The sequence below is a fragment of the Streptomyces sp. NPDC005722 genome, assembly GCF_040630935.1.
In the GTDB taxonomy this organism is placed as follows: Bacteria; Actinomycetota; Actinomycetes; order Streptomycetales; family Streptomycetaceae; genus Actinacidiphila.
Window position 1 is genome coordinate 1 of record NZ_JBEXYN010000043.1, and the last position, 54696, is coordinate 54696.

The 54696-nt window shown below is 72.6% G+C and carries 55 protein-coding genes (1 of these 55 only partly in view); 22 read left to right on the forward strand and 33 right to left on the reverse strand.

Features of this window, described 5'->3' with window-relative positions; all coding sequences use genetic code 11:
- Positions 1-141: 141 nt before the first annotated feature.
- The 5 genes from ABZ479_RS33305 to ABZ479_RS33325 all read right to left on the reverse strand — a co-directional run bounded on the left by ABZ479_RS33305 (position 142) and on the right by ABZ479_RS33325 (position 3465).
- Positions 142-903 carry an SDR family oxidoreductase gene (locus ABZ479_RS33305; RefSeq protein ID WP_499600865.1) on the reverse strand — a complete coding sequence of 254 codons (762 nt, stop codon included), beginning with the start codon at positions 901-903 and terminating at the stop codon, positions 142-144.
- A 22-nt stretch (positions 904-925) separates the two neighbouring features.
- Complete coding sequence (fabG, locus tag ABZ479_RS33310) at positions 926-1687, reverse strand: 3-oxoacyl-ACP reductase FabG (RefSeq protein ID WP_500465036.1); 762 nt, start codon at positions 1685-1687, stop codon at positions 926-928.
- A 119-nt stretch (positions 1688-1806) separates the two neighbouring features.
- Positions 1807-2199: a DUF3037 domain-containing protein gene (locus tag ABZ479_RS33315; protein WP_499600866.1), complete on the reverse strand. Its 393-nt coding sequence runs from the start codon at positions 2197-2199 to the stop codon at positions 1807-1809.
- Complete coding sequence (locus tag ABZ479_RS33320; RefSeq protein ID WP_499600867.1) at positions 2196-3014, reverse strand: HipA family kinase; 819 nt, start codon at positions 3012-3014, stop codon at positions 2196-2198. The genes ABZ479_RS33315 and ABZ479_RS33320 overlap by 4 nt, the downstream gene beginning before the upstream one ends.
- Before the next feature lie 229 nt (positions 3015-3243).
- Positions 3244-3465: a hypothetical protein gene (locus ABZ479_RS33325; RefSeq protein WP_500465037.1), complete on the reverse strand. Its 222-nt coding sequence runs from the start codon at positions 3463-3465 to the stop codon at positions 3244-3246.
- 345 nt (positions 3466-3810) lie between these two features.
- On the opposite strand from ABZ479_RS33325, the gene ABZ479_RS33330 reads away from it, so the two are divergent.
- The gene (locus tag ABZ479_RS33330; RefSeq protein WP_499600869.1) at positions 3811-4296 is read left to right on the forward strand and encodes a Rieske (2Fe-2S) protein; all 486 of its coding nucleotides are present in this window, start codon (positions 3811-3813) and stop codon (positions 4294-4296) included.
- Here ABZ479_RS33330 and ABZ479_RS33335 read toward each other — a convergent pair.
- Positions 4279-4950 carry an isochorismatase family protein gene (locus tag ABZ479_RS33335; protein WP_500465038.1) on the reverse strand — a complete coding sequence of 224 codons (672 nt, stop codon included), beginning with the start codon at positions 4948-4950 and terminating at the stop codon, positions 4279-4281. The genes ABZ479_RS33330 and ABZ479_RS33335 overlap by 18 nt on opposite strands.
- An 85-nt stretch (positions 4951-5035) precedes the next feature.
- On the opposite strand from ABZ479_RS33335, the gene ABZ479_RS33340 reads away from it, so the two are divergent.
- Positions 5036-5506: a pyridoxamine 5'-phosphate oxidase family protein gene (locus ABZ479_RS33340; protein ID WP_500465039.1), complete on the forward strand. Its 471-nt coding sequence runs from the start codon at positions 5036-5038 to the stop codon at positions 5504-5506.
- A gap of 31 nt (positions 5507-5537) precedes the next feature.
- Here ABZ479_RS33340 and ABZ479_RS33345 read toward each other — a convergent pair whose 3' ends face one another.
- Positions 5538-6452: a LysR family transcriptional regulator gene (locus ABZ479_RS33345; protein ID WP_499600873.1), complete on the reverse strand. Its 915-nt coding sequence runs from the start codon at positions 6450-6452 to the stop codon at positions 5538-5540.
- 74 nt (positions 6453-6526) lie between these two features.
- On the opposite strand from ABZ479_RS33345, the gene ABZ479_RS33350 reads away from it, so the two are divergent.
- Complete coding sequence (locus ABZ479_RS33350; RefSeq protein WP_500465040.1) at positions 6527-7519, forward strand: DMT family transporter; 993 nt, start codon at positions 6527-6529, stop codon at positions 7517-7519.
- 13 nt (positions 7520-7532) lie between these two features.
- Here ABZ479_RS33350 and ABZ479_RS33355 read toward each other — a convergent pair whose 3' ends face one another.
- Positions 7533-8864: an aminotransferase class I/II-fold pyridoxal phosphate-dependent enzyme gene (locus ABZ479_RS33355; protein ID WP_500465041.1), complete on the reverse strand. Its 1332-nt coding sequence runs from the start codon at positions 8862-8864 to the stop codon at positions 7533-7535.
- A gap of 35 nt (positions 8865-8899) precedes the next feature.
- Here ABZ479_RS33355 and ABZ479_RS33360 point away from each other — a divergent pair, with 35 nt between their 5' ends.
- Together ABZ479_RS33360 and ABZ479_RS33365 are read left to right on the forward strand one after the other, a co-directional pair.
- Complete coding sequence (locus ABZ479_RS33360; RefSeq protein WP_500465042.1) at positions 8900-9571, forward strand: pyridoxamine 5'-phosphate oxidase family protein; 672 nt, start codon at positions 8900-8902, stop codon at positions 9569-9571.
- A 14-nt stretch (positions 9572-9585) separates the two neighbouring features.
- Positions 9586-10257 (forward strand): FMN-binding negative transcriptional regulator, encoded by a 672-nt coding sequence (locus ABZ479_RS33365; RefSeq protein ID WP_500465043.1) that lies wholly within the window; start codon positions 9586-9588, stop codon positions 10255-10257.
- Here the strand turns inward: ABZ479_RS33365 and ABZ479_RS33370 are convergent.
- The 4 genes from ABZ479_RS33370 to ABZ479_RS33385 form a co-directional block, all read right to left on the reverse strand.
- A complete protein-coding gene (locus ABZ479_RS33370) occupies positions 10221-11741 on the reverse strand; it encodes an FG-GAP repeat protein (protein WP_500465044.1) in 1521 nt (506 codons plus the stop codon). The genes ABZ479_RS33365 and ABZ479_RS33370 overlap by 37 nt on opposite strands.
- Before the next feature lie 823 nt (positions 11742-12564).
- Positions 12565-13545 (reverse strand): EamA family transporter, encoded by a 981-nt coding sequence (locus ABZ479_RS33375; protein WP_500465045.1) that lies wholly within the window; start codon positions 13543-13545, stop codon positions 12565-12567.
- A 12-nt stretch (positions 13546-13557) separates the two neighbouring features.
- Positions 13558-14097 (reverse strand): peptidase, encoded by a 540-nt coding sequence (locus ABZ479_RS33380; protein WP_500465046.1) that lies wholly within the window; start codon positions 14095-14097, stop codon positions 13558-13560.
- A gap of 153 nt (positions 14098-14250) precedes the next feature.
- Positions 14251-15333 carry an aldo/keto reductase gene (locus tag ABZ479_RS33385; protein ID WP_500465047.1) on the reverse strand — a complete coding sequence of 361 codons (1083 nt, stop codon included), beginning with the start codon at positions 15331-15333 and terminating at the stop codon, positions 14251-14253.
- Between the two features lie 155 nt (positions 15334-15488).
- Between ABZ479_RS33385 and ABZ479_RS33390 the strand changes: the two genes are divergently transcribed.
- A complete protein-coding gene (locus tag ABZ479_RS33390; protein ID WP_500465048.1) occupies positions 15489-16409 on the forward strand; it encodes an AraC family transcriptional regulator in 921 nt (306 codons plus the stop codon).
- Positions 16410-16413: 4 nt separating this feature from the next.
- Here ABZ479_RS33390 and ABZ479_RS33395 read toward each other — a convergent pair whose 3' ends face one another.
- The 3 genes from ABZ479_RS33395 to ABZ479_RS33405 all read right to left on the reverse strand — a co-directional run bounded on the left by ABZ479_RS33395 (position 16414) and on the right by ABZ479_RS33405 (position 21140).
- The gene (locus ABZ479_RS33395) at positions 16414-17109 is read right to left on the reverse strand and encodes a pyridoxine/pyridoxamine 5'-phosphate oxidase (protein WP_500465049.1); all 696 of its coding nucleotides are present in this window, start codon (positions 17107-17109) and stop codon (positions 16414-16416) included.
- 72 nt (positions 17110-17181) lie between these two features.
- A complete protein-coding gene (locus ABZ479_RS33400) occupies positions 17182-18609 on the reverse strand; it encodes an RICIN domain-containing protein (RefSeq protein WP_500465050.1) in 1428 nt (475 codons plus the stop codon).
- 299 nt (positions 18610-18908) lie between these two features.
- Entirely contained in the window at positions 18909-21140 is a 2232-nt protein-coding gene (locus ABZ479_RS33405) for a pectate lyase-like domain-containing protein (RefSeq protein WP_500465051.1), read from the reverse strand.
- 593 nt (positions 21141-21733) lie between these two features.
- On the opposite strand from ABZ479_RS33405, the gene ABZ479_RS33410 reads away from it, so the two are divergent.
- On the forward strand, positions 21734-23029 hold the full coding sequence (locus tag ABZ479_RS33410; RefSeq protein WP_500465052.1) for a ThuA domain-containing protein: 1296 nt from the start codon (positions 21734-21736) through the stop codon (positions 23027-23029).
- 62 nt (positions 23030-23091) lie between these two features.
- Here the strand turns inward: ABZ479_RS33410 and ABZ479_RS33415 are convergent, their stop codons facing one another.
- The gene (locus ABZ479_RS33415) at positions 23092-23940 is read right to left on the reverse strand and encodes an NAD(P)H-binding protein (protein WP_500465053.1); all 849 of its coding nucleotides are present in this window, start codon (positions 23938-23940) and stop codon (positions 23092-23094) included.
- 109 nt (positions 23941-24049) lie between these two features.
- On the opposite strand from ABZ479_RS33415, the gene ABZ479_RS33420 reads away from it, so the two are divergent.
- The 3 genes from ABZ479_RS33420 (at position 24050) to ABZ479_RS33430 (ending at position 25775) form a co-directional block, all read left to right on the forward strand.
- Positions 24050-24472, forward strand: a complete 423-nt coding sequence (locus ABZ479_RS33420) for a winged helix-turn-helix transcriptional regulator (RefSeq protein ID WP_500465054.1) — start codon at positions 24050-24052, stop codon at positions 24470-24472.
- Positions 24473-24556: 84 nt separating this feature from the next.
- Positions 24557-24985 (forward strand): type II toxin-antitoxin system Rv0910 family toxin, encoded by a 429-nt coding sequence (locus ABZ479_RS33425; RefSeq protein WP_500465056.1) that lies wholly within the window; start codon positions 24557-24559, stop codon positions 24983-24985.
- 163 nt (positions 24986-25148) lie between these two features.
- Positions 25149-25775 (forward strand): hypothetical protein, encoded by a 627-nt coding sequence (locus ABZ479_RS33430; protein WP_500465057.1) that lies wholly within the window; start codon positions 25149-25151, stop codon positions 25773-25775.
- A gap of 53 nt (positions 25776-25828) precedes the next feature.
- Here ABZ479_RS33430 and ABZ479_RS33435 read toward each other — a convergent pair whose 3' ends face one another.
- Together ABZ479_RS33435 and ABZ479_RS33440 are read right to left on the reverse strand one after the other, a co-directional pair.
- On the reverse strand, positions 25829-26809 hold the full coding sequence (locus tag ABZ479_RS33435) for an aldo/keto reductase (RefSeq protein WP_500465058.1): 981 nt from the start codon (positions 26807-26809) through the stop codon (positions 25829-25831).
- A gap of 214 nt (positions 26810-27023) precedes the next feature.
- Complete coding sequence (locus ABZ479_RS33440) at positions 27024-27908, reverse strand: MBL fold metallo-hydrolase (RefSeq protein WP_500465059.1); 885 nt, start codon at positions 27906-27908, stop codon at positions 27024-27026.
- A 131-nt stretch (positions 27909-28039) separates the two neighbouring features.
- Between ABZ479_RS33440 and ABZ479_RS33445 the strand changes: the two genes are divergently transcribed.
- Positions 28040-28465, forward strand: coding sequence for a MarR family winged helix-turn-helix transcriptional regulator (locus ABZ479_RS33445; RefSeq protein ID WP_500465060.1), 426 nt, complete (start codon positions 28040-28042; stop codon positions 28463-28465).
- Positions 28466-28634: 169 nt separating this feature from the next.
- Here ABZ479_RS33445 and ABZ479_RS33450 read toward each other — a convergent pair whose 3' ends face one another.
- Positions 28635-29246 (reverse strand): PadR family transcriptional regulator, encoded by a 612-nt coding sequence (locus ABZ479_RS33450; RefSeq protein ID WP_500465061.1) that lies wholly within the window; start codon positions 29244-29246, stop codon positions 28635-28637.
- A gap of 210 nt (positions 29247-29456) precedes the next feature.
- On the opposite strand from ABZ479_RS33450, the gene ABZ479_RS33455 reads away from it, so the two are divergent.
- Positions 29457-30077 (forward strand): L-threonylcarbamoyladenylate synthase, encoded by a 621-nt coding sequence (locus tag ABZ479_RS33455; protein WP_499600892.1) that lies wholly within the window; start codon positions 29457-29459, stop codon positions 30075-30077.
- A 416-nt stretch (positions 30078-30493) separates the two neighbouring features.
- Here the strand turns inward: ABZ479_RS33455 and ABZ479_RS33460 are convergent, their stop codons facing one another.
- Positions 30494-31216 (reverse strand): GNAT family N-acetyltransferase, encoded by a 723-nt coding sequence (locus ABZ479_RS33460; RefSeq protein ID WP_500465062.1) that lies wholly within the window; start codon positions 31214-31216, stop codon positions 30494-30496.
- A gap of 348 nt (positions 31217-31564) precedes the next feature.
- Between ABZ479_RS33460 and ABZ479_RS33465 the strand changes: the two genes are divergently transcribed.
- Both ABZ479_RS33465 and ABZ479_RS33470 read left to right on the forward strand, forming a co-directional pair.
- Complete coding sequence (locus tag ABZ479_RS33465) at positions 31565-32128, forward strand: DinB family protein (protein ID WP_500465063.1); 564 nt, start codon at positions 31565-31567, stop codon at positions 32126-32128.
- 243 nt (positions 32129-32371) lie between these two features.
- Entirely contained in the window at positions 32372-32821 is a 450-nt protein-coding gene (locus ABZ479_RS33470; RefSeq protein WP_500465095.1) for a DUF2199 domain-containing protein, read from the forward strand.
- A 71-nt stretch (positions 32822-32892) separates the two neighbouring features.
- On the opposite strand, the gene ABZ479_RS33475 is transcribed toward ABZ479_RS33470, so the two are convergent.
- On the reverse strand, positions 32893-33435 hold the full coding sequence (locus tag ABZ479_RS33475; protein WP_500465064.1) for a hypothetical protein: 543 nt from the start codon (positions 33433-33435) through the stop codon (positions 32893-32895).
- A 159-nt stretch (positions 33436-33594) separates the two neighbouring features.
- On the opposite strand from ABZ479_RS33475, the gene ABZ479_RS33480 reads away from it, so the two are divergent.
- From ABZ479_RS33480 to ABZ479_RS33495, 4 genes are all read left to right on the forward strand, one after another.
- The gene (locus ABZ479_RS33480; RefSeq protein ID WP_500465065.1) at positions 33595-34212 is read left to right on the forward strand and encodes a hypothetical protein; all 618 of its coding nucleotides are present in this window, start codon (positions 33595-33597) and stop codon (positions 34210-34212) included.
- A gap of 210 nt (positions 34213-34422) precedes the next feature.
- On the forward strand, positions 34423-35850 hold the full coding sequence (rox, locus tag ABZ479_RS33485) for a rifampin monooxygenase (protein ID WP_500465066.1): 1428 nt from the start codon (positions 34423-34425) through the stop codon (positions 35848-35850).
- Between the two features lie 228 nt (positions 35851-36078).
- On the forward strand, positions 36079-38673 hold the full coding sequence (locus ABZ479_RS33490) for a Pls/PosA family non-ribosomal peptide synthetase (protein WP_500465068.1): 2595 nt from the start codon (positions 36079-36081) through the stop codon (positions 38671-38673).
- 125 nt (positions 38674-38798) lie between these two features.
- Positions 38799-39254 (forward strand): tellurite resistance TerB family protein, encoded by a 456-nt coding sequence (locus tag ABZ479_RS33495; protein WP_499600898.1) that lies wholly within the window; start codon positions 38799-38801, stop codon positions 39252-39254.
- Positions 39255-39351: 97 nt separating this feature from the next.
- Here the strand turns inward: ABZ479_RS33495 and ABZ479_RS33500 are convergent, their stop codons facing one another.
- Positions 39352-40335 (reverse strand): M56 family metallopeptidase, encoded by a 984-nt coding sequence (locus ABZ479_RS33500; protein WP_500465069.1) that lies wholly within the window; start codon positions 40333-40335, stop codon positions 39352-39354.
- Positions 40336-40343: 8 nt separating this feature from the next.
- Complete coding sequence (locus tag ABZ479_RS33505) at positions 40344-40727, reverse strand: BlaI/MecI/CopY family transcriptional regulator (RefSeq protein WP_500465070.1); 384 nt, start codon at positions 40725-40727, stop codon at positions 40344-40346.
- Between the two features lie 163 nt (positions 40728-40890).
- Here ABZ479_RS33505 and ABZ479_RS33510 point away from each other — a divergent pair, with 163 nt between their 5' ends.
- Positions 40891-41130: a twin-arginine translocase TatA/TatE family subunit gene (locus ABZ479_RS33510; protein ID WP_500465071.1), complete on the forward strand. Its 240-nt coding sequence runs from the start codon at positions 40891-40893 to the stop codon at positions 41128-41130.
- Between the two features lie 97 nt (positions 41131-41227).
- Here ABZ479_RS33510 and ABZ479_RS33515 read toward each other — a convergent pair whose 3' ends face one another.
- Together ABZ479_RS33515 and ABZ479_RS33520 are read right to left on the reverse strand one after the other, a co-directional pair.
- The gene (locus ABZ479_RS33515; protein WP_500465073.1) at positions 41228-42259 is read right to left on the reverse strand and encodes a hemolysin family protein; all 1032 of its coding nucleotides are present in this window, start codon (positions 42257-42259) and stop codon (positions 41228-41230) included.
- Positions 42256-43557 carry a hemolysin family protein gene (locus ABZ479_RS33520; protein ID WP_500465074.1) on the reverse strand — a complete coding sequence of 434 codons (1302 nt, stop codon included), beginning with the start codon at positions 43555-43557 and terminating at the stop codon, positions 42256-42258. Before ABZ479_RS33520 ends, ABZ479_RS33515 begins: the two co-directional genes overlap by 4 nt.
- Positions 43558-44016: 459 nt before the next feature.
- Between ABZ479_RS33520 and ABZ479_RS33525 the strand changes: the two genes are divergently transcribed.
- Positions 44017-44859 (forward strand): undecaprenyl-diphosphate phosphatase, encoded by an 843-nt coding sequence (locus ABZ479_RS33525; RefSeq protein ID WP_499600906.1) that lies wholly within the window; start codon positions 44017-44019, stop codon positions 44857-44859.
- Positions 44860-44871: 12 nt separating this feature from the next.
- Here ABZ479_RS33525 and ABZ479_RS33530 read toward each other — a convergent pair whose 3' ends face one another.
- The 4 genes from ABZ479_RS33530 to ABZ479_RS33545 all read right to left on the reverse strand — a co-directional run bounded on the left by ABZ479_RS33530 (position 44872) and on the right by ABZ479_RS33545 (position 47921).
- A complete protein-coding gene (locus tag ABZ479_RS33530) occupies positions 44872-46092 on the reverse strand; it encodes a serine/threonine-protein kinase (RefSeq protein WP_500465075.1) in 1221 nt (406 codons plus the stop codon).
- 119 nt (positions 46093-46211) lie between these two features.
- Positions 46212-46937, reverse strand: coding sequence for a DUF2625 family protein (locus ABZ479_RS33535; protein ID WP_500465076.1), 726 nt, complete (start codon positions 46935-46937; stop codon positions 46212-46214).
- Between the two features lie 37 nt (positions 46938-46974).
- A complete protein-coding gene (locus ABZ479_RS33540) occupies positions 46975-47466 on the reverse strand; it encodes a cupin domain-containing protein (RefSeq protein WP_500465077.1) in 492 nt (163 codons plus the stop codon).
- Between the two features lie 86 nt (positions 47467-47552).
- Positions 47553-47921: a DUF4267 domain-containing protein gene (locus ABZ479_RS33545; RefSeq protein WP_500465078.1), complete on the reverse strand. Its 369-nt coding sequence runs from the start codon at positions 47919-47921 to the stop codon at positions 47553-47555.
- Positions 47922-48008: 87 nt separating this feature from the next.
- Here ABZ479_RS33545 and ABZ479_RS33550 point away from each other — a divergent pair, with 87 nt between their 5' ends.
- A complete protein-coding gene (locus ABZ479_RS33550; RefSeq protein ID WP_500465079.1) occupies positions 48009-48590 on the forward strand; it encodes a TetR/AcrR family transcriptional regulator in 582 nt (193 codons plus the stop codon).
- A gap of 27 nt (positions 48591-48617) precedes the next feature.
- On the opposite strand, the gene ABZ479_RS33555 is transcribed toward ABZ479_RS33550, so the two are convergent.
- The 4 genes from ABZ479_RS33555 to ABZ479_RS33570 form a co-directional block, all read right to left on the reverse strand.
- Positions 48618-49358: a GNAT family N-acetyltransferase gene (locus ABZ479_RS33555; protein ID WP_500465080.1), complete on the reverse strand. Its 741-nt coding sequence runs from the start codon at positions 49356-49358 to the stop codon at positions 48618-48620.
- Between the two features lie 125 nt (positions 49359-49483).
- A complete protein-coding gene (locus ABZ479_RS33560) occupies positions 49484-50929 on the reverse strand; it encodes a glyceraldehyde-3-phosphate dehydrogenase (protein ID WP_499600917.1) in 1446 nt (481 codons plus the stop codon).
- An 85-nt stretch (positions 50930-51014) separates the two neighbouring features.
- On the reverse strand, positions 51015-51491 hold the full coding sequence (locus tag ABZ479_RS33565; RefSeq protein WP_500465081.1) for a hypothetical protein: 477 nt from the start codon (positions 51489-51491) through the stop codon (positions 51015-51017).
- Between the two features lie 162 nt (positions 51492-51653).
- Positions 51654-53600 carry an N-acetylmuramoyl-L-alanine amidase gene (locus ABZ479_RS33570; protein WP_500465082.1) on the reverse strand — a complete coding sequence of 649 codons (1947 nt, stop codon included), beginning with the start codon at positions 53598-53600 and terminating at the stop codon, positions 51654-51656.
- 655 nt (positions 53601-54255) lie between these two features.
- Here ABZ479_RS33570 and ABZ479_RS33575 point away from each other — a divergent pair.
- Positions 54256-54696, forward strand: the 5' end (the start) of a protein-coding gene (locus ABZ479_RS33575) for a GMC family oxidoreductase (RefSeq protein WP_500465096.1). Its footprint extends 1071 nt past the window's final position; the window shows 441 of its 1512 coding nt (coding positions 1-441); its start codon is at positions 54256-54258; the stop codon falls past the right edge of the window.

Here is a 54696-nt window from a genome sequence, read left to right on the forward strand (position 1 = left end):
TCTCGGGCCCGGCGCCGCCGGCCTGGGGGGGGTCGCGGGGGGTGCCCACCCCGCGGTGGGGGGCATGCCCCTGGGGCCGCCCGCGGCCTCGGCGGCCGGCACCAGGGACCGTGCACGTTGGAGTGCGGACGAGCGCAAGCCTCAGGCGCCGACGCTCGCGTTGAGGAAGATGCCGCCGTCCACGACCAGCGTCTGGCCGGTGATCCAGGCCGCCGCGTCCGAGAGCAGGAAGGCGGCGGCGCCGCCGATGTCCTCGGGCACGCCGAGCCGTCCCAGCGGGTACGCGGACGCGGCCTGCTCCTCCCGGCCCTCGTACAGGGCCGAGGCGAACCTGGTCTTGACCACGGCCGGGGCGATGGCGTTGGCGCGGACGCCGGGCGCCATCTCGGAGGCGAGCTGCAGCGTGAGGTTGACCATGGCGGCCTTGCTCATGCCGTACGCGCCGATGAACGGGGAGGCGCTGATGCCCGCCACGGAGGCGATGTTGACGATCGCACCGCCGTTCTCCTTCATCCACGCCCGGTAGGTCTGCTGGGCGAAGCCGAGCGCGGAGATGACGTTGGTCTCGAAGACCTTGCGGGCGACACCGAGGTCGAGTTCGGCAAGGGGGCCGAAGACCGGGTTGGTGCCGGCGTTGTTGGCGAGGTAGTCGACGCGGCCGAAGGCCTCCATCGTGCGCTCGACGACCTCCGCCTGGTGCGCCTCGTCGTGGGCCTTGCCGGCCACGCCGAGGGCCCGGTCGGCGCCGAGCCGTTCGACGGCCTCCTTCAGCGCCTCCTCGTTGCGGCCGGTGATGACGACGCGGTCGCCGCGGGCGACCAGGGCCTCGGCGATGCCGTAGCCGATGCCGCGGCTGGCGCCGGTGACGATCGCGACGCGGCCGTCTTCGGGCTGGGTGCTCATGATGCGGGTCTCCTGTCGCGGGTCAGTCGAGCGGGCCGCCGGCCACGTACAGCACCTGGCCGGAGACGAAGCCCGCGGCGTCGCCGGTGAAGAAGGCGATGGCGTTGGCGACGTCGTCCGGGTTGCCGACGCGCTGCACCGGGATCTGGGTGGCGGCCGCGGCCTGGAACTCCTCGAAGCCCATGCCGACGCGGGCGGCGGTCGCGGCGGTCATGTCGGTGGCGATGAAGCCGGGGGCGACGGCGTTGGCGGTGACGCCGAACTTGCCGAGCTCGTGCGCGAGGGTCTTGGTGAAGCCCTGCAGGCCGGCCTTGGCGGCGGAGTAGTTGGCCTGGCCCCGGTTGCCGAGGGCGGACGACGAGGACAGGTTGACCACGCGGCCGAACTTCGCGTCCACCATGTGCTTCTGGACGGCGCGGGTCATCAGGAAGGCGCCGCGCAGGTGCACGTTCATGACCGTGTCCCAGTCGGCCGCGCTCATCTTGAACAGCAGGTTGTCGCGGAGCACGCCCGCGTTGTTGACGAGGATCGTCGGCGCTCCGAGCTCCTCGGCGACGCGTGCGACCGCGGCCGCGACCTGCTCCTCGTCGGAGACGTCGGCGCCGACGGCGACGGCCCGGCCGCCCGCCTTGGTGATCTGCTCGACGGTGTCCTTGCACGCGGTCTCGTCGAGGTCCAGCACGGCCACGGCGCGGCCCTCGGCGGCCAGGCGCAATGCGGTGGCGGCGCCGATGCCGCGCGCCGCCCCCGTCACGATCGCTACGCGCTGCTCGGTGGTCGACATCTGCTCTCCTCAGCCCTGTGGGGAGCGGTCGCGCAGGTGAGCGACCGCTTAGTACGTCCCGTAGCCGAAACCGTAGGAGTGCAGTGACCCTGTGTCAACGCCCACCGCGCCGATGTGGCTCAGCGCACCAGAAGATCCAGCAGACGGTCCACCTCGGCCTCGGGGTCCTCCGTCAGCCCGGTGTGGATCGGGCCCGGCTGCACGATGGTGCTGCGCGGCGCCGTCAGCCACCGGAAGCGCCGCCCGGGATCGTCCTCCGCCGCCTGCCCGGCCCGCGCACCGCCCGCGCAGATCCCCTCGTAACCGCGCAGCGCGGCCCGTACGCCGGCGACGTCCACCTCGGGGTCGAGGCAGCGCAGCCGGGTCTCGTCCAGGTGGACGCGGGCGCCCACGAAGGACTTGGCGCGGCAGTACACGAGCACGCCCGCGTTGATCAGCTCACCGCGCTCGATCCGGGGCATCACGCGCACCAGCGCGTACTCGAACACATCGCGCCCGCTCGCCGTGCTCACTTGGCGGCCTTCCCCTCGACCCAGGTGCGCAGCCACTCCGGCGGCGCCTGCTTCTCCTGCTGCTTCGGGGCCAGGACGATCCGCTCCCCCACGGTGCCGGCACGCGCCAGCAGTACCCGCTCGTACGCGCGCCGCACCTCGTCGGGGTCCGCGAAACCGGGCTCGTCCACCAGCCACTCGTCGGGGACCTGGGCGGTCACCTCGCGCAGCAGCGCCTCGTCCACCCGCGGGGCGAGGTCGCGGGCGGCGGCCTCGACGTCCGGCGCGAAGCGGGCGAGGGCGTGGTCCGCGGCGTCGTACGGCTTGTCGGCGGCCTGGTCGGCGCCCTTCCAGTTGTGGTGGAAGATCAGCGAGGCGCCGTGGTCGATCAGCCAGAGGTCCTGGTGCCAGACCAGCATGTTGGGGTTGCGCCACGAGCGGTCGACGTTGCCGACGAGCGCGTCGAACCACACGATCCGCCCCGCCTCGCCGGACTCCACCTCGAAGACCAGCGGGTCGAAGCCGAGCGCGCCGGGCAGGAAGTCCATGCCGAGGTTGAGGCCGCCGCTGGCCTTCAACAGGTCCTGGATCTCCTGGTCCGGCTCACCGAGCCCGATCACCGGGTCGAACTGGAACCGCACCAGCACCGGCACCCGCAACCCCAGCCGCCGGGCCAGCTCCCCCGCGACCACCTCCGCCACCAGCGCCTTGCGGCCCTGTGCGGCACCCACGAACTTCACCACGTACGTCCCCAGGTCGTCGGCCTCGACGACACCGGGCACCGATCCGCCCTCACGCAACGGCGTGACATAGCGGATCCCGGTCACTTCCTCCATGGACGCATCCTAATGATCGGTGTCCCACGGCCACGCCACGCCGTCGCCCGGCGCCGGGAACGTGCCGACACGCCTCCGTCGACTGGAGGGTCGTCGAGGCGCCTCCGTCAGCTCCGGAATCATCGGGATCCGATCGCCGATGCCGGCGACGTTCCTCTTGAGGCTCCGAGAGGTGACCGAGGCCCCGGCCGCATCCGCGGGCCGGGGTTCCTCTCACGTCTGCGACGCGCTACTCCGACGCGGGCTCGCGCTCGTAGCGGACGTCGCGCTGGTGATCCCAGCGGTACGACCACTTCATCTCGCTCGTGACGCCCTTGACGCTTCCCTCAGGCAGTTGCTCCATGGCGGCCGTCACGGCTGCCTCGGCGGCGGCCTCGTACGCCGCCCGGACCCTCGGTGCTCCAACCGTCGACCCTGCGGTCTGGAGATCGAAGTCCAGTGTGATCGTCATGTGCTTGGGTACGGGATCCTCGGCCATACGCCCCCCTCGGGTGATCGGCGGAGCCGCCAGTATCGGCCTCACTCCCGGCACACCGCCATCGTTCGGACGAAAACCCTCAGGTAGGTGCTTCCAAGCATCTGTGGGCGGCCTCGGCCACAACTACCGGCCGGCCATCGTGCCGCACGCACCGCGGCTCTCGGCGCTGCGCGCCGCCGCCGGCCGCGCCGGGTGATTTTCCGGGGGATGGTTGAACGGCTCACCCATCTCGTCCGTACGACTGGGCAGGGCGTGACCCACGCTCCCGGGCGCCTGTACGGCGGTCCGGAACGGACGAGGCAACAGGATGTGTGACGCATGGCCGAGACGACTGGCATCGCAGGAGCTCCGACCCGCCGCGCCGTGGTCGCGGGAGTGGGCGCGGCGGGGCTCGCGGCCGCGCTGGCCGCCTGCGGCGACTCCAACGACTCCGCGGGCGCCTACAGCCCGGCCGCGCCGCCGCAGGACGGCGGCGACCAGGGCACCGGGGGGTCGGCCCCGGCCGGCGGCGGGGCCGAGGCGGCGCTGGCCAAGACCTCGGAGATCCCGGTGGGCGGCGGCAAGATCTTCGCGGACAAGAAGGTCGTCGTCTGCCAGCCCGAGGCGGGCTCCTTCAAGGCCTTCTCCGCGATCTGCACCCACCAGGGCTGCGCCGTCAACGAGATCGCGGGCGGCACGATCAACTGCCCTTGCCACGGCAGCAAGTTCAGCATCAAGGACGGCAGCGTGGCCAACGGCCCGGCGACCCAGCCGCTGGCAGCGGCGAACATCAAGGTGGAGGGGGACTCAGTGGCCCTGGCCTGAGTCCGGACCCGGCCCGGACCGTTCCCAGCTGCCGATGACCTCGTCGGCTGTGGTGACCGTGGCGACGAGCGCGAGGGTGTACCGCAGCATGTCGGCGGTGTACGACTGCGGCACCCCCGCGATGGCGTCGCCGGGCACGACCGCCTCGTAGCCGAGGTTGACCGCGTCGAAGACGGCATTGGGAACGGCCACGTTGGCCGACACCCCGGTGACGACGACCGTGCGCACGCCGAGGTTGCGCAGCACGGCGTCGAGGCCGGTGCCGGCGACCGGCGACAGCCCGTGCAGCCGTCGTACGACGAGGTCGCCGGCACCGACCGGTATCTCCTCGGCGAGCTCGACGGCCGGCGTGCCGGCGACCTGGAGGACGGGCAGCCGCTCGGCGGCGCGGAAGATCCGCGCGTTGCGGCTGGACCCGCGGCCGTCGGGGCGGCGTTCGGCGACCGCGTGCACCACGGTGGCGCCCGCCGCGTGGGCCGCGGCGACCAGCCGTGCGGTGGCGTCGAGCGCCCCGCCGTCGCGCACGGCGGCCGCGAGTTCCGGGAGCGCGCCGCCCGGGCCGACCACCCCGCGCTGGCACTCCACGGTGAGCACGGCGGTGGACCGGGGGGTCAGGAGCGCGTCGAGCCTCCGCTGCCGGTCGCCGTCCGCCATGCTTGCCCCCTCGCGCACGGGTGCCCTACCGTCGTCCCGGGTGACCGTATCTGACGGAACGTCAGACTGGGAAGTGGGGGCGCGCATGACCGTCGCACAACGCCGCGGACGCCGGATCATGATGACCCCGGAGGAGGTCGACGCCTTCCTCGGCGAGCAGCGCACCTGCCGTGTCGCCACCGTCTCGCCCGACGGCCGCCCGCACGTGGGCGCGTTGTGGTTCGTCTGGGACGGGACGTCCCTGTGGCTGTACTCCATCGTCCGCAGCCGCCGCTGGGCCGACCTCCGGCGTGACCCGCGCGTCGCGGTCGTCGTCGACGACGGTACGGAGTACGGCGAGCTGCGCGGCGTCGAGCTCTCCGGCACCGTCGAGTTCGTGGGCGAGGCGCCCCGCACCGGCGACCCCCACCCCGCGCTGGAGGCGCCCGAGCGGCTGTTCGCCGCCAAGAACTTCGGCCTGGAGTCCATGCCCCACGACGGCCGCCACGCCTGGCTCCGCCTGACCCCGGACTCCGTCGTCTCCTGGGACTTCCGCAAAATGCCGGGCCTCGCCTAGGGCACGCGCAGCACCGCGTCCCCGAGGGATCTCAGACGTCGGCGGCCGCCACGTCCTCCCCCGCCCGGCGGAGGGCCTCGACGGCGGCGCGGATGGCGGGGCGGCGGTCGGCGTCGGAGCGCCAGACGGCGTAGATGTGGCGCTTCATGGTGTGGCGCACCGGGATGGCGCGGACCCCGGCCGGCAGGGGGCCGCGGCCCAGGCGCGGGACGACGGCGACGCCCAGGCCGGCGGCGACGAGGGCGAGGACCGTGGGGTGTTCCTCGGCGTGGTGGGCGATGCGGGGTTCCACGCCCTTGCCGCGCAGCGTGAACAGCAGCCACTCGTGGCAGAAGCCGCCGTCGGGCCAGGCGATCCAGTCGTCGTCGGCGAGTTCGCCGAGGTCGGCCTCGGCACGGCCGGCCAGGGGGTGGCCCTCGGGGACGACCACGTCGGCGATGTCGTCGAGCAGCGGCTCCTTGGCCAGGCCGCCGGGCAGCGAGAGCGGCTTGTTGTACCAGTCGAGGACGACCGCCATGTCGATGTCGCCGCGCACGAGCCGGGCCAGCGCGTCCTGGGGCTCCATCTCGTGGACCATCGCGCGCAGCTTGGGGTGCTCGCGCCGCGTCGCGGCGAGCGCCTGCGGGAAGAGTCCGCGCACCGCGGTGGGGAAGGCCCCCATGCGCAGTTCGCCGACCGCGGCGCCGCGGTGGGCCTCCAGGTCGGAGTGGGCGAGCTCGACGAGGGAGAGGATGCGGCCCGCGTGCCCGGACAGCAGCCGGCCCGCGTCGGTGAGCCGGACCCCGCGGCCGTTCTTGGCGAGCAGGGTCTGCCCGGTCTCGCGCTCGAGCTTGCCCATCTGCTGGGAGACGGCCGAGGTCGTCACGTGGAGGACGTCCGCCGCGGCGCTCACCGAACCGTAGGTGGAGATCGCGTGCAGGACGCGCAGGCGCTCGAGATTCAACATGTAAGCAACACTACGTGATCGCCGGGAGGTTTTCTCGCTTGTCCTAAGAGGTTCAATCCGTCATCGTGATGGCCATGAGCGCACCCAGCACCCGCCGCCCGGCCGCCGAGGCCGTCCCCTCCCCCGCCGACGCCCCGCCCGCTCCCGCCGTCGCCGGCGCCGCCGCCCCGGCCACCGCCGGGCGTCGCCGTCGCGTCGTGGACTGGCGGGTCAACTGGGCCGTGCTCGCGCTCATCTGGGGCTTCAGCTTCCTGTTCATCAAGGTGGGCACCGAGGCCTACGCCCCGCTGCAGGTCGCGCTCGGCCGCATGGCGTTCGGCACCGCGGTGCTGGCCGCGGCCTTCGCCGTGAAGCGGGAACGGCTGCCGCGCGGCGCTCGCGCCTGGGGGCACATGGCCGTGGCCGCGCTTCTGCTGAACACCATTCCGTTCACGCTCTTCGCGTACGCGGAGCTGACCATCCCGTCCACGCTCGCGGGCATCTGCAACGCCACGACCCCGCTGTGGAGCATGGTGCTGTCGGTGGTCGCGCTCTCGGACGACAAGCCGACCCGGCAGCGGGTCGCGGGCGTCGGCATCGGCTTCGTCGGCGTGCTGACCGTGCTGGGCGCCTGGCAGGGCTTCTCCGGGACGGACCCCGCGGGCACCGCGATGGCGCTGGGCGCCTCGGCGAGCTACGCGGTGGGCTGGATATACGTGCGCCGCACGCTGAGCGGCAGCGGCAACTCGGCCCTGTCGATGTCCTCCGCGCAGCTCTTCCTCGGCACCGTCCAACTGGCCGTGCTGACACCGCTGTTCACCTCGGTGCCCGGCTCGTTCCCGCTCTGGCCGACGCTGTCGGTGGTCGCGCTGGGCGCGCTGGGCACCGGGATCGCCTTCCTCCTCCAGTACGGGATCGTCGCGGAGAAGGGCCCGACCATCGCCACGATGGTCACCTACCTCATCCCGGTCATCGCGACCGCGGCCGGTGTCGCGCTGCTGGACGAGCACCTGACGTGGAACGAGCCGGTCGGCGCCCTCGTGGTGCTCGCCGGCGCGGCACTGACCCAGCGCCGCCCGGCGGGCTGAACCACCTTCGCCGTCAGCCGAAGCGCCCCGCGCGGTGCGGGCGGACCGCGGCGGCGACGGCGTCGGCCAGGGCCGGTACCTCGTCCGCGGTGACCGGCGAGATCGTGATGCGGATGCCCGGCGGTGACTGCAGCCGGAAGCGCGCGCCGGGCGCCACGGCCCAGCCCGCCTGCAGCAGCCGGGCCACCGCCCCGGTCTCGTCCGGCACCGGGACCCACACGTTCATGCCGCTGCGGCCGTGCGCCGCGACGCCGAGGCCGTCCAGCGCCCGCACCAGCGCGTCACGGCGCGCGGCGTACGCGGCGGAGACGGCGGGGACGTCGACCGCGCCGGTGCGCCACAGGTGCGCGACGGTGCGCTGCAGGAGGTGGCTGACCCAGCCGGGTCCGAGCCGGTAGCGCCCGCGGACCCGGTCGACGGTGACCGGGTCGCCGGTGAGCACGGCCAGCCGCAGGTCGGGGCCGTAGGCCTTCGCGGTGGAGCGGACCAGCATCCAGTGCGCGGTGCTGCCGGCGAGCGGGTGCAGCGGCAGCTCGGTCAGGCCGTTGACGTGGTCGTCGTCGATGACCAGCACCTGCGGGTGGCCGCCCAGGACGGCGCGCAGCGCGCCGGCGCGTGCCGCGGAGAGCGTGGCGCCGGTCGGGTTCTGGCCGCGGTCGGTGACGATCAGCGCCCGGGCGCCCTGCCGGAGGGCCGCGTCCACGTCCTGCGGCAGCGGGCCCTCGTCGTCCACGCCGACCGGGACGGCGCGCAGGCCCAGGGCCGGGACGAGGTCGAAGACGCTGCCCCAGCCGGGGTCCTCCACCGCCACGGCGTCCCCGGGCCGCAGGTGGGCGGTGAGCGCGCGCTCCATCGCGTCCAGCGAGCCGGAGGTGAGCCCGACCGGGCCCGCCGGCACGCCGTCGGCGTCGAAGGCGGCCCGCGCCAGGGCGGCGAGCTCCTCGTCGACCGGGGCGTGCCCGTACAGCATGGGCCGTTGCGCGTTCCGCGCGGCCGCCTCGGCCAGCGCCTCCCCGAGCGGGGGCAGCAGCGCGGTGTCCGGGTTGCCGGTGGACAGGTCCCGGACCCCCGGCGGCACCTCCAGGCGGAGCTCGTCCCGCGCGGTGGTCGCCGGACGCCGCCGCACGCGGCTGCCGCGCCGGCCCGCGGTCTCGATGACGCCGCGGTCGCGCAGCAGACGGTAGGCGGCGGCGACGGTGTTGGGGTTGACGCCGAGTCCGGCGGCGAGCTCCCGCAGCGGCGGCAGCGCGGCACCGGGCGCGAGGACGCCCTCCCCGATGGCCCGTTCGACGCTCGCCGCGATGTCCGCTGCGCCCCGGCCGGTGAACGTGTACTCTCCTAGCACAAAAAGCATTATGCACTAGTGCAAAGGATCGCGCCATGTCCGCCACGCCCTCCGCTGCCGATGCGTACGCTCCCACCGACCGCACCGTCCCCACCCGCAGCCGCGAGCGGGCCTCGTACGACCGCGACCTGGTGCACGCGATCCTCGACGCGGACTACCTCTGCCACCTCGGCTTCGTCCGCGACGGCGCGCCGGTCGTGCTGCCCACCCTCTACGCGCGCGTCGGCGAGCGGCTCTACGTGCACGGTTCCACCGGCTCCCGTCCGCTGCGCGGCGCCGGCGAGGACACCGGGCTCCCGGTCTGCCTGACCGTGACGCACCTGGACGGTCTCGTGCTGGCCCGTTCCGCCTTCCACCACTCGATCAACTACCGCTCGGTGGTGGTGCACGGCGTGGCCCGCCAGGTCACCGACCCCGCCGAGCGCTCCGCCGCCCTGGACGCCCTGGTCGACCACATCGTGCCCGGCCGCGCCGCCGACTCCCGCCCCGCCAACGCGAGGGAACTGGCCGCCACCGCCGTCATCGCCCTGGACCTGGACGAGGTCTCCGCCAAGGTGCGCAGCGGCGGCCCCGGCGACGACCCCGAGGACCTGGCACTCCCCCACTGGACGGGCGTGCTCCCCGTCACCCGCGCCTACGGGACGCCGGAACCCGCGGACGACCTCGACCCGTCGATCGCCGTCCCCGGCTACCTCACCGCGCGCTGAAAGGAGCCCCGCACATGCTCGTCCACCCCTGGGACGCCGCCGTCGACGAGGCCGAGTGGCAGGACTGGCTCGCCGCACACGACTTCGGCCAGCTCGCCGTCAACGGCCTCGACGGCGAGCCCCCGTTCGTCCAGCCGCTGCACTTCGCCTACGACGCGGGACGGGGCGAGGCGGTCACCCACCTCGCCCGCCCCAACCCGCTGTGGCCCGCGCTGGAGGCGCACCCCCGGGTGACGCTCAGCGTCGTCGACGACTACACCTTCATCCCCGGCCCATGGCACGCCCCGGAGGGCACCCCGCCCGAGCACGGGACGCCCACCAGCTACTACGCCGCCGTGCAACTGCTGTGCGTGGCCCACCTCGTGGACGACCCCCAGGAGAAGGCGGACCTGCTGCACCGGCAGCTCGCCCACTTCCAGCCGCGCGGCGACCACGCCCCCGTCGTCCCCGGCGAGGCGCCGTTCGGCCGGATGCTGCCCGGCATCCGCGGGATCCGGCTGGAGGTCACCGACGTCCGCGCCAAGTTCAAGTTCGGCGGGAACCGGCCGCGCGAGACGCAGTGGCGGGTCAACCGGCTGCTGGCCGAGCGGGGTGGTCCGGGCGACGAGGCCGCCCGGACCCGGCAGTCGCACCGCCTCGGGCAGCCCGGTCAGTCGTCGATCGCCGCGCCGAACCGGGCGTTCTGAGACGGCGCGCCGAGCGAACCCCCGCCGTACGTCCAGCTCCCCGGCAGCTTGAGGCCGCCGGCGCCGGCCGAGAACACCCACACCACACCGTCGTCGGTGTTCTCGCCCGGGGCCGCGACGAGCAGACCGAAGTAGCCGTCGCGGTTGGGGTCGGTGAAGGAGACCTGGGCGCCGAACTTGTCGGCCTTCTCCGCGCCGCCCGGGACGCCAGTGGTGTTCTGGTTGACGTCCAGGACACCGGCGGTGGTCAGGCCCCGCGCCGAACCGCGCAGCACCCACACGGCCCCGGCGTCGGCGACGCTGCCGATGTCCTCGCCGGAGGCGCCGATCGCGACGTCCGCGTAGCCGTCGCGGTTGACGTCGCCGACGGAGAGGTCGGAGCCGAAGCCGTCACCGCGCTCGGAGACACCCGGCACGCCGGGGTTGTCCTGGGTCCACCAGACGGGCGGGCTCCCCGGGCCCTCCTGCCCGGCCGGCCCGTCCGGGCTGCCGTAGTAGACGCCGACCATGCCGCCGGTCATCGACGCGCCGCCGTCGTCGGGGCTGTGCGGTTCGCCGGTGACCAGGTCGTCGAACCCGTCGCCGTTGACGTCGCCGGAGGCGACGACGGGGCCGCCGCGCAGGGCGGTGACGGGCAGCGGGTCGATGTCGTCGCTGAGGATGACGTACGACCAGCCGTGGCCCGGCTCGGCGCCCAGGCTCAGGCCGGAGACCACGATGTCGGCCAGGCCGTTGTCGTCGTAGTCGCCGGTCGTCAGCGAGGTGGGCGCGATGCCCGGGCCTTCCGCCTGCCGGGCGAGCGGCGTGCGCCGCCGGTCCTTGAAGGGCGTGAAGGTCCCCGCGTCCCCGCCCTTGCGGGCGGCGGCCTGCGGCACGGACTCGTACTGGAAGATCGACAGCCCCACCCTGTCGATCACGGCGAGCAGGTCGCCCGGGACGTAGGTGGTGAAGTGCCCGGCGGCCAGGGCGCTGCCGAACCGGTCGCCCTTCATGGCGCTGACGGACTGCAGCCAGTCGCTCGCGGCGCCGGACAGCCCCTTCGCCGAGCCCCACAGGACCACGATGCCGCCCGCGTCGGCGCCGACCCCGACCAGGTCCTCGCCGGGGATGCCGACGACGGCGTCGTCGTACCCGTCCCCGTCCAGGTCGCCGCTGGCCACGGCCTGGCCGAAGGCGTCCCCGGTCTCGGCGGCGCCGGGCACGCCGGAGGTGTTCTGGCTGAAGACCTTGGCGCTGGTGGTGACCCCCTTGGGGCCGCCGTACTGCACGGTGACGACACCGGCGCCGGAACGGCCGCCCACGGTGGCGCCGGGCGCGCCGGTCAGCACGTCCTCGTACCCGTCGCCGTTGAAGTCCCGGTTGCGATCGCTCGCGTGGGTGCCGCCGGGGGTCCCGGCGAACGAGGCGGGCGCGGTGGCGATGGCCGCGCCCGTGATGAGGAGAAATGACGCCGCGGTGACCGCAGCCGAGCGGTTCTTGCGCATGAGCGGCTCCTTCGCTCAAGAACGACCGGGCGGTGCGGGGGTGTCCCGGAAAGAGCCCGTTTCCTTCTCCGGCACCGTCTTTGACACACCGTGGGAAGAAAGGGTTGTAGGGGAACGCGGGACAGGCGTCGGTCGGGTGGCGTGGTGACGGGGGTGGGGGTGGGTGGTTGGTTGGGTGGATGGGTGGGTGCGGGTTCGTCTCGCGCCCTGCGGGCGCACAGCGCCGGCTGCGGATGGGAGGGTGGCGGTCCGGGGGCGGTCGGCAGTGTGCGAGTGGGTGGGGGCCGGCGTTCAGGCGCCGGAGCGGGTCTCCGCTCCGGCGGTGTCGGTCTCGTTGCCGTCCGCGGGTATAGATGGCCGCTTCCACGCCATCCGTGGGTGGTGGGCGCGCCCGCCGTAACCCGCGACTGCGGGTATTTCGGGGTGCCGCCTGGGCGGTCGGCGGGAGATCGGGCCCGCTTTCAGCGGTATAGCCGTCGAAACAGAGCCCGATCTCGGATCGGGGAAGCACCCGCAGACGCCGGTTACGGCGGGCGCGCCACCCACGAACCGTGGGCGTGGTCACCGGCCATCTGCACCCGCGGACGGCAACGAGACCCGGGCCAAAGGAACAACCCACCCCGCTCCGGCGCCTGAACCCCAGCCACGCACCCACCCGCACACTGCGAACAAAGCAGGCCCCCACCCTCCCACCCGCAGCCCGCGCAGTGCGCCCGCAGGGCGCGAGACGGCGGGACAGCCGAAGAACCGGCACCACCGCCCCCGCCCCACCGCCCCCGCCCCACCGGCGCCGCCCCACCGCCCCCGCCCCACCGGCGCCGCGCTACACCGGCTGCGTGCGGGGGTTCGTGGTGTCCGCGTCGGACGGGGTGCCGGAGGCGATGACCGTGGTCGTCCCCTGCTTCTTGGCGGTCTGGGCGACGAAGGCGCCCGCCAGCACGAGCGTGCCGCCGATGATCTGCGGGACGCCGAGGTGTTCGCCCAGCAGCACCCACGCGAACACGGTGCCGACCACCGCCTCCAGGCAGGCCACGACGCCGGCCACCTGCGGCGACAGCCGCCGCACGGCGACCACACCGGTCAGGTAGGCGAGCACGGTGGCCACCAGCACGACCCAGCCCACGAGCAGGATCGCGGGCACGTCCGTCTCCCCGAGCGCAGCCTGCCGTGTGAGCACCGACCAGTCCATCGACCACGGACGGGAGACGGCGGTCAGCACCACGGCACCGATGGTCAGGCCGTACGCGATGACGGCGACCGGGTCCGGGGCGTCGTCGCCGTCGCTGCCGTGGTCGGCCAGCACGAAGTAGCTGACCTGGCAGCAGGCGGCGCCGAAGGCGAGCGCCAGGCCCAGCGGGTCGAAGGCGAGCCCGGACCACACCTCGACCACCGCCGCCATGCCTCCGACGGCCAGCACGACCCCGATCGCGGCGGCCTTGCTGACGGCCTTGCGCTGGACGAAGCGCACCCAGCCGAGCAGCAGCGCCGGGCCGAGGAACTCCACGAGGATCGCGACGCCGACCGGGATGCGCGATATCGCCGCGAAGTAGAGGGTCTGGACCCCGGCGACGCCCAGCAGGCCGAAGCCGAGCAGCAGGCCGGGGCGGCGCAGCAGGAGCGCCCGGTGCCGCAGCACCACGGGGAGCATGATGAGCGTGGCGCCGGTCACCCGGAGCCACACGACGTGCAGCGGGTCGAGGCCCGCCTCGATCAGCGGCTTCGCCGCCACCCCCGAACCGCCGAACGCGAACGCGGAAACCAGCGCGAGCCAGAGCCCGGCGTTCCTCCCCTGAGAGACATGCATCGGGCCATGATGTCAGCTCGCGACAGGACCGTCATCCCGGTAGCGGCTGTCCTCCTCGCCGCTCGGCGACGGCGGGCGGGCGGCCAGGACCCGCGGTTCGACCCCCGCCGACCTCAGCACCTGCGCGGCCCGGCTCCCCGCGTCGGCGACGAGCGCGGCGAGCAGGTCGGTACCCTCCGCCCGTGACGCACCCCGCTCCCCGGCTTGGACGGCGGCCGCGCGCAGGGCCGCGGCGGCGGCCGGGCTCCAGCCGGGCGCGTCCACGGCGGCGAGCACGGTCCCGGAGCCGGCGTCCTCCACCGTCTCCCGCCAGGCGATGCCGTAGCCGATGGTGCGTTGCGCGAGGTAGCCGAGGACGCGTGCCACCCGCCTGCCGCCGGCCGCTCCCGCCGCCCCGTCGACGGCGTCGCGCGCCCGCGGGTCGGCCTCGAGGAGGGAGTGCAGGAGGTGCGCGGTGTCGACCTGGCGGTCCCCGTCCCTCGTGGCGCGCCGCCGGGCCGCGGCGGTCACCGTGCGCAGCTCGGCCCCGAGCCGCGAGTCGTTCCAGTGCACGCCCTCCACCCCATCAGCCCGCACCGCCCCGCGGCATCGCCGCGCGGTACCGTTCCGGCGTCCTGCGCGGGTCGGGTGCGCCCGTACGCGGCGTCCTCCTCAGGGATGACGGCGGCCCCGGAACGGGTCCGGGTCCGCGCGCCGCACGAACGCTCAGTAGCGGACGTCGCTCTGCAGCAGCGGCGGGTACACCGCGGACGTCTCGCCGTCGACCGTGGTGCCCGCGAACTGCAGCATCGCCCGCATCGCCCCGTGCAGGGGCGCCGGGTAGCCCAGGACCGGGGCGGACACCTCGTCCAGGCGCCGCAGGTGCTCCGGCGTGAGGACCGTGTCGAGGCCGGCGAGGTTGTCCTCGAGGTGTTGCAGGCGCCGGGCGCCGACGATCGGGACGACGGTGCCCTCGCGGGCCCGCAGCCACGCCAGGGACACCGCGGCCGAGGTGGTGCCGAGTTCGTCGGCGACGGCGGCGACCTCCTCGATGACGGGGTACTCGTCCTCCCCGGGGCCGCCAACGAACGCCGTGCGCGCGGAGTCGGCGACCGTGCCGCCGCGCCGGTACTTGCCCGACAGGAAGCCGTTCTTCAGCGGGCTCCACGGCACGAGCGCCATGCCCTGGTCGAGGGCGAGCGGGGCGAGTTCGCCCTCCACGGTGCGGGCGAGCAGCGAGTACTCCACCTGCAGCGCGATCAGCGGGGTCCAGCCCTTGAGCAGCGCGGTGGTCTGCGCCTGCGCGGTCAGCCAGGCGGGGGTGTTGGAGAAGCCGACGTAGCGGATCTTCCCCACGCGCACCAGGTCGTCGAGGGTGCGCATCGTCTCCTCGATCGGCGTGTGCCGGTCCCAGTTGTGCAGCCAGTACAGGTCCAGGTAGTCGGTCCGCAGCCGGCGCAGGGTCTCGTCGAGCTGGGCGACGATCGAACCGCGGCCCGCGCCACCGCCGTTGGGGTCTCCGGGGAACAGGTTGGTGAAGAACTTCGACGCCAGCACGACGTGCTCGCGGCGTCCGGGGTGCGCGGCGAACCAGTCGCCGAGGATCCGCTCGGAGTGGCCGTTGGTGTAGAAGTTCGCGGTGTCCACGAAGTTGCCGCCGCGGTCCAGGTAGGTCGCCAGGATCTTCTCGGACTCCTCGACGCCGCACCCGGCGCCGCCGGGGTCCTCGCCGAAGGTCATCGCGCCGAGGGCGAAGGGGCTGACCCGCAGCCCGGACCGGCCGAGGGTGACGTAGTGGTCGAGCGGCATGTTCGTGCTCCCTTGTGCGTCGGATTCGGTGCTCTCCATGCAACGGGAGGCCGCTGCGGCGGGGTAGACCGATCCTCGCGGGCTCTTGCCCGATCCTGCCGACTTCGCCCGGATCGGGCTTGCCCGGCCCTGTCCGCGGGTGGTTCGGTGAGGGGGTGCGCACCCCTCCCGGACTCCTCCTGGCCGAGCTCCGCGACCTCATCGCGACGCACGCCCGGCCCTCCCTGCGGACCGCGGTCGACGGACTGCTGCTGTCCCGGGTCGCGACGGCCCCACCGGACTACTCGCTGACCGAGCCGCTGCTGGTCGTCATGGCCCGGGGTGGCAAGCGCCTGCTGCTCGGCGAGGAGGTGCACGACTACCGGGCGGGGCAGTACCTGCTGGTCACCGCTGTCCTGCCGGTCACCGGCCATTACCTGGACGTGAGCGCGCGGGACCCGGCACTGGGCATGGGGATGGTGCTGCGGGCGGCCGCCATCGCCCCGCTGCTGCTGGAGGCACCGCCCGGCCGCCGGGCCCGCGCCACGTCCGCGCCGCCCGCGCTCGCCACCGGCGGGGCCGGACCGGAACTGCTCGACGCCGTCGTACGGCTGGTGCGGCTGCTCGACCATCCCGCGGACGCCCCCGTGCTCGCCCCGATGGTCGAGCGGGAGATCCTGTGGCGGCTGCTCACCGGGCCGCACGGCGCCATGGTCCGCGAGATCGGCCTGGCCGACAGCGGGCTGTCGCACGTCAGCCGGGCCATCCACTGGATCCGCGACAACTACGCGGAGCCCATGCGGGTCGACGACCTGGCCCGCCTCGCGGGCATGAGCCCGTCCGCCTTCCACCGGCACTTCCGCGCCGTGACGACGATGAGCCCGCTGCAGTTCCAGAAGCAGATCCGGCTGCAGGAGGCCCGTTCGCTCCTCGTGGCCCGGCCCGACGACGTCGCGGGCGTGGGCCACGTCGTCGGCTACGCCAGTCCCACCCAGTTCAACCGCGAGTACCGCCGTCTGTTCGGCGCCCCGCCGGGTCAGGACGCCGCCCGTGTCCGCGCCGCCGCCACCCCCGCGGGCGTGCGGCACCTGCCCTGAGGGGTCAGGGCCAGAGCAGCCCGCGCGCCCAGCCGTCGGGAACGGCCGGGTCGCGGGTGTAGCGGAGGCGGACGTGGCCCTGCGCGGGGGCGGCCTGCCAGAACTCGGCCTCGTCGGCGACGAGGCGGTAGACGGTGTGGCCCTCGGGCACGTCGTCGGGGTGGGCGGCGACGTGCCCGGTGGCCCGGCGGCGGGCCTCCTCGTACGCGGCGCGACCCTCCAGCGGGGCGCTCATCGTTCCCGTGAAGCCGGCGACACGGGAGGCCTCGCGGCGGCCGAGGAAGTCGCGGCGGGCGGCGGCGCGGTCCAGGGTCCCGACCGGTCCGGTCACCCGGACCTGCCGGCCGTGCCGCGGCCAGTACCAGCTGAGCGCGGCGTAGGGGCGGTCCGTCAGGTCGCGGCCCTTGCGGCTGCCCGCGTCGGAGGCGAAGTCGAAGGAGGGGCCGTCGAGGTCGACGCCGCGCAGCATGAGGACCCGCGCGGAGGGCCGGCCGCCGGCGTCCGCCGTACTGAGCGTCATGACGTGCGGCTCGGGGACCCCGTCGTCGAGGGCGTACGCCAGCCAGCGGGCGAACAGCGGCCCCGGTGCCGGTCCTGCGGTGGCGGGGTCGAAGGCCGGGAGGGGCCCGGCGAGGACGGGCGCGGAGCGCATGCGTTCCCGGAGGGCTTCGGCGGTCACGGGTGCCTGGTCGTCGGTCACGTCCCGATCCTGGCATGCGGCCGCCCGGCGCGCCGCGGATCCGCGGTGCGCCGGGCGGCGGCGGTGGGGCCGTCAGGCCGGGAGGTGGAACTGCTGGTTGGTGCCGCTGGCGCAGGTCCAGATCTGCAGCCGGGCGCCGTTGGCGGTGGACTTGTCGGTGACGTCCAGGCACTTGCCGGAGACGGGGTTCACCAGGGTGTCCCCGCTGCCGCGCTGCCAGACCTGGGCGCCGGTGCCGTTGCAGTCGTAGAGCTGGACCTTGGTGCCGTTGGCGGTGCCGGCGGCGGTGAGGTCCATGCACTTGCCGAGGGCGCGCAGGGTGCCGTCGGTGCCCACCGTCCACTGCTGCGCGGTGGTGCCGTTGCAGTCGTACATCTGGACGGCGGTGCCGTTGGCGCTGCTCGCGGCGGCGACGTCGACGCACTTGCCGCCGAGGCCGGTGACCTGGCCGGTGGAGCCGGTGGGCGGCGGGGTGGTGCCGCCGCCGGTCACGGTGTTGAAGACGGAGGAGAACTGCCAGGCGCTCTGCGGGGTGCCGCTGCAGCTGTCGGAGAGCTGGCCGTTGGTGGCGCAGGCCTTGTCGCGGCCGAGCGCCCAGAAGGCGAGTTCCTGGATGCCCTTGGACTTGGCGAAGTTGGCGAGCGTGGTGGCGTTGCCGGTGGTGAAGATCTCGCTGGTGTCGTCGTTGACCCCGATCATCGGGGTGTTGCCCTCCATCGCCCACAGCTGGGCGTCGGACTTCTCCGGCCAGATCGCGCCGAGCTGGCCGCGCAGGGCGGTGGCGGCGTCGGTGGCCGCCTTGCCCATGTCGCGGGTCCCGTCGTAGTAGTCCATCGTCATGATGTTGACGAGGTTGACGTTCAGCCCGTTGCTCTTGGCGTTGGAGAGCAGCTTCGTCCCGTTGTCGTCCAGGCCGTTGGGCATGGACGGCAGGGTGTACTGGACGTCGAGCTTGCGCCCGGCGGCCGCGTACTCCTGCTGGAGCTGGGCGAGGGCCTTGTTGCGGCGGTCGTTGGCCGCGGTGTTGGCGATCGCGCTGCCTTCGACGTCGAGGTCGATGCGGGTGAGGTTGAGGGCGTCGACGACCTTCTTGTACTGGGCCTTGAGCGCGGACACGCTCGAACAGGACAGGCCGATCTCGGTGCCGGAGGCGCCGCCGAAGGAGACGATGACGTCGCCGCCGGCGGCCCGCAGGGAGTTGACCGCGGAGGTCCAGCCGGCGTCGGTCACGGGCGTGTCGCCGTTGAACATGGCGTTGCAGCCGCCGCCGTCGATGACGAAGGCGAGCGTGAAGTACTTCAGGCCCGTCGCGTTGCGCACGCTGGTCATCGCCGAGGGCGAGTTCCAGGTCTCGACGTAGGGCGCGGCGTAGTGGGCGGGGAAGCCGGGGCCGGGGTTGGCTGCGGCGCTCGCGGAGCCGCCGGTGGCGACGACTGCGGTGGCGGCCATCGCGAGGACGGCGGGGGCGGCGGTGAGGGCTCTGACGGCGGATTTCAGCACGGGACGGCTCCTTCGTGTGCGCGACCGGAGTGCGCGTCGTGGGGGGCAAGCCGTTGGGGGGAGGAGCGGGGTGGGGGGTCTGGACAGCCGTTCATGTAGGTGAACGTCGCCTCACTACATGAACAGCTGATGGCCGATGACGGTATGGACTAGACCAGCCTCACGTCAATACCCCTTGCGTCAGCAGCTTGTTGGGAGCCTCGACGGCGGCCTGGGGGCGCGCGGGCATGCCTGGTGGCGGGGTCGCCGCCGCCCGCCGTGCGGACGGCGGAGACCCCGCCTGCTGTCGTCCGGCCGGGTCAGGGACCGGAGACGAGGTTGGCCACGTTGTTCGCGGAGTTGGACGGCCCCCCGCTGTTGTTGATGACGTGGCTGATCGTGCCCGTGCCGCCGAGGGAGACCGTCACCATGTCGCGGAAACGGACCCCGGACACCGCGGGCACCTCGAAGGCCCGGTCGGCGACGACGGACGGGTTGACGTTGAAGTAGCAGTAGCTGCCCAGGCCCCAGGCCTCGTGGCTGGTCACCGAGGGGCTGACCTTGTAGGCGTCGTAGCCCCTCGTGGAACCGTTCATCCAGGCCGCCTGGTTGGGCGGGTCGTACGGCATCTCGTTCTGGAAGAAGTACGTGCGGCCGCCGTTGCCGTTCCAGATCACCTGGTGCTGCTGGTAGTGCTCCACGAACAGCCCGTACATCGTCACGTTCGTGCCGTTGACGATCAGGCCGTTGGCGGCGGTGTTGCTGTTCCAGCCCACCCCGCTGCCGTGGTCGGCGCGCCACAGCCACATGTGGTCGCCGATGACGTCCGAGCTGTTGACCACCAGGCTCTGGGAGGCCTTGCCGACGCCGGCACCGCCGATGCGGAAGAAGACGTCGTGCAGCGAGGTCGGGTCGGCGGTGTGCCGCGCGGCCGAGCCGGCGGGGCCGACCTGCATCAGCGTCTGCGAGTTGGTGGTGCCCGCGTCGATGAGGAGCCCGGCGATCTTGACGCCGTCGACGTCCGCGACGTTCACCGCGGTGATGCCGTTGTCCGGGATGACGGTCGCCAGGCCCAGGCCGAGGACGACGGTGCCGGCGCGGTTGACGTTCAGCGTCTGGTTGAGGTGGTAGACGCCGGGCGTGAAGAGCAGGTTCTTGCCCTGGGCGAGCGCGCCGTTGATGTCGGTGGCGGTGGCGCCGGGCTTGACGACGAAGAACTGGTCGATCGGCAGCGAGCTGCCCGCGGGGCTGCCGCCCGCCCAGGTCGTTCCCTGGGTGTTGGTGCGCAGCGAGGGGACGAAGACCTTGTAGGCGCCGGCCTGGTCCACGTACAGGAACGGCTTCTCGCGGGTCACCGGGGACTGCGCGACGGTGGTGTAGGGCGGGCTCGGGAAGGTGTTCGCGGGCGCGTTCACGTCACCGACGAAGACCATGTTCCAGTTGGAGCCGGTCCAGCTGCCCCACTGGCTGTTCCGCGACAGCCACTGCTGCTGCGAGCCGGAGCGCACCTGGCCGTCGATCTTGGAGTCGGCGATCAGTCCGCCGCTGGACCATCCGCCGTCGTCCAGCTGCAGGTTGCCGCGGACGTGCATCCGGCGGTACGGGGCGGCCTGCGAGACCGCCCAGCGGTCGGTGCCGCCGGCCGGGTTGACGGAGAGGTTCTCCGCCGAACGCCAGAAGTTCTGGGTGGCGTTGCCCTGGAACCAGTCGGCCTCGGCGTGGACCGCGCCGTTGATCGTCACGTCGTCCGGCGAGAGGCCGAGACCGGCGACCTGGGTGTAGAAACCGACGTTGGCGTCCACGTTGTAGCTGCCGGGCTTGAAGAGCAGGGCGTAGCGCTGGGAGCCGAACTGGTTCGACTCCTGCTGCCCGAAGACCTGGTTGAGCCGGCCCTGGATGGCGGCCGAGGACATCGACGGGTCGAAGACCGAGACGTTCGGGCCGAGGTCGGGGGTGCCCGGCGGGTTCTGCGGGGCGTCGGTGGAGCCCAGGCTGAAGGACTGCGCGGCGGTGCCGTTGCAGGTGTACTGCTGCATGCGGGCGCCGTCGGCGACCGAGGCGGCGGGCACGTCGAGGCACTTGCCGCTGTTGCGGTTCACGAAGTGGTAGCTCCCGCCGGCCTCCTCGACCGGCAACCACTGCTGGTTGGCACCGTTCGAGTACGACCAGAGCTGGACCGGTGCGGCGTCCGCCGTGGAGACGTCGGTGACGTCCCAGGCCTTGCTCGCGTCGTTGCGGTTGTTGACGCGGACGTAGCCGTCGCTGGTCGCCTGGAACTGCCACTGCTGCGCGGTCGTGCCGTTGCACGCGTACTGCTGCACGGCGGTGCCGTCGGCGGTGGCGGCGGCCGCGGCGTCGACGCACTTGCCGCTGTGCTTGGCGGCGACGGTCACCCAGCCGGTGGGGAGGGTGGCGGCCTGCGCCTGCGGGGCGGTCAGCACGACGGCTGACAGGCCCGAGGCGAAGAGCGCGCCGAGCGCGAGCGGTACGACGCGGCGCCGGGCGCGGCCGCGTCCGGGGACGCCGCGGGGCGGCGCTCCGAGGGTTCTCATGGACGACTCCTGTGCCGCGCGGGGCGCGGCGCCGTGGGGGGATGTGAGCGGGCATGCCGAAGCGTGCGGCGGCATGACGTGTCACGACGGGGTGGGGGGTGGCCCGGGCGTGGGCGCCCGGCCGTGCGACAGCAGCTCAAAGGTCGGAACGACCTTTCTTCACGGCGTGAAGTTAGGCTTCCGCAGCGGACACGTCAAGAGGTCGCGCTACGGATTTCGAACGCCGCCGGATTCGTGGTAGGGCCTCAACTCGACGCGCGGCCAGGGTGTTTGTGCTGCTGGTGGCCGATGCGGGACGGCACGGCGGGACGCGGCGGGCGGGCCCCGGCGCCTTTGGGCCGGACAACACTTGAACGCGCCCTGCCCGGTGGGCCACCCCACTGGGCCCGCGGGCCCTGACCGCCCTTCAGGAAGTGCTGATCAACGCGGCCACCTGCACGGACCGTACTGGTCTGTACCAGAGTCTTGACTGCACCCTTCCTTCACACCTTAAATCACGAGTTGACGAAGGCCTCCCCACCGCCTCCCCCCACCCCCGCTCCCCCCACCGGCGCCCCCCACACGCGCCCGCCGACCGGGAAGGACCTCCCCCCATGACCCGTGCCACGAGCGCCGCGAGGCGCGCCGCCGCCCGCCTGTTACTGCTGCTCGCCGTCCTCCTGGGCGCCGTCGCGGCCCCCGCCACGTCCGCCCCGGCCGCCGCCCCCTTCAAGGTGCTGGCGTTCTACAACGGCACCTGGGACGCGGCCCACATCGACTTCGTCAAGGAAGCCAACCAGTGGTTCCCGCAGGCCGGGGCCGCCAACGGCTTCACGTACACCTCGACGACCAACTGGAACCTGCTGACCGACGCGGCCGCCCTGAAGCAGTACCAGGTCGTCCTGTTCCTCGACGACGCCCCGCAGAGCGCCGCCCAGCGCTCCGGCTTCGAGGCGTACATGCGCGGCGGCGGGGCCTGGATGGGCTTCCACGTCTCGGCCTGGACCGACAACGCGCAGAGCTGGCCCTGGTACTACAACCAGTTCCTGGGCAGCGGCAACTTCCGCTCGAACACCTGGGGCCCCACCGCCGCGACGCTGCGCGTCGAGGACCGCGTCCACCCCGCCACCTCGCACCTGCCGGCGACGTTCACCTCGTCGGTGAGCGAGTGGTACAGCTGGAGCAACGACCTGCGCAACAACCCGGACATCGACGTCCTGGCGTCCGTCGACCCGGTCAGCTTCCCCCTGGGCACCGACCCCAACCAGTCCTGGTACAGCGGCTACTACCCGATCCTGTGGACCAACACCAAGTACCGCATGCTGTACGCCAACTTCGGCCACAACGCGATGAACTACGACACGAACACCCGGCTGTCGTCGACCTTCGCCAGCGCCACCCAGAACACCTTCCTGCTCGACGGGCTCAAGTGGCTCGGCACCGGCTCCACCGGCGACCCCGCCCCCACCGACCCGATCTCCGAGACGTCCTGGTACTCCCTGGTCAACGCCGGCAGCGGCCGCTGCGTGGACGCCCGGGCCGCCGCCGCGGCCAACGGGACCGTGGTCCAGCAGTACACCTGCAACTCCACCACCGCGCAGGACTTCCGCGTGCTGTCCGCCGACAGCGGGTACGCCCGCCTGGCCGCCCGGAACGACACCACCAAGGCCGTGGACGTCACGGACGTCTCCACCGCCGACAACGCCCCGCTCCAGCTCTGGACGTACGGCGGCGGCGCCAACCAGCAGTGGAAGCCGGTCGCCGAGTCCGGCGGCCGCTACCACTTCACCGCCCGCCACAGCGGCAAGTGCCTCACCGCCCCCACCGGCGACCCCAGCGGCACCCAACTCGTCCAGCGCACCTGCGACGGCTCCGCCGCGCAGTCCTTCCAGCTCGTCGTCCGTCCCTGACCCGGACGACGGGATCCCGGTGCCGCCCCGCCCCCAACAAGGGCCGGGGCGGCACCTCCGCGTCAGCGGAAGGCCGCCGCGTGGCGGGCGGCCCAGGCGGCGAAGGGCCGCGCCGGGCGCCCGAGCAGCGTCTCGGCGTCCGGGCCGACCCGCCGCTCGGCGGGCAGCGGCTCACCCAGGATGTCCAGGGTCCCCTCCACCACGGGCTCCGGCATGAAGCGCAGCATCCCGGCGCGCGCCTCCGCACGGCTGAGCTCGACGAGGCGCAGCGGGGTGCCCAGTTCCCCGCCGAGGACCTCGGCCTGCCGGCGTGGGGAGACCGCTTCGGGGCCGGTCAGCTCATAGGTCCGGCCGGCGTGGGTGCCTTCACGGAGGACGACCGCCGCGACTTCGGCGACGTCCGCCGGATCGACGACCGGCAGCGCCACGTCCGCGAAGGGCGCGGCCACCGTACGGGCAGTGCGCACGGAGTCCGCCCAGGCCAGGGCGTTGGAGGCGAGACCGGCGGAGCGAAGGACCGTCCAGTCCGCGCCGGAGCCCCGGACCGCGGCCTCGAAGGCCCGCAGCGGTTCGTGCGAGACCGCGTCCGGCCGCGTGCCGGCGGCCTGGGAGGAGAGCAGCACGATGCGCCGCACCCCGCTGTCCCGGGCGGCCGCCACAAGATCGTCCGGACGCGCCCGGGGCCCCAGCAGTTCCCCCGCCACCAGCAGGAACAACGACTTCGCGCCGACGAGGGCGCGCCGCACCTCTTCCGGCGACACGAGGTCGACCGGTACGTGACGCACACCGGCGGGCAGCCGGCCGTCGGCGGGGGTCCGTCGCGAGAGGGCCGTCACGGGTTCACCCGCCGCCGCGAGTGCCCGTACGAGCGGGCGCCCGATGTTTCCGGTGGCCCCTGTCACTGCGATCATCTCCGGCTCCGTTCAGGTCCGTTGGGCATCGACCCGGCGAAGCTAACAGCGCCGATACAGTAGGTACCTACAGGATAGTGACTATCCCCGCAGTACCTACGGAGCCGCCATGGACCTCGAGACCGCGCACCGCGACACCGTCCGCGCGGCGGCCCCCGGGGCCGGCCCGTCCCTGGGCGCCGACCCGGCACTCGCCTGCCCCATCGGCCCGGTCGTCGACCTGGTCTTCAGCCGCTGGACGACACCGGTGCTCTGGAGCCTGCACGCCCACGGCCGGCAGCGCTTCGTCGAACTGCAGCGCCGCATCGGCGGGATCACCCCGAAGGTGCTGACGCAGCGCCTGCGCCAGTTGGAGCGCGACGGACTGGTGGTCCGCACGTACCATCCGGAGGTCCCGCCGCGGGTCGAGTACGAGATCAGCGAGCTGGGGCGCAGTCTGGCGCCCCTGTTCGCGACGCTCGCGCACTGGTCGGACGCCCACATGGACCAGGTGGAACAGGCCCGGTCCGCCTACGACGGCCCGATGCCCTAGCTACCTGACAGGTCGTCAGTATTGAAACTTCCGGCCGTGGCCGTTACGTTCCGCTCACTCGCCGACGCAAGGGAGTGTGGTCGTATGGCCGAGGTCTCCGCCCAGGCCCGCATCGCGGCACCGGCCGAGAAGGTCTGGCGCACCCTCACCGACTTCAGTTCGCACACGCAGTGGAGCACCACGCACACCGGCTTCCCCGACGGCGGTCCCCAGCCGCTGGAGACGGGCGCGACCTACCGGGAGAACATGAAGCTGATGGGCTTCCCCGCCGAGGTGAACTGGGAGGTCACCTCGGTGGACCCCGGCCGCGGATTCGCGATCGCGGGCAAGGGCCCGATGGCCGTCGACCTGCTGACCCGCTACAGCCTGACCCCGGACGGTGAGCAGACCGACGTCCGCATCGACGGCTCCTTCAACGGCGCGGCCGTCGCCCTCATGGCGGGCAAGCTCAAGGACACCGCCACCGCGGCGCTCCACGAGTCGCTGCGCAAGCTCGCCGGCCTCGTCGAGTAACCGGGGACCGGAGCCCGGACGGTCCGCGGGGCGGCCCCACGTCACCATCACTGATCGCTCGTCACCCACACGTGGACGATGGGGCATTAATCCGATGTGCCCGGGTACGGTACCGCTTGCGCCGGCCGTGCCGTGCCGACGGACCGACAGGGGAGCCCCGCCCATGCAGATCGCCCGCACCGCCGCCGTACGCTTCGCCGCCGCCTTCGCACTCGCCGCCCTCGCCGGCGCGACGACGGCCTGCGATCCCGCCGACGGCGGCGGCACCACGGGCGACGGCCGGCCGGCCGCGAGCGCTCCCGCCACGGCCGGGCCGGCCGACCTGCCCTCGTTCGCCGGCATGGGTCTGCAGGCCGCCCAGGACAAGGCCCAGACGTTGGGCTTCTACCGCCTGGACTCGCACGACGCGCTGGGCCGGGGCCGCGACCAGATCTGGGACCGCGACTGGAAGGTCTGCTTCCAGCGCCCCGTCCCGGGCAGCCGGTCCACCACCGTGACCGTCGACTTCGGCACCGTGAAGCTCACGGAGTCCTGCCCCGCCCGGGACGCCTCCCCGCCGGCCGCGGCGGGCGCGACGATGCCCGACCTCACGGGCACCTCCGTGAAGGTGGCCCGCACGACCCTCACCGCCGCGACCAGCATCACGGCGGAGGACGCCTCCGGGCAGGACCGCTTCATCCTCATGGAGAGCAACTGGAAGGTGTGCTCGCAGTCGCCGGCCGCGGGCGCCGGGCTCACGGGGCAGCCGATCGCCTTCAAGGCCGTGAAGTTCGGCGAGGCCTGCCCGTAGACGTCATGACGCCTGCCGTGCCGGAGGCGCGCGTGGTCACGACCGGATCGGGGTCACCTCTCCATCATGCGCATCTGGGCTTCGTCGTGGGTGTCGCCGACGGCCGGGGGAAGGTTGTCGAGCTTCTCGATCTGTTCCGTGGTCAGTTCGACGGAATCGGCGGCGGTGTTCTCCTCGACACGAGCCACGCGCTTGGTGCCGGGGATGGGGACGATGTCGTCGCCCCGGGTCAGCAACCAGGCGAGGGCGATCTGCGCCGGGGTGGCTCCCGCCTCCGCGGCGACGACCTGGATCTCGTCCGCGATGCGGAGGTTGTGCTCGAAGTTCCGGCCGGTGAAACGCGGGTTGTTCTTGCGCAGGTCGGTGTCGTCGAAACCGTTCGTGGAGCGGATCTGCCCGGTGAGGAAGCCGCGTCCCAGAGGTGAGTAGGGCACGAAACCGATGTTCAGTTCCCTCAGCAGCGGCAGCACCCGCGTCTCCGGGTGTTCCCGCGCCCACAGGGAGTACTCCGACTGGACGGCGGCGATCGGATGCACGGCGTGGGCACGGCGGATCGTCTCGAGTCCGGCCTCCGACAGACCGATGTGGCCGATCTTGCCTTCGGTGACCAGCTCGGCGAGCGTCCCGACGGTGTCCTCGATGGGCGTGTCCGGATCGACGCGATGCTGGTAGTACAGGTCGATGTGGTCGGTGCCCAACCGCTTGAGCGAGCCCTCCACCGCGGTGCGGATGCTCGCCGGACTGCTGTCGAGCTGCCCGGACGGCCGGCCGGTGTGGGAGATCATGCCGAACTTCGTCGCCACCACGGCCTGGTCGCGACGCCCCCTCAGCGCCCTGCCGAGGAGTTCCTCGTTGATGTACGGGCCGTAGACCTCCGCGGTGTCGAAGAACGTGACACCCAGTTCAAGGGCCCGGTGGATGGCACGGATCGACTCCGCGTCATCCGTGTTGGCGCCGGTGTAGGCGTAGGACATCGACACCAGGCCCAGACCGATACGGGAGACGTCCAAGCCCCCCAGCCTGACGTGCTTCATCGCAATCTCCTCTTCCTCTGGCTCTCTTCCTCTGGCCGCGATCACAACGCCCGGGCCTCGCGCCCGGCACCGCGGCTCGTCGTCTTGCGGTCATTCGCCCCGGGCCGTGTCCGGCCGTACGAGCAGGGCGGGTCGGCGCAGCAGGCTGCCGCGCGGGTGACGTCGGTCACGTGAGGACGTGGGGCTCCACGTCGCCGGTGCCGAGAGGTCCGGTTCAGGAGTCCAGGGGACGCCAGACGGGGCCGTCGCCGTCCCGCAGGACACGCCCGAACACCACGTCTGCGAAGTGGAAGCCGAAGCCGATCGTGTCGGGTTCTTCCAGAGCGGTGATGAGTCGGCGGCGGTAGTCGGCCGCCGGGGCGGGGTCGCCGTCGAAGGCCAGGGACCACTCGGGGTGTTCGACCTGGATCGGCGAGATCATGGCGTCGCCGAAGGCGATCAGCCGCTGACCGCCCGATGTGATGACGTACTCCGCGTGTCCGGGTGTGTGGCCGACGCCGATCCGCATCTCCACTCCCGGGAAGATCTCCTGCCTGTCGGGCACGGTGCGCACGCGCGGGGCCAGTCCGGCGATCTCCTCGCTCATGGCCCGGGTCTCCAGCGCGGCGTGCTGGGCCCATTCCGGTTCGGACATCAGGTACTCGGCGTGGGCGAACGCGGGCCGGTCACCGCCCGGGGCGGGGTGCCAGGCCCAGCCGATGTGGTCCAGGTGCAGGTGGGTGAAGGCCACCGTCTCGATCTCCTCGGGCCTTCGGCCGAGTTCGGCAAGGTGGTCCAGGAGCGTGCCTCCGGTCATCTCGGCGACCGGGCCTTCGGGGGCGCGCGAGTCGTGCGGGCCGATCCCCACGTCGATCATCAGTGCGCGGCCACCGTTCTCCACCAGCAGACCGCCGATGTTCGACACCAGGTTGCCGGCGCTGTCCAGGTACTCGGGCCGGGTGGCCCACACCTCGGCGGTGCTCTCGGGAAGCAGGACGTGCGGCCTGAGCGTGCACGCCCCGTCCGGCACGTAGGTGACCTTCGTGTCGCCGAGCCGTACCGAGCGGATCCCCGAGGGCCTCGTCAGTCGTTCGCCCAGGTCAGCCGTTGAAGACGTCATGGTCTCCCCTTCTTCGATGTCGGAACGTCGTTGCGCCGCCCGGAGGCGACCACGCCACCATAAGAATCAAGCTCAAATAATGCAAGCTTGAAATATGTTTGCTTGATGGGTCCCTTTGGTACGATCGGTGCATGACGAAACCCCTGGAGCAGACCGTTGCCGAGCGAAGGGTGTGCGGGCTGGTGAAGGGGCTGTCCCAGCAGATCGACGATCACGTGCGCAAGCGCGCCGTCACCCTGGGCCTCACGGTGCCGCAGGTGACCGCGCTGCGGGAGATGACCGGCCCGATGACCATGCGGGAGCTCGCCGAGCGCATGAACTGCGAGCCCTCCAACACCACCTTCGTGATCGACAGGCTCGAGAAGCAAGGACTGGTGGAACGACGCGCCCACCCCACCGATCGCCGCGCCAAGCAACTCGTCCTCACCGGCGAGGGGAGCTCCCTTCGCGACCAGGTCCTCGAGGTGCTCGCACAGGACTCACCGCTGGCCGGCCTCGACCCCCAGGAGCAGCTGCTGCTTCGGGACCTGCTGGAACGAGTCGTCATCCGCCCTTGAACCGCGGCCCGGCGGAGGGTCCGGCCCGCCGCACCTGCTGCGGCCGCCGGCCGGGGGCGGCGGACCACACATGCCACGCCGACGCCGCATGGGTTCACGCACACGGACACAACGACGCCGGTGGCCCGGGACGCGTGCGCGTCCCGGGCCACCGGCGTACAGAGGGCTGTCAGTCCTCGTCGGCGAGGATCAGGTAGAGCTTCTTGCGGGCCTCGTTGACCACGCCGAGCGCCTTGTCGCGCTGCTCGGGCGTACCGGTCGCCCAGACCTGCCGGAAGGCGTCGACCAGGCCGGCGCCCGCCTTGCGGATCTCGTTCATGGCCTCCCAGTCGATGCCGCGCCCGGCCTCCTCCCAGGGGGCGTCGGGCCCCGCCTCGGCCTCGGTACGTCCGGCCTCGGTGAGCGTGAAGAGCTTCTTGCCGCCCTCCGACGCGCTGCTGATCAGGCCCTCGTCCTCGAGCAGTTGCAGCGTCGGGTAGACCGAGCCGGGGCTCGGCTTCCACGCGCCGCCGCTGCGCTCGGCGATCTCCTGGATCATCTCGTAGCCGTGCATGGGCCGGTCCGCGAGCAGCGCCAGGATCGAGGCACGCACGTCGCCGCGCCTCGCCCGGCCCCGCGGGCCTCCCCTGCCGCCCCGCCCGCCGTGCCACGGCCCGGGCCCCCAGGGCCCCCCGCCGAACGGCGGTCCGAACGGCCCGAACGCCGCGCGCCGTCCTTCCTGCTCGTGCTCGCCGCGGCCGTGATGGCCGGGCCCGAAGTGTCCATGTCCATGGGAACGCATGGTGACGCTCCTTCCATCGTCGTACGGTCGCGATGCTTCAACGATATATCGGCAACAGTCGCAGAGCAAGGCCCTCCCGCCTGCGGAACTGTCCTGTCCCAGCGAAGATGCACCGGTCCCACCGAAGATCGACGACTGGGCTGTCGGTAGTTGCGACGACGGGGCGCGGCCCCGCGAGTGCGGCACCCGGGTACGGCATAAGCTCGGCAGATGGCGAAGTACTTCGACGTGCACCCCGAGAACCCCCAGCCCCGCAGCATCGCCCAGGTCGCCGACGCCGTGCGGTCTGGAGCACTCATCGCATACCCCACCGACTCCTGTTACGCGCTGGGCTGCCGGCTGGGCAGCAGGGACGGCATGGACCGGATCCGTTCGATCCGCCACCTCGACGACCGGCACCACTTCACCCTGGTGTGCCGGGACTTCGCGCAACTGGGCCAGTTCGTGCAGGTGGACAATGACGTGTTCCGGGCCGTGAAGGCGTCCACGCCCGGCAGCTACACCTTCATCCTCCCGGCCACCCGCGAGGTGCCGCGCAAGCTCCTGCACCCGAAGAAGAAGACCGTGGGTGTGCGCATCCCGGACCATGTGGTCACCCAGGCGCTGCTGGCCGAATTGGGCGAGCCGCTGCTGTCCAGCACACTGCTGCTGCCGGACGAGGAGGAGCCGATGACCCAGGGCTGGGAGATCAAGGACCGGCTCGACCACGCGGTGGACGCCGTGGTCGACTCCGGGGACTGCGGCACCGAGCCGACGACGGTGGTCGACTTCTCCGGCGGCGTGGCAGAGATCGTACGGCGGGGCGCGGGAGACACCTCGCGGTTCGAGTGAGGCCGCGCCGGTCGCCCTGCCCCTCGCAGCCTCAACAGCCGCGAGGGGCAGGGCGCCGGTCACACTTCTGTGAGACCACTCGAACCTCACTGAGACGGGACAGGAACTGTTGACCTGCGTCAGTGGGTGCTGATTGTCCCGTCTCACTCAATCGAGTCGTTTCTCAACGGACCGAGTCGTCCGGGCTTCTGTCTCAGCGAACCTAGTCGCGCGGTTGAGTGCGCTGGGGGTGCTGGATGGCTGTACTCGCTGGGGTGAAGCAGGCGGAAGAGGGGCCGGGCGTCGAATTGTCGTACGTGGGCGCGGTGCACGGACGCCGTCGGCGTCCGCTGCGGGACTGTGTGACGGGCCGGTTCGAGGATGTCGCTCCGGTACGTACGTTCCGCTGGTCGCCGAGCCCCACCGCGCCGCCCCTCTTAAGCGATCTTGATGCTGAGTTGCGATCCCAGTTCCTCGAAGCCCAATGCGGCCGCAACACGCCGGGAGGCGGGAGGGCGTGCGCGCCACTGCGGCAGCAGACCGGCGGCAAGGGCATGAGCGACCGCAGCTGAGCCCGTCACTCGTGCTAGTCCTCGCCCTCGCGCTTCTGGCGCCGTCAGTACGCTGATTTGGGCCGTTCGCCTCGGCCAGGTCAGATATCCCGAAGCAGCAACCACCTGGTTGTGCTCGCGAACCACGAACGTGGGCGACGTGATCTCGTCCAGAGCGGCCTCATCGGCGTCCTCATGGCCAGCCACCTGCTCCAGGATCCGCAAATCCGGGTGAACGGCTGGCAGTTGCTCCACCGTCAACGCACCAGCTTCCGCCAGCCGGAAACTGGCCGGGGACGCATAGGACAGCGCCGCCGGCCCGAGCACCCGAGCCACCGGAAGGACCTCCCGGACCGCGGCGATGTCCACGACTGCCTCCAGCGGCAGTTTGCCGAGTGCGTCACGAACGATCACGGCGGCATTGTCGCTCGGTGCGGTCACGATCGCTGATCCGCCCAGAGCTACCACCCCGACCCAGCCCTCCGGGCACAGCCCGGACCGGGGGGAGACCACGACGTTCACACAGCCCGTCGGGGCGAACGACACCGGCACCTGGGCCAGATCTTCCCAGAGTTCACGGGCCCGGACCACTAACGCATCCATCGACATGGCGCCGATCCTGCCAGCCGAAGCAAGCTGCTGACATGGGAATTGACCAGCACCGTCGGCGGATACGGCACGGCGACACTCCATCAACGTCGTCTCAGGCGAACCCGATCAACTGAGATCACATGAGACGGACAGATGCATTCTGTCTCAACGAACCGAGTCCGCGCGTCTCACCCAATCCAGTCCGCGCAGGTCAGCACCATGCAGACGACTAACTTCGTTGAGACAGGACATTGATCGATTGGCTTCTGTGCCCATCAGGGATGACAGTCTGCGGGGTCTGTGACAGTGGAGGATAACCGCAGACAGCGACGATCACTCTGCTCGACGGGTCTGTAGTGTGCGGCAATGACAAGAAGTGAGCGGCTCGCCGAGCAGTTGGACTGGTACTGGCGCAAGAACCTGCGGCCACGGCTGGACGGTCTCACCGACGAGGAGTACTTCTGGGAGCCGGTGCGGGGCTGCTGGAGCATCCGCCCACGTGACACGTCGGCCGCACCGGTGCCGGAAGGTTCGGGGCAATGGACGATGGACTCCGCGTCCCCTGCCCCGGTGCCGGCGCCGGTGACCACGATTGCCTGGCGGCTGGCGCACATCATCGTCTCGTGCCTGGGCTATCGGGTCGGGTGGTACTTCGGCGGCCAGGACGTCGACTCCCGGACATTCGCCTACGCGGGGACCGCTGACGAGGCGCTGAAACAGCTCGATGAGATGTACGGGAGCTGGAACGCGGGGGTCCGCGAGCTCACGGACGCCGACCTGGACAATCCGCCCACGGTGGGTCCCGAGCGGTTTCCCATGGAGAACAGGGTCCTGCACGTCAACAGGGAGCTGATCCATCACGGCGCCGAGATTTCCCTGCTGCGCGACCTCTACCGCTGGCAGGACGGAGCCGCACCGCGCCGAATATGACTCTCGGCAACCGGCGATCGTGCTTCGGGCTGCGGCGTGCGCCGCTGACGACCGGCCTGTGCGTCTCATCGAGGTTTCACCGGATGGGGCCGACCAGTCGGGCGCTCAATGACGGCGGCAGCGCGCCGCGAGCGACTGGACGGTCAAGGGCGACCCCCGTACAGGGCTCGCTAGGCTCACGGCATGTCCAACGATCCCGGTTTCACGTGCTCGTGCTGCGGCGAGCGCCACGCAGAGCTCCCCATGAGCTACTCGACGATGGCCCCGGACGTATGGGACCACAGCTTCGAGAGTGATCCGGACAGTATGCTGTCGTCCGACCAGTGCGTGATCAAGGGCCGGCACTTCTTCGTCAGGGGCCTGATCGAGATACCCGTGATCGGCAGCCAGGACGTCTTCTCCTGGGGCGTCTGGGTCTCACTGAGCGGGGACAACTTCGCCCGTGCCCTTGAGGTGTGGAACACGGAAGGCCGCGAGGCCGAGAAGCCGTACTTCGACTGGCTCAGCACCGAGCTCGCGCTCTATCCCGAGAGCACGACCAACCTCAAGACGAACGCTCACACCCGACCGGTCGGCGAGCGGCCCTTCATCGAGTTGGAGCCCACCGACCACCCGCTCGCCGTCGAACAGCGCTCCGGAATCACGCAGGACCGCGTGCGTGAGATCGCCATGGCGGTGCTCCACCCGGCGTGACGGGCCGCGTCGGCCGAAGTTCACTGAGACTGGTCGAACTTCACTGAGACAGGACATGGGAGGCCGCGACCTCATGCGTGAAGGTCGCGTGGTCCACGCGAGACCAGAGGGCGGCCGCCGTCGACCGGCAGGACAACGAGGAACCGCCATAGGTCGTCCTCGACGCGGGCCAGGCCGATCGTCGAGGCGGCGGCGACGGCGACAGGCCCTGCCCCCTCGGTCAACTCGTCGAGCCTCGCATAGTCCCGCGCCAGGGCTTCGGATGGACCGCTGACCCACAAGTCGACCCTCGCACCTTTGCGCAGGGCAACGAGCAGGTCATCGCGGACCCCGTCCTGCGCTGCGGCCTGGACTCTGTCGTGAAGGCGTTCCTGTGCGCATGGCTCCGTGGGAGCGGCCTGCGCCTTCTCACGACACCGCAGACATGAATGCAGAGCACCAGGATCGAACAGGTGCAGGTAGCCAGTGGTGCACCGCGCCGATTTCCCGCACAGGGTCCCTCGCGCGCCCACCGCGTGCTCGACACCGGGGGCGCCGTCCACCCCGCAGGCACCGAACCGGGCCGGCACCCGCGCTGTCGCGAAGGACCAGCCGTCGCTCGGCACATCGATCATGCGGACGAGCATGCCACGGGCGTCGATCGTCGTCGGCCCGGGCGGAGTCGGGTGGGACGACCTCGACGGCACAGGTCGCTGGGCCGCGCGACAGTGCGGCCGGACCCGAACGCCGGGGCGAGTGTCGGGCGCACAGGCGGATCAGCCATACTGCCCGCCGTGGAGCAGAGCAGAGGTCCGAACATCCCGCTCGTACAGGCCGCCGGCATCGACCCGGCCTACGTCCCCGGCATCCTCGTGCCGGAACCGGGGGGCGACGACAGAACCCAGGCCGTGGCCTCCGAGACCGGAAGTGCGTCCGACGCCGCGTCCGACGTGACGACCGGTGCCGCGCCGTCACCCGCCGAGGCCGAACCCGATGCCGAGGACGCGACCCCGGAGGAGTCCGCCACCGACACCGATGACGACCAGGCCGACGAGGTCGACGACGACGAAGGCACCGAAGGCTCCGGCGAGGAGCGGGTGTTCGAGGTGGCGGACCGCCGGGGGGCGATCCGGGCGGACCGGCACGGCCTCGCCTTCCGGCTGGACGACACCGAGGCCGAGTTCCGCTGGATGGAGGTCCGCGCGGTCGAGGTCGACCTCCCCAAGTGGGGGCATCGCTTCGGCGTCACGGTCTACCTGTCCGAGCGCCGCTGGTTCGAGACGTGGGTCGACGCGCCCAGCCGACGCCGGTTGCGCGCCTGGAACGACGAGTTCGACGCCGTCCTCGACGTCTACTTCGAAACCGGCACCGAGGGGCCGGACCCCGAGGAGCGCGACTCCGCGCAGCAGTAGGCGTCGACTCCAGCCGTCGGCCCGGTCGGCGCCCGGGCCGCGGTGCGCCGCTTCGAGGGCACGACGACAAAGCCCGCCGAAGACGAAAGGCAAGGAGCGCCCGCTCCTTGCCACTCTCAAGCTATAGCGCACGGGGGGCCTTGCGGCAAGGCCCCCGTTGTGCCGCAGAATCACCGCCCTGAACCGGAAACCACGGGGTGGGGTGTGTTGATGATCGACGTCATCGTCGTCGGCGGCGGGCCGACCGGGCTGATGCTGGCGGCCGAGTTGCGGCTGCAGGGCGTACGGGTGCTCGTGCTGGAGCGGGACGCGGAGCCGAGCGTGCAGACCCGGTCGCGCGGCCTGCACGTCCGCAGCATCGAGGTGATGGACCAGCGGGGCCTTCTGGAGCGGTTCCTCGCGCACGGCAGGAAGGTCACGTCCGGCGGGTTCTTCGGCGGACTCGGCAAGCACTGGCCCGAGGGGCTGGACACCGCGCATTCGTACGTCCTCGCCGTCCCGCAGCCGGTCACCGAACGCCTGCTGGCCGAGCACGCCGCCGGACTCGGCGTCGAGCTCCGGCGCGGCCGCGCACTGTCCGGGCTGAGCCAGGACGACGACGGGGTCACCGCCGAACTGGCCGACGGGACGCGGTTGCGCTCGCGCTACCTCGTCGGCTGTGACGGCGGGCGCAGCACCGTGCGGAAGCTGCTCGGCGTCGGTTTCCCCGGCGAGCCCTCCAGGGTCGAGACGCTGATCGGCGAGATGGAGGTGGCCGCGCCGCCGGAGACGGTGGCCGCCGTGGTGGCCGAGGTCCGCAGGACGCGGGAGCGGTTCGGCGTCATCCCCGAACCGGACGGGCGGTACTGCGTGATCATGCCCGCCGAGGGGGTGGCCGAGGACCGCGCGGCACCGACCTGGGAGGAGTTCAGGGGACGGCTGCGGGCGATCGCCGGCACCGACTTCGGCGTGCACTCGCCGCGATGGCTCTCCCGCTTCGGTGACGCCACCCGGCAGGCCGAGCGGTACCGGGTGGGGCGGGTGCTGCTCGCCGGCGACGCGGCGCACGTCCATCCGCCGACCGGCGGGCAGGGGCTCAACCTCGGCCTCCAGGACGCGTTCAACCTCGGCTGGAAGCTCGCGGCGGCGGTGCTCGGCCGGGCGCCCGACGGGCTGCTGGACAGCTACCACGCCGAACGGCACCCCGTGGCCGCCGACGTGCTGGAGAACACCCGCGCGCAGATGCACCTGCTGTCCGCCGAGCCGGGGCCGCGGGCGGTGCGCGGACTGCTGGCGGAGCTGATGGGTCTCGAGGAGGTGAACCGGCACCTGATCGGGAAGATCACCGGGATCGCGGTCCGCTACGACCTCGGCGAGGGCCACGAACTGCTCGGCCGCCGGCTGCGGGACGTGGAGCTGAAGCAGGGACGGCTGTACGCGCTGATGCACGCCGGCCGCGGCCTGCTGCTCGACCGTACGGGCGGCGCGCTGTCCGCGGCCGGCTGGGAGGACCGGGTCGACCACGTCGTCGACGCCGGTGGGGAGCCGGACGTCCCCGCGGTCCTGCTGCGCCCCGACGGCCACGTCGCCTGGGCCGGCGCGGACCGGCAGGATCTCCTCGCCGCCCTCGCCCGCTGGTTCGGCGCTCCCACCGGCTGACCAGGGGGTATCACCCTCCGCCGGAAGGGAGTTGCCCATGGTGACCATGCGGCCGAGTGGCATTCGCGGCGTCCGGGGCCGAGACTGCGAGTACGACACAAAGATCCCCGAACGCCGGACACAGGGCACACCCACCGCTTCCGGATCGCCCGCCCGGACGCCGGCCGAGGCGTGCCGCCTCGGTGGCCGGCCCGAGGACGGGTGGTCCGTACCCCACTTGGAGCCGCCATGGCGGACATCCCGGTCGACGTCCTGACACCCGATCCCGACCCTGATCCCGATCCCGACCCCGATACCGGCCCCGATGGCGACGCGTCCGCCGCCACCGGCCGCGAACAGGTGATCGCCGAGGTCCTGGCCCCGGTCGTGCAGGCGGAGCGGGTCCCGCTCGACAGCAACTTCTTCACGGACCTCGGCGCGGACTCCATGGTCATGGCCCGCTTCTGCGCGCGGCTCAGGAAGCGCGAGGACGTACCGCCCGTCTCGATCAAGGACGTCTACCGCCATCCCACCGTCAGGAGCCTGGCGGCGGCCCTCGCGGACGCCCCGCCCCCGGCACCCGCGCCGGCTCTCGCGGCGTCCCCCGCGACGGGCACGGCGCCGTACGGACCGGGCACGCCGGGCGCGCCGGGTGGCCCGTCGGGCACGCCGCGTTACGCGCTGTGCGCGACGCTCCAACTGCTGTTCTTCCTCGCGTACTCCTTCGCGGCGGCCCTCGTCCTGACGGCCGGCGCCGAGTGGATCGCGGACGGCTCGGGTCTGCTCGGCACCTACCTGCGTGCGGTCCTCTTCGGTGCCGCGGTCTTCCTCGGGGTCTGCGTACTGCCGATCCTGGGCAAGTGGGTGCTCGTCGGCCGGTGGCGCCCGCGGGAGATCCGGCTGTGGAGCCTGGCGTACGTCCGCTTCTGGTGCGCCAAGACGCTGATCCGGGCGAATCCGCTGGCGCTGTTCGCGGGTTCCCCCGTCTACTCCCTCTACCTGAGGGCGCTGGGCGCGAGGATCGGCCGGCGGGTGACGGTCTTCACCCGCCACGTGCCGGTCTGCACCGACCTGCTCACCGTCGGCGACGACACCGTCATCCGCAAGGACGCCTTCCTCAACTGCTACCGGGCGCAGTCCGGGGTGATCAGGACCGGCCCGGTCACGCTCGGCCGGGACGTGCTGATCGGCGAGGCGACGGTGCTCGACATCGGCACCTCCATGGGCGACGGCACCCAGCTCGGGCACTCCTCCTCGCTGCACGCGGGCCAGTCCGTGCCCGCCGGCGAACGCTGGCACGGCTCTCCGGCCCAGCCCACCGACGTCGACTACCGCCGCGCGGCCGGCCCCGCCCGCTGCGGCACCCTGCGCAGGACCGCGTACGCGTCGACACAGGTGCTGACGGCCCTGGTCCTGTACGTGCCCCTGGCCGTCGGCGGCGCGGCCCTGCTGACGGCCGCGGTCCCGCAGTTCCGCGCGCTGCTGGCCCCCGGACCCACGGCGCTGACCGGCTGGACGTTCTACGCCGACGCCCTGGCCGCCTCCGCGATCTTCTTCTTCGGCGCCGTCGTCGTGGGCGCCCTGCTCTCGGTGACCGTCCCGCGCGTGCTGGGTCCCGTCGTGCGGCCGGGCCGGGACTACCCCCTGTACGGTTTCCGCTACGGGGTGCACCGGGCGGTCGGCTTCCTCACCAACCGGCGCTTCCACAAGGTCCTGTTCGGCGACAGCTCGGCGATCGTCGGCTACCTGGGCCGTCTCGGGTACGACCTGGGCGAGGTCGAGCAGACCGGCTCCAACTTCGGCCTCACGGTGCGGCAGGACACCCCGCGCCTGACCAGCGTCGGCCGGGGGACGATGATCGCCGACGGGCTGTCGGTCATCAACACCGACTACACCGGCACGTCCTTCCGCACGTCCGAGGTGACGATCGGCCCGCACAACTTCCTGGGCAACTACATCGCGTTCCCCGCCGGGGCCAGGACCGGCGACAACTGCCTGCTGGCGACCAAGGTGATGGTGCCGCTCGACGGGGAGGTACGGGAAGGCGTCGGCCTCCTCGGTTCGCCGAGCTTCGAGATCCCCCGGTCCGTCCTGCGCGACAGCAGGTTCGACCACCTCGTCCGGGACCGCGCGGCGTTCCGGCGCCGCCTGGCGGCCAAGAACCGGCACAACGCCGCCACCATGGCCCTGCACCTGGGCTCGCGGTGGCTGTTCTTCTTCGCGGTCGCCCTCGTCGTGTCGGCGGCCGCGGACCTCTACGGCACCTTCGGTCCGGCCGTGATCGCGCTCGCCAACGTCCTCACCGTCCTGTTCGCCGTCGCCGGCATGGTGCTGACGGAACGCGCCACCGCGGGCCGGCACGGCCTGCGGCCGCTGTACTGCTCGATCTACGAACGCCCCTTCTGGCGGCACGAGCGCTACTGGAAGATCACCAACCCGACCGAGGCGATCGCGGTGTTCAACGGCACGCCCTTCAAGACGGTCGTCTGGCGGCTGCTCGGCGTCCGCATCGGCAGCCGGGTCTTCGACGACGGCTGCTACGTGCCGGAACGGTCCCTGGTCAGCATCGGCGACGAGTGCGTCCTCAACGAGGGCACCCGGATCCAGTGCCACTCGCAGGAGGACGGCACCTTCAAGTCGGACCGCACCACGCTGGGCAGCCGCTGCACGGTCGGCGTGGGCGCCCTCGTCCACTACGGCGTGACGATGGCCGACGGGGCGGTCCTGGCGCCCGACTCCTTCCTGATGAAGGGCGAGGAGGTGCCGGAGCGGGCCCGCTGGGGCGGCAACCCGGCCCGGGAGATGCGGGACGCCGCGGCGGGCGCGCCCGGCACGTCCGGCTGAGGCCGCCCGGCCGAAGCCGCCCCGCGGGGAACCTTCTTGGGCCGGCTCCCGTTTCTACAGCGCTGTAGTAAACGCGGGAGCCCGTCCGGGAGGCGGTCCGGGCTCCGCCGAGACCTGGAGCGTTCATGCCCCTGTGGGACCGCATCAAGGAATCCGCCGCCACGATGCAGACGCAACTCGTGGCCAAGAAGAACGACCTCAAGAGCGGTGCCTTCCGTGACGCCGCCATGGCGATGTGCGCGCTCGTCGCCGCGGCCGACGGCACCATCGACCCGTCCGAACGGCGCCGGGTCGCCCAGCTGATCGCCACCAACGAGGTCCTGCAGAACTTCGACGCGACGGACCTCCAGCGCCGTTTCGACGCCAACCTCGCCAAGCTCACCTCGGACTTCGACTTCGGCAAGGTCAGCGTGCTGCAGGAGATCGCCAAGGCCGCCAAGAAGCCCGCCGAGGCCCGCGCCGTCGTCCAGATCGGCATCGTCATCGGCGGCGCCGACGGCGACTTCGACAAGACCGAGCAGGCCGTCGTCCGCGAGGCCTGCCACACCCTCGGCCTGCCGCCGCACGAGTTCGACCTCTAGGGCCAGGCCGCAGGCGCCTCTCCACCGGGACGGGCCGGGCCGGCGGGACGACCGGGTGCTGCCGTCCGCCCCGGCGGCAGCACCCCCGGCCGGCGGCCTACAGCGGGGTGGCCGCGTGCAGGACGAGGAACAGGGTGACCGCGGCGTTCGCCGAGGAGAGCGCCGAGGCGGCGGTGCCCGCGGCGGCGCCCCAGGCGGCCAGGCCCACCGCCGTGCAGACCGGCGGCCAGACGCGCCCGGCGGGGGCGGGCGCCAGCAGGGCGGCGACACGGCGCGGCACCGGGCCCGTCGTCGCGAACCCGGCGAGCCCGGTGGTCCCCTCGGAGCCGGCGGAGTCCACGAAGCCCGGGAGGCCCGCGAGGCCCGCACCCGGAGCCCCCGCGGAGACGAGTGCGGCCCGGCCGATGGCCAGCGCGACGGTACGACGGCTGCCGACGGTACGGGCGGCCTCCTCGTCCGCCCACCGTTCGGTCGTGTACGAGACCGCCGAACGCAGCGGCCGCAGGAAGGGGTTCGCCCGCGCCGCCAGGTGCACGGCCAGCAGGAACCGGTGGTGGCGGCGGGCGAGGTGGGACCGTTCGTGGGCGAACAGGGCGCGGCGCTCGCCCGGGGTCAGCCGGCCCAGCATCCCCGTGCTGACCACGATCCGGGGCCGGCGGCCCGGCAGCGCGTACGCGTAGGGCGCGCCGTCGGGCAGCACCGCGACCGGGCCGGCCGGCAGGCCCTCCAGCGCGCGCCGCGCCCGGCCGTGGACCGCGCGGTGCCGCCACACCGCCCGCGCGCACGCGCCGAGCACGACGGCGAGACCCGGTATGGCCGCCTTGCCGGCGACCTCGTCGTACGGGACCGCCGCACGCACCTGCGGGTCCGACCAGCCGTCCGGCAGCGGGTTGCCCGGCAGTTGAGCGGTGCCGACCACCATCAGCAGGGCCAGGCAGAGCGTGCTGCACAGCGCGAGCACCCCGGCGACCGCCGACAGGAGCCAGGTCGCCGTGCGGGGGTGCAGGTGCTGCGCCGCGAGCCGGGCGACGGGCCACGCCGTCAGGGGCAGGACCAGTGGAAGGAAGACGAAGACCCCCATGGCCCGCCCTACTCCTCGGATTCCCCGGCCTGTTGCAGCAGTTCGCGCAGCATCTGCTCGTCCTGCGGCAGCAGTCCGGTCACGAAGCTGGCCAGGACGGCCTGCCGGTCCCGCTCCCCGTCCAGCACCTTGCGCATGCGCAGCGCCGCCAGGTCCGCCTGGTCGGCGGTCGGGGTCCACACGAACGACCGGCCGGCCCGCTCCCGTGTCACCGCGCCCTTGGCGAGCAGCCGCGTCAGGATGGTCACCACCGTGGTGTAGGCGAGGGCGCAGTCCAGCTCCTCCTGCACCTTCGCCGCACTTGCCGGCCCCGGCGCCGCGCGCAGCGCCGCCAGCACCTCGGCCTCCAACTCGCCCTGACCGCGCCGCCTGCCGTGCACCCGGTCCCTCACCCCGTCTCCCTCCAGCCGGCCGCGGCACCCGCCGTGGCCGGGGCGGTTCATCGTAGCCAGCGGCGGCCGTGCGCCCTGGCCCACGCCTACTACAGTGCTGTAGTTTCACAGGGTCGTCACTTCGGGCGCCGCGCGCCCCGTCCAATCGGAGGGAATCCGCACGATGTTCGGCCTCAGCGAACTCGCCCTGCTGCTCATCGTGGTCGTGGTCGTGATCGGCATCAGAAAGCTGCCGGACCTCGTCCGCTCCGCCGGCAAGGCCACCCGCATCCTCAAGAGCGAGGCCGCGGCCATGAAGGCGGACGAAGACCCGGCCGCCGAGCGGCCCGCCCCGCGGATCATCCGGGCGGCTCCCGGGGACGTGACCCGCACGTCCGACGAGCCCGGCGGCTCCGGCCGCTGAACCCTCCCCGGCCACCCGGCCGAAGGAGACCGTCGCGCCGCCCGCGTGACGTCCCCCGGCGGGCGGCCGTCGGGCGGCCCGCCGGGGGCGGGACGGATCAGGCCGGCTCCTCGACCTCCTTGGCGGGGCCGACGAGTTCCTCGAGGACGTCCTCCATGGTGACGTAGCCGAGCAGCGTGCCGTCGTCCGCGGTGACCGCGGCCAGGTGGGTGCCCGCGGCCCGCAGGGCGGTGAGCGTGTCGTCCAGCGGGGTGGTGGGGCGCAGCCTGATGACGGGGCGGAGGGCGCTCCCGGGGAAGGGCCGGTCGCGCTCGGCGACGCCGAGGGTGTCCTTGATGTGGAGGAAGCCCAGGACGCCCCCGTCGGGGCCGGTGACCGGCAGGCGCGAGTAGCCGGAGGCGGTGGCGGTCCGCTCCAGCTCGTCCGGGGTGACCCGCTCGCCGACGGTGACCATGCGGGCGGCCGGCACGAGGATCTCCCCCACCGGGCGGCTGCCCAGTTCCAGGGCGTCGCGCAGTCGCTCGCCGCCCGTGGCGTCGAGCAGTCCGGCGGCGCTGGAGTCCTGGACCAGGCGGGCCAGTTCGTCGTCGGTGAAGACGGCGGCGACCTCGTTCCTGGGCTCGACGCGCAGCAGCCGCAGCAGGGCGTTGGCGAAGGCGTTGATGCCGAAGACCACCGGCCGCAGCGCGCGTGTGACGGCCACCAGGGGCGGGCCGAGCAGCAGCGCGGAGCGCTCGGGCGCGGCGAGCGCGATGTTCTTGGGCACCATCTCGCCGACCAGCATGTGCAGGTAGGTGGCCGCCGTCAGGGCGATCACGAACGAGATCGGGTGCACCAGCCCGTGCGGGACGTGCGCGGCCTCGAAACCCGGCTCCAGCAGGTGCGCGATGGCGGGCTCGGCGACCGCGCCCAGCACCAGCGAGGAGACGGTGATGCCCAGTTGCGCGGTGGCCAGCAGGGCGGACAGGTGCTGCAGGCCCCACAGCACGGTGCGGGCGCGCCGGTCGCCTGCTTGCGCGCGCGGCTCGATCTGGCTCCGGCGTACGGAGATCAGGGCGAACTCACCGCCCACGAAGAAGGCGTTGGTCAGCAGGGTGAGGGCGCCGACGGCGAGCTGCAGCGCGGTCATCGGGCGTCCTCCGTGATGCGTGCGACGCGCACCCGCTCGGCCACGTGGTGGTCGACGCTGAGCACGGTCAGCCGCCAGCCGTCGTGATCGATGCTGTCCCCGGGGGCGGGGATGCGGGCCAGCTCCGTCGAGACGAGGCCGGCGACGGTCTCGTACGGGCCGTCGGACGCGGTCAGGCCGATGCCGGCCAGCTGGTCCATGCGGACGTTGCCGTCGGCCTCCCAGGAACCGTCGTCCGCGGGGGCGAGGTCGGGCCGCCGCTGGGGGTCGTGCTCGTCGCGCACGTCGCCGACGACCTCCTCCACGACGTCCTCGACGGTGACGACACCGGCGGTGCCGCCGTACTCGTCGATGACGACGGCCATGGTGCGGCGGCTGCGCAGCCGGTCCAGCAGCCGGTTCACCGGCAGGCTGTCGGGGACGAGCAGCGGGGCGGTGGCCAGTGCCTCCACGGGCGTGGTGGCGCGCTCCCCGGCCGGGAGGGCCAGCACGTCGCGGATGTGGACGGTGCCGATGACCTCGTCCAGGCCGTCCCGGTGGACGGGGAAGCGGGACAGGCCGGTGGCCAGCGAGAGCGCCACGGCGTCGGCGGCGGTCGCTTGGGCCCCCAGGGCCCGTACGTCCACGCGCGGGGTCATGACGTTCTCCGCGGTCAGCTCGCTCAGGTGGAGGGTGCGGACGAAGAGCTCGGCGGAGTCGGGTTCCAGCACGCCCGCGGCGGCGGAGTGCCGGGCCAGGGCCCGTAGCTCGTCCGGTGTGCGGGCGGAGGCCAGTTCCTCGGCCGGTTCCAGGCCGAAGCGGCGCACCAGGCGGTTCGCGGTGTCGTTGAGGTGGTGGATCAGGGGTGAGAAGGCCGCGGTGAAGCCGCGCTGCGGCCCGGCCACCACCTTGGCGACGGCCAGCGGGCTGGAGATCGCCCAGTTCTTGGGGACCAGCTCGCCGATCACCATCAGCACGACGGTCGAGACGAACACGCCGAGGACGGTCCCGGTCACGGACACGGCGCCCTCGGGCAGGCCGGCGGCCTGGAGGGGGCCGCTCAGCAGGACCGCCAGGGACGGCTCGGCGAGCATGCCGATGACCAGTGAGGTCACCGTGATGCCGAGCTGCGCGCCGGACAGCTGGAGGGTCAGCCGCCGCACGGCCTCGAGGGCGCCGTCCGCGCCGCGCTCACCGGCGGCGGCGGAACGTTCCAGCTCGCCGCGCTCGACGGTGGTCAGGGAGAACTCCGCCGCGACGAACACCGCGCAGGCCAGGGTCAGCACCAGGGCCAGCAGGAGGAGCAGGACTTCGGTCACCGTGTCACCTCCGTTCCCACGCCTCGGCGGGTCTGTCGGGGGGTGACACGGTCGGTACTCGGTGGATGGTCCATCGCGGGAACCGCGGCTCCTTCTTCGTGCTCGGTACGGTGGGTTTCCCCCATGGTAAAGGAAGCGCAAAGGAGGCCGTCAATGGAGACGGCCCCTCTGTGGCACGGGCGACCCGACCGCACGGCCGGCGGGATTCTGCTCGGCCATGTGGGTGTCTTGGGAACTTCTTTACCTGACGCGGTAGTTCTGCGGGTGGCCCGCAGGGGCCGACGGAACCACTGGAGTGAACGCACGGCCCGCTCCACCGCGGGCCGCACCCCCGCCCGTCCGGCCACCCGCACCGCCACCGCCCCACGACCGCCGTACGACCTCATGTCGCGCACCTCACCCGAGCGGCTCCGTCCCGCCCGGCCGTGCCGACCCGACCATCCGTGGAGTCACCCCCCGATGTCCTGGTTCGAAGCCGCCGTCCTCGGCCTGCTGCAGGGGCTCACCGAGTTCCTGCCCGTCTCCTCCAGCGCCCACCTGCGCGTGTTCTCCGCCCTGGCCGGCTGGAAGGACCCCGGTTCCGCCTTCACCGCGGTGACGCAGCTGGGCACCGAGACGGCGGTGCTGATCTACTTCCGCCGCGACATCGTCTCGATCGTCAAGGCCTGGACGACGTCCCTCTTCGTGCCCGACCGGCGCAAGGACCCCGACGCCCGCATGGGCTGGTTCGTCATCATCGGGACGGTCCCCATCGCGGTGCTCGGCGCCGTCTTCCAGCACAGCATCGAGACCTCCCTGCGCGACCTGCGGATCACCGGCGCCGTGCTGATCCTCTTCGGGCTGGTCCTCGCCGTGGCCGACCGGACCCGGGCGATCCGCAAGGCCAAGCCCATCAGCGAGCTGACCCTCCCGCACGCCCTCGGGTACGGCTTCGCGCAGTCGCTCGCCCTCATCCCCGGTGTCTCCCGCTCCGGCGGCACGATCAGCGCGGGGCTCTTCCTCGGCTACAGCCGTGAGGCGGCCGCCCGCTACTCGTTCCTGCTGGCCATCCCGGCGGTGCTCGCCTCCGGCACGCTGGAGCTGTTCAAGATCGGCGACGGATCCGCCCCCGCCTGGGGGCCGACGCTGCTCGCCACCGGGATCGCCTTCGCCGTGGGCTACGCGGCCATCGCCTGGTTCCTCAAGTACGTCTCCACGCACAGCTTCACGCCGTTCGTGGTCTACCGCGTGCTGCTCGGCGTGCTGATCCTGGGGCTCGTCGCGGCGGGTGCCGTCGCGCCGGGCGCGGGCGGCGTGGGCTGACCGCCGCCGGGCTCAGTCCTCGTCCTGCGACTCGTCACCCTGGTCGTCGCCCTGGTCGTCGTCACCCTGACCGCCGCCCTGGCCGGCGGACGGCGTGAGCGACCCGGGCGAGGACCCGCTCCCCCCGGTCGACGTCGCGCTCGGACCGTCGGTGGGGGTCTTCGCGGAACTGCTCTCCGGCGAGAACCAGACCATGCCGAGGATCACGGCCACCACGAAGGCCACCACCCCGGCGATGGCGCTCGCGACGCGGGGCCGGTAGCGGATGAACTCACGGGGGGTGCGGCGCTGCGCCGGCGCGGCCCGCCGCCTGGACGCCGACGCCGACGAACGGGCGCTGCGTGCCGAGCGCGTCGCCGGCGGCCGGACCAGCGCCGCCGTACCGGCCTCGTGCCCGGCCCCGCCCGGGGCGCCGTGCGGCACGGTGGCCGGCGGCGGGACGGAGTGGGCGCGCCACGCGTCCGTGCGGAACCAGTCGGCGACGTCCTGGGCCGTCGGCCGCTCCTCGGGCTGCTTGGCCAGGAGCCCGAGCAGGTAGTCCTCGAAGGCGGAGGGCAGGTCGGCGCCCAGCTGGGAGGGCGGCACGGGCGCACTGTCGATGTGCTGGTAGAGCAGCGCCGTCGCGCTGTCGCCCTGGAAGGGCGCGCGGCCCGTCAGCAGTTGGTAGAGGACGCAGCCGAGGGCGTACACGTCGGAGGCGGGTCCCGCCGTCCGGCCCAGGGCCCGTTCGGGCGCGAGGTAGAGGCTGGTGCCGACGATCTGCCCGGTCATGGTGAGCCCGGCGGCGGGGTCGTCGACGAACCGGGCTATCCCGAAGTCACCGATCTTGAGCGATCCCGCGGCGTCGAGCATCAGGTTGCCCGGTTTGATGTCGCGGTGGACGATGCCCTGCTGGTGGGCGGCCGCCAGTCCCGCGGCGGCCTGCGCGGCGACGACCGCGACGTGATCGGCGGTCAGCAGGTGCCCGGCCTCCAGCAACTGGGCGAGGCTGTCGCCCTCGACCAGTTCCATGACGAGGAAGAACCGCCCGTCCCAGGCCCCGAAGTCGAAGACCGCCACGACGTGCGGGTGCCCCAGACGCGCGGCCGTCTGCGCCTCCAGCCGGAACCGCGCGGCCGCCGAGGGGTCGGAACCGTCGCCCAGCAGCAGCTTGACCGCGACGGAACGTCCCAGCACCTCGTCGGTCGCCCGCCACACCTCGCCCATGCCGCCGCGGCCGATGGGCGCGTCCAAGCGATACCGATCCGCCACCAGCACGTCGTACGACCTCGATCCCGCGAGCCAAACCAGACCCCCCTTAAGGTACTTCACCCGCGCACCCGCGGTGACCTGCGGCCGCAACCGCCGGGGACTCACACCTCGCCGAGGAACCCCGGGTCGGCCGGGCCCGTCCGCCGGGCGAAGTCGGCGGCGGTGCCCAGGAGTTCGCGCATCGGGACCGCCGTCCGGGTCGTCGCCGCGAGGTCGGCGTGCGCCTCCTCGGACCACAGGAACGGGTACACGGCGAGCCCCTGCGACGGGGCGAGTGCCGCGGCCTCCTCGCGCCACACCGGCGGGCGCAGCCCCTCGTAGAACATCGCCGTCCGCCCCGAGAGCAGCCACGCGACCCACTCGGCGTAGCCCATGTCCATCGCCTCCCAGGCGAGGGTGTCGGGCGCGAAGTACGTCATCCGGCCGGGCGCCCCGGGGCGTCCCACGGCGGCGGGATCGTGGCCGTTGAGTGCGAACACCCCGCCCAGCACGTCCTGGCCGACGACGAGCCCGGTGCCGGGGTGCCAGGCCGGGTCGAGGGCCGCCGGGAAGCGGTTGACCCGCCCCAGGCTCGGCAGGCCCCCCTCGGCCGTCCCGCCGCCGCCGAACACCCGCACCCATCCGTCGTCCAGGAGCAGCCCGCCGGTGTTCAGCACCAGGGCGCCCAGCGCCGACCGGGCCGTCACCTGCAACTGCAGCAGGCACCGGCGCCCTTCGCCGGGATCCGCGGGCAGCACCCGGACGGGCACGGGGGCGGCGGTGAGCATGGTCTCCAGCTCCGGCCAGGCCGGGGCGTCCACGTCGGTCAACTCGTCGATCTGGCGCATCCGAGGATGATCCCAGCCGGGCCCCGGCCCGCCGGACTCAGCCCCGCCGGTCCCAGGCGGCGTTGTGCAGGAAGTGGGTGTCGTACCGTTCCTGCACCTCCAGCAGGCTCTCCGGGGTGGCCTCGCCCAGGGCGATCCGCTGCAAGTGGCGGAAGTACTCGAAGCGTTCGACGCCCGGGGTGATGACGATGAGCATGTCGGCGTCGCAGCCGGGCGCCGCGGCGAAGGCGTGCGGGCGACCGGGCGGGACGACGACCAGGTCGCCGGCCCCGGCCGTGACGACCTCGTCCCCGGACAGGAACCGGGCCTCGCCGTCCAGCATGTAGAACATCTCGGCCGACCTGTCGTGCCGGTGCGGCCGGGCGCCGTCGGCGCCGCCGGTCAGGGTCACGCGCTGGGTGGAGAGCGCGCCGCCCGTCGCACTGCTGTCGGCGAGCAGCCGGACGGTGGTGGGGGCGCGGCCGATGACCTCGGCCTCGGTGGAGCGGACGATCACGGAAGCATCGAAGTCGGGCACGATCAATGACATGGCGGGCTCCTTGTCCGGGTGGTGCCGGGTCGTGACGGATCTTGCCGGGTCGTGGCGGGCCGTGTCGGGTCTTCGGGACCGCCGGTTCACACCGCGAAGAGCAGGCCGGCGCTGACGAGGACGGCGACCGCGGTGGCGAAGTGGATGCCGAACGCGACCGCCTTGGTGCCGCCGTGGCGCAGGACTATCCAGGTGTCGCCGAGCGGGGCGAGCGCCACGACCAGCATGAACCAGGCCTCGGCGTGGGCGCCGGCGAGGGCGAGCAGGGCCAGGCCCATCACGCCGAAGGTCGCGTCCCGCACCCCCTTGACGGCGAGGTAGGCGCCGGCCCCGTCCCCCTCGGCGGGCACGCCGTACGCGGCGGCCGCGGGGCGGGGCCAGAACAGGAACCGGGCTCCGACGAAGAGCACCAGCAGGTCGAGCACGACGGCGAGGGCGTAGGCGGTGACGGTCATGTCCGGAACTCCTTGCTAGCAGCGCTAGGGGCAAGAGCGAAGCTAGCAGAGCATCGACAGAAGGTCTAGCAGTGCTAGAATTTCGTCATGACGATCCGGACGCGCCGGGAGCGCGAGCGAGCCGACCGCGAGCAGCTGATCATCACGGCCGCACGGGAGCTGGCCGAGGCCGAGGGCTGGGACGCGGTCACCACACGGCGGCTGGCCGCCGAGATCGAGTACAGCCAGCCCGTCCTGTACAGCCACTTCAAGGGCAAGGACGCCATCATGGCCGCCGTCGCGGTGCAGGGCTTCGCGGAACTCGCCGCCGAACTGCGCCGCGCGCGTACCGAGGCGCCGGGCCCACGGGAGACCTTCGCCGCGGTGGGCGAGGCGTACACGGCGTTCGCGCGGCGGCGGCCGGCCCTCTACGACGCGATGTTCACCCACCACGTCGGCCTGCCGTTCGCCACGTCCGAGGCCCCGGCGGCCCTGCGCGAGGCGTTCGGCGAACTGCTGCGGGCCGTCGAGCCGGTCGCGGGTGCCGGCGACGCACCGGACCTCCTCACGGAGACCTACTGGGCCGCCCTGCACGGCCTGGTCACCCTCATGCGCAGCGGACGGCTGCCGGAGGCGGCGCACGGGCGCCGGCTCGCCCTGCTGAACGCCCGCTTCACCGGCGGCGGTTGACCCCGCCGCCGGTGGCATCCGGGTCCCTCAGGGGACGAGGACGGTGAGTGATGTGTCGGTGACGGCGAACCCGAGCCGCTCGTACAGCCGGCGGGCGGGGTTGGCGTCGCTCACCGCCAGGCCGATCCGCGACAGACCGCCCGCCGCCGCGTCCGCCAGCACCCGGCGCAGCAGCCGCGAACCGAGACCGGCGTAGCGGGAATCCGGCTGCCGGAAGACCGTCGTGACCCACGGGAGGCCGTCCCGGTCCGTCACGACGACCCCCGCGACCACCTGGTCGGCCTCGTCGACGGCCAGGGTGCTGCACGGCAGGACGGGCCCGAGCACGGCGCCCGCCAGCAGCGGGGCCAGCTGGCTGTCGAGGGCCTCCTCGTCACCGCCCTGGACGTGGTCGGGATGACCGGGTCCGAAGGCGGCGCGCCAGGCGGGGAACAGCTCCCGGGCCCCGCGGTCGCAGGGCACGGCGCGCAGCCCGTCCGGCAGGGGCGAGGTGGCCCACTCGCGCGGCGGGGGGTCGTCGACGAGGTCCCGCGCCATTCCGTGCGCGTGCCGGAGCACCCGGGCACCGTGCCGTACGAGCTGCTCGCCGAGTTCGACGGAACCCGACACGGCCCACCCCCGCATGCCCGCGAGCACGGCCGGGACGGGGTCGGGCCCCACCGCCTGGGCGAGGTCGGCCCACGGGCGGCCGTCCCGGACCCCCTCGACGTACGTCAGTTCCGGCAGTCCTCCGGGCCCGCGCAGGACCAGGCGCTCTTCCTCGTGCACGGTCACTCAGTACCCGCCCGCCGGCGTCGGCATCGCTCTCATGCGGCCCATGCTGCGGGCCGCCCGCCGGTGCGCGCAAACGAATTGCGGCCGGGGCCGCGGCGGCGCACCGGCGCGCCCGACCGTCAGGCCCGCGGGGCCGGGTAGGTCGGGTACTCGACCTCGGAGACGTGCTGGACGACCCGGATGACCTGGCAGGAGTAGCCGAACTCGTTGTCGTACCAGAGGTAGAGGATGGCGTTGTCACCGTCGACCTTGGTGGCGCCGGCGTCGACGATCGAGGCGTGCCGCGAGCCGACGAAGTCGCTGGAGACGGCGTCGGGGGCGCTGATGAAGTCGATCTGGCGCTTGAGCGGCGAGGTCAGCGACACCTCGCGGAGGTGGTCGAGGACCTCCTCACGGGTGGTCTCGCGGCCGAGCTGCAGGCTGAGGATCGCGATCGAGACGTCCGGTACGGGCACGCGGATCGAGCTGCCGGTGATCTTCGCCTTGAGGTCGGGCAGCGCCTTGGCGACGGCCGAGGCGGCGCCGGTCTCGGTGATGACCATGTTGAGCGCCGCCGAGCGGCCACGGCGGTCGGAGCCGTGGTAGTTGTCCAGCAGGTTCTGGTCGTTGGTGAAGGAGTGGACCGTCTCGACGTGGCCGCGCAGGACGCCGTACTCGTCGGCCATCGCCTTCAGCGGCGGCACGATGGCGTTGGTGGTGCAGGAGGCGCAGGACAGGATCCGCTCGTCCGGCTTGATCATGTCGTGGTTGACGCCGTGCACGACGTTGGGCACGTCCCCCTTGCCCGGCGCGGTCAGGACGACCTTGTCGACACCGGGCCGCAGGTGCTGCGACAGTCCCTCGCGGTCGCGCCACCGCCCGGTGTTGTCGATGAGGATGGCGTCCTTGATGCCGTGCGCGGTGTAGTCGACCGACGCCGGGTCGTCGGCGTAGATCACCTTGATGACGTTGCCGTTGGCGATGATGGTGCCGTTCGCCTCGTCCACGGTGATCGTGCCCTGGAACTGGCCGTGGACGGAGTCGCGCCGCAGCAGCGAGGCGCGCTTGACGAGGTCCTGCCCGGAACCCCTGCGGACGACGACGGCACGCAGCCGCAGGCCGTTGCCGGACCCGGCCTTCTCGATCAGCAGCCGGGCCAGGAGACGGCCGATGCGGCCGAAGCCGTAGAGGACGACGTCACGCGGCTCCCGGCGCTCGATCTTGCCGTCACCCGTGGCGCCCGCGACGGCCTGCGCGGTGAACTCCTCGACGGACAGCCCGCGGTCGTCGTCCCGGTAGCCCGCGGCGAGCATCCCGAGGTCGATCTGGGAGGGTCCGAGGTCGAGCGTGGTGAGGGCCCGCAGGAACGGCAGCGTCTCGGTGACCGACAGCTCCTCCCCGGCGATCTGCCGGACGAACCGGTGGGCCTTGAGGATGCTGATCACCGACGTGTTCACCAGGGAGCGGCTGTGCAGCAGGACGGTCACGTCCCGCTCCCTGTGCAGCTTCCCGATGATCGGGATCATCGATTCCGCGATCTCCTCGCGGTGCTTCCAGTCGGTGAACGAGTCGTCATTGACAGTCACAGGCTTATCTTTCGAGCTAGGCGGTGCTCATATGTTAACCACACCGCCACCTCGTGCTTCCTGGGGGTCCTGCCGCCCGCCGCCTTCAGGAGACGGCGACGACCCCGACGGCCGCCGAACCGGTCCGCGCGCGCAGGAGGACGTCGTAGAGGAACCGGTCGCCGGCCCGCGGCGCCACGACCGCCCGGGCACCGGTCGGCAGCGCGCGGGACACGCTCTCGTGCCGCTCCCCCGGCACCGAGCCGCTGACCGCCACCAGCCGCACCGAGGTCCTGCCGATGTTCTCGAACGTCACGGAACGGGTCCGGGGACAGGGGCCGTCGTGCTCGCCCGCGCAGTGGAAGCGGACGTCGCCGAGCTCCACCAGCCCGCACGAGACGTCGGTGGCGAACGCGAAGTGGGAGGAGCAGACGGCCCCGACCCGCAGTTCCTGCGCGGGCGCCTCCGCGGCCGTGCCGCCGGGACGGGGGTCGTCACCGGGGCGCGGCACGTCCGCGCAGGAGACGGCGGACACCCCCAGGGCGGCGGTGGCGAGGGCTGCGGGCAGGAGTGCTGTGCGCACCTGTGGCTCCAGAAGTGGTGCGGTCGGCGAGCCGGCGCTCGCCGCGCTGCCGGACCGGTCGCCGGCGGGAGGGCGGGGTGGGGGGAGGACCGGGGGCCCGGACGCGGGTGGGGCCCGGAAGCCGTGGCTCACGGGCCCCACCCTCACTGCGTCGTACGTGTGTCAGCCGTTGTGCGCGGGGCGCTGCGTGGCGATGACGTCGTTCGCGTACACCAGGGCCACCCGGTGGTTGAACTGGATGGTGTACATCTTCTTGGCGCCGAAGACGACCTTGCCGTCGGCCTTGAAGTAGTCGTCAGTCAGGGCCGGCGCCGCGGTGGCGACGTAGGCCTGGCCGGACGGGATGGAGTACATGCTCAGCGGGGCCATCGTCGAGGCGCCGTACCCGGGCGGGTACTCGGACACGTCGGGGTAGCTGAGGCCGTACACCTTGGCGGGCGGCGTGGCGGGGGTGACGCCGGCCTTGATCAGGGTGTAACCGCCGCGCGCCACGAGGGTGTTGGCGCCCTTCGGGTTGTGGAACCACACCTTCGCGCCGCTGAACCAGATCGCGGTCCAGGGGCCCTCCTTGCCGGCGACCACGAACTGCTGGCCGGCCTGGACGGTGTTGCCCCAGTCGTTGATCCGGTCGGTGCCGTTGCCACCGGAGTGGATCGCCTGGTCACCGAAGAGGGGCGCGGTGTCGCTGGGGGCGGTGCGCACGAACAGGGAGTTCGACGGCTGCGTCACCTTGGTGCACTCAGGGGTGGCACCGGTCGGGTCGTCGCTCGGGCAGATCTCGACGGTCTGCTCGTTGTGCTCGAAGCCGGGGGCGATGGTCACCACGGAACCGACGTCGCCGACGCCGCGCTTGCCCTCGGCGGGCGCGCCGACGAGGTCCATGAAGTGCTCCCAGTCCCAGGACGGACCCGGGTCCCAGTGCATGCCGGAAACGGTCGCCGACGACGGGCCGACAACGTTGTCGTGGCCGACGATGTGCTGCCGGTCCAGCGGGATGTCGAAGCGTTCGGCCAGGTACTTCACCAGCTCGGCGGTGGCCTCGTACTGCGCCTCGGTGTACCAGTCGGCCCCGTGCGCGGCGAAGCCCTCGTGCTCGATGCCGATGGAGTGCATGTTGGACGAGTAGTTGCCCGCGTGGAAGGCGATGTCCTTCGTGGGCATCATCTGCGTCACGGCGCCGTCCGAGGACCGCATCACGTAGTGCGAGGCGGCCGAGCTGCCCGGGGTCTGGAAGGTGGCGATGGCGGACTCGTAGGAGCCCTCGATGTCGTGGATGACGATGGTGTCGATCCGGATGCCGTTGGCCGGCCGGCTGGAGACCTGGCCGTTGCTCGACGCCGCCGGCACGAAGGTGCAGTCCACGGTGGTGGGGCACTCGGTGTCCGCGGTGGCGGCGACCTTCAGGCGCAGCTTGGCCAACTGGCCCGTGGCGGGCTCGACCTGCGGCATGGCGGCGAGGCGGACCCGCTGCCCGTCCGTCGTGGTCCGGCCGGCGCCCTTGGCCAGGGTGGCGAAGACGCGGTTCGCGAAGGCCTTGGCGCCCTGCGCCTGCGAGGCCTGGCTGTAGCGGGCGACCGCCCCGTACCAGTCACCGGCCTCGGCGGAGACCGAGCCGCCGGTGGCCTTCTGGTACGACGCCAGCAGCGCCGCGCCGCCGCGGATGTTCGCGGCCGGGTCGCCGCGCAGTTCCTCCGCGGACAGGCCGGTCAGCTTCGCCGCGGCCTGCAGGGTGTGCTGCGCCGGGTCGGCGACGAAGGACGCGATGTCGCTGCGGCCGGCCGCTCCGGCGGCGCCGCCGGCCACCATCTCGGTGGTGACGTCGGTGAGGTGCATCGGGCCGTAGCCGCCCGCGGCGCTGTGCCCGCCGGCGTGTCCGTCCCAGGCGGACTCCTGGTACGCCACGGCCAGCAGCAGCTGCTCCGGCACGTGGTACTCCTCGGCCGCCGCGGCGAAGTCGCGCTGCCGGGCGGTGTCCGCCGGCGCGGCGCCGGTGGCCTGCGCCGTCAGCGGCACGGCCACCGAACCGGCGACCACCAGCGCGCCGGCCGCGGCCAGCAGGCCGGGCCGGCGCCGTTTGGCATGCCGGCGGGTGGATGTCTCTGAAGTCATGAACGATCCCAAATCTTGAACGAAGGGGGCCGATTCCCCCGGCCACACTGCGATGTGACGTGTCGCCGCCCCGTGGAAGGCTCGCGGATTCTACTCACGCCGCAACCCGCGGAACTGAGGCGCCGTCACTATCGAGCCACGCGCGTCCGGTCGGCCGTGGAATCCCGAACCGGGCGGCCGCACGGGAAGGGCGCGGGGGTCCATCAGCCGGATTCCCGGCACCCGCCGCGACTCCCGTTCCCGCACCGGGGATCCGGCAGGGAAGGAAGGGCGCGGGCCGTGTTCGCGGACGGATCCGGCCGCTGTGTCGCAGTCGCACGGCGCCCCTGTGCCTCACCGCCCCGACGGTGGAAACTCACGGAGATCCTCTTCCTGTCCGGACGGGCGTGCACACGGGAGCCGCGGGCCCCGGCCACATGGCGCTTGCTGCGTCAAGGAGTAGATCAAGGGAGAGCTGCATCATGCAAGTAAGTGCCGGGACATAGCCGCCCCAAAACGGGCATTCACGGTCCGGTTGCGGAGCAGAAGTCCATTCCTTGGAATGAATCACCACCTTGACAGGTGACGTTGCCATGTGCCAGTGTCGTCACCACTTCAATGGGTGACGAGGCGGTCATCGCGCCACCGGAACGGGAGAGGCTGCGTGAGCCAGGCTGTGGAGTACGACTACGTCGTGGTGGGCGCGGGAACGGCGGGCAGCGTGCTGGCCGCGCGCCTGTCCGAGGACGGCGACGCCCGCGTCCTCCTGCTGGAGGCGGGCGGGTCCGAGGTGCCCGACGTGATGCCGGTGCCCCCCGCGTGGCCGCGGCTGCTGGGCACGTCGTCCGACTGGGGCGACCGCACGACCGAGCAGGCCGCGGGCGGCGCGTCCGTCCCCCTCGCGCGGGGCCGCGGCCTCGGCGGCTCGTCGGCGATCAACGCCATGGTCTTCACCCGTGGGCACCGCAGCTCCTACGACGCCTGGGCCGCCGGCGGCGCCGAGGGCTGGGACTTCGACGCCCTCCTGCCGTACCTCATGCGCAGCGAGCGCGCGCAGGGCCGTGACCCCCGTACGCGCGGGCAGCACGGGCCCCTGACCGTCGCCCCCGCCCGCGAG

Excerpts from the sequence above, each read along its gene's own strand:
- ABZ479_RS33305 (WP_499600865.1), bottom strand. The coding sequence starts at position 903 with ATGAGCACCCAGCCCGAAGACGGCCGCGTCGCGATCGTCACCGGCGCC.
- fabG (WP_500465036.1), bottom strand. The coding sequence starts at position 1,687 with ATGTCGACCACCGAGCAGCGCGTAGCGATCGTGACGGGGGCGGCGCGC.
- ABZ479_RS33320 (WP_499600867.1), bottom strand. The coding sequence starts at position 3,014 with ATGGAGGAAGTGACCGGGATCCGCTATGTCACGCCGTTGCGTGAGGGC.
- ABZ479_RS33325 (WP_500465037.1), bottom strand. The coding sequence starts at position 3,465 with ATGACGATCACACTGGACTTCGATCTCCAGACCGCAGGGTCGACGGTT.
- ABZ479_RS33330 (WP_499600869.1), top strand. The coding sequence starts at position 3,811 with ATGGCCGAGACGACTGGCATCGCAGGAGCTCCGACCCGCCGCGCCGTG.
- ABZ479_RS33335 (WP_500465038.1), bottom strand. The coding sequence starts at position 4,950 with ATGGCGGACGGCGACCGGCAGCGGAGGCTCGACGCGCTCCTGACCCCC.
- ABZ479_RS33340 (WP_500465039.1), top strand. The coding sequence starts at position 5,036 with ATGACCGTCGCACAACGCCGCGGACGCCGGATCATGATGACCCCGGAG.
- ABZ479_RS33345 (WP_499600873.1), bottom strand. The coding sequence starts at position 6,452 with ATGTTGAATCTCGAGCGCCTGCGCGTCCTGCACGCGATCTCCACCTAC.
- ABZ479_RS33350 (WP_500465040.1), top strand. The coding sequence starts at position 6,527 with ATGAGCGCACCCAGCACCCGCCGCCCGGCCGCCGAGGCCGTCCCCTCC.
- ABZ479_RS33360 (WP_500465042.1), top strand. The coding sequence starts at position 8,900 with ATGTCCGCCACGCCCTCCGCTGCCGATGCGTACGCTCCCACCGACCGC.
- ABZ479_RS33365 (WP_500465043.1), top strand. The coding sequence starts at position 9,586 with ATGCTCGTCCACCCCTGGGACGCCGCCGTCGACGAGGCCGAGTGGCAG.
- ABZ479_RS33370 (WP_500465044.1), bottom strand. The coding sequence starts at position 11,741 with ATGCGCAAGAACCGCTCGGCTGCGGTCACCGCGGCGTCATTTCTCCTC.
- ABZ479_RS33375 (WP_500465045.1), bottom strand. The coding sequence starts at position 13,545 with ATGCATGTCTCTCAGGGGAGGAACGCCGGGCTCTGGCTCGCGCTGGTT.
- ABZ479_RS33385 (WP_500465047.1), bottom strand. The coding sequence starts at position 15,333 with ATGCCGCTCGACCACTACGTCACCCTCGGCCGGTCCGGGCTGCGGGTC.
- ABZ479_RS33405 (WP_500465051.1), bottom strand. The coding sequence starts at position 21,140 with ATGAGAACCCTCGGAGCGCCGCCCCGCGGCGTCCCCGGACGCGGCCGC.
- ABZ479_RS33410 (WP_500465052.1), top strand. The coding sequence starts at position 21,734 with ATGACCCGTGCCACGAGCGCCGCGAGGCGCGCCGCCGCCCGCCTGTTA.
- ABZ479_RS33415 (WP_500465053.1), bottom strand. The coding sequence starts at position 23,940 with ATGATCGCAGTGACAGGGGCCACCGGAAACATCGGGCGCCCGCTCGTA.
- ABZ479_RS33420 (WP_500465054.1), top strand. The coding sequence starts at position 24,050 with ATGGACCTCGAGACCGCGCACCGCGACACCGTCCGCGCGGCGGCCCCC.
- ABZ479_RS33425 (WP_500465056.1), top strand. The coding sequence starts at position 24,557 with ATGGCCGAGGTCTCCGCCCAGGCCCGCATCGCGGCACCGGCCGAGAAG.
- ABZ479_RS33430 (WP_500465057.1), top strand. The coding sequence starts at position 25,149 with ATGCAGATCGCCCGCACCGCCGCCGTACGCTTCGCCGCCGCCTTCGCA.
- ABZ479_RS33435 (WP_500465058.1), bottom strand. The coding sequence starts at position 26,809 with ATGAAGCACGTCAGGCTGGGGGGCTTGGACGTCTCCCGTATCGGTCTG.
- ABZ479_RS33440 (WP_500465059.1), bottom strand. The coding sequence starts at position 27,908 with ATGACGTCTTCAACGGCTGACCTGGGCGAACGACTGACGAGGCCCTCG.
- ABZ479_RS33445 (WP_500465060.1), top strand. The coding sequence starts at position 28,040 with ATGACGAAACCCCTGGAGCAGACCGTTGCCGAGCGAAGGGTGTGCGGG.
- ABZ479_RS33450 (WP_500465061.1), bottom strand. The coding sequence starts at position 29,246 with ATGCGTTCCCATGGACATGGACACTTCGGGCCCGGCCATCACGGCCGC.
- ABZ479_RS33455 (WP_499600892.1), top strand. The coding sequence starts at position 29,457 with ATGGCGAAGTACTTCGACGTGCACCCCGAGAACCCCCAGCCCCGCAGC.
- ABZ479_RS33460 (WP_500465062.1), bottom strand. The coding sequence starts at position 31,216 with ATGTCGATGGATGCGTTAGTGGTCCGGGCCCGTGAACTCTGGGAAGAT.
- ABZ479_RS33465 (WP_500465063.1), top strand. The coding sequence starts at position 31,565 with ATGACAAGAAGTGAGCGGCTCGCCGAGCAGTTGGACTGGTACTGGCGC.
- ABZ479_RS33470 (WP_500465095.1), top strand. The coding sequence starts at position 32,372 with ATGAGCTACTCGACGATGGCCCCGGACGTATGGGACCACAGCTTCGAG.
- ABZ479_RS33475 (WP_500465064.1), bottom strand. The coding sequence starts at position 33,435 with ATGATCGATGTGCCGAGCGACGGCTGGTCCTTCGCGACAGCGCGGGTG.
- rox (WP_500465066.1), top strand. The coding sequence starts at position 34,423 with ATGATCGACGTCATCGTCGTCGGCGGCGGGCCGACCGGGCTGATGCTG.
- ABZ479_RS33490 (WP_500465068.1), top strand. The coding sequence starts at position 36,079 with ATGGCGGACATCCCGGTCGACGTCCTGACACCCGATCCCGACCCTGAT.
- ABZ479_RS33495 (WP_499600898.1), top strand. The coding sequence starts at position 38,799 with ATGCCCCTGTGGGACCGCATCAAGGAATCCGCCGCCACGATGCAGACG.
- ABZ479_RS33500 (WP_500465069.1), bottom strand. The coding sequence starts at position 40,335 with ATGGGGGTCTTCGTCTTCCTTCCACTGGTCCTGCCCCTGACGGCGTGG.
- ABZ479_RS33510 (WP_500465071.1), top strand. The coding sequence starts at position 40,891 with ATGTTCGGCCTCAGCGAACTCGCCCTGCTGCTCATCGTGGTCGTGGTC.
- ABZ479_RS33515 (WP_500465073.1), bottom strand. The coding sequence starts at position 42,259 with ATGACCGCGCTGCAGCTCGCCGTCGGCGCCCTCACCCTGCTGACCAAC.
- ABZ479_RS33525 (WP_499600906.1), top strand. The coding sequence starts at position 44,017 with ATGTCCTGGTTCGAAGCCGCCGTCCTCGGCCTGCTGCAGGGGCTCACC.
- ABZ479_RS33535 (WP_500465076.1), bottom strand. The coding sequence starts at position 46,937 with ATGCGCCAGATCGACGAGTTGACCGACGTGGACGCCCCGGCCTGGCCG.
- ABZ479_RS33540 (WP_500465077.1), bottom strand. The coding sequence starts at position 47,466 with ATGTCATTGATCGTGCCCGACTTCGATGCTTCCGTGATCGTCCGCTCC.
- ABZ479_RS33545 (WP_500465078.1), bottom strand. The coding sequence starts at position 47,921 with ATGACCGTCACCGCCTACGCCCTCGCCGTCGTGCTCGACCTGCTGGTG.
- ABZ479_RS33550 (WP_500465079.1), top strand. The coding sequence starts at position 48,009 with ATGACGATCCGGACGCGCCGGGAGCGCGAGCGAGCCGACCGCGAGCAG.
- ABZ479_RS33570 (WP_500465082.1), bottom strand. The coding sequence starts at position 53,600 with ATGACTTCAGAGACATCCACCCGCCGGCATGCCAAACGGCGCCGGCCC.